Origin of the sequence: Vibrio nitrifigilis, from assembly GCF_015686695.1 — a bacterium.
GTDB lineage: Bacteria > Pseudomonadota > Gammaproteobacteria > Enterobacterales > Vibrionaceae > Vibrio > Vibrio nitrifigilis.
In genome coordinates this window covers 1,268,773-1,326,443 of record NZ_JADPMR010000004.1, presented here as the reverse complement: position 1 = coordinate 1,326,443, position 57,671 = coordinate 1,268,773, and the positions used below count along the sequence as shown (strand labels likewise).

Below are 57,671 nucleotides of genomic sequence, written 5' to 3'. Positions count from 1 at the left end.
CTGAGCTGGATAGTTATCAACGGTATCTTGTAGTGGATACGCGGGCAGATCAAAACGAGTTGAAAGCCAACCTGCGAGATGCCCACCAGCAGAGAAACCGATAACAGCAACATGTTCAATTCCTTGCTTAGCAGCTTGACTACGAATTAAACGCATTGCTCGCTGAGCATCGGCGAGAGCGGTATTGGATGACCAAACATGCCCATCTCCTGGCATGCGGTAACTCAGTACATAACAAGTAAAACCCAGATGGGCTAGATATTCTGCAGTATCCATACCTTCTTTATCAAAGGCAACTTTAGTGTATCCTCCGCCGGGAATAATCAAAACTGCGATGCCATTGGCTGATGGTGGTGGCACCACCACCATTTCGGGGTGAGTAATATGGGTTAAAATTCGGTCATGACGTTTATGATTGCCCCTTTCGATAAAGTGCTGATTTAGATGAAGGGGAGCAAGTTTATCTTGTTGCCAAAGTGCCATCACCTCATAGTTTGGCGTCAGCTCTTTTAAAGATTGGTAGGGTGTTTGAGAGTCTTGATTCATGCCTGTCCTCTGACGTCAAAAGTGAACGCGTCATTTAACTTTACTGCGATACCCCAATGACCTCAATGAGTTTGGGCTCAGTATCCATCACGAAAAAAGGGGGATTGCCTTTCAACGTCGCATGTCAATAAAAAAGCCAGTAAGGATACTGGCTTAAAAGGCAATAACGGATTAAGGGTTAGATAAGAGATTGTACATACTCTGCGATTTCTGGCACTTGGCAACCGCTAAAGAAGCATTCTTGGAAACGAGGACCACCAACGGCTGTTTTCACCAGTTCTTGATCCATCGCTTTTAATGTATCTAAGTAGTTGTCTTTTACAACGGCTTGTTTTACTTCGTTTAAAATGCCTGCATTACGTTTTTGTGGTTCAGCACGTTCTTTTGGATAACCTTCGCCACGTTCACCCGTAAAGGCTTTTTCGAAGATGTAACGCACGTTAAGTTCTGCACCCCAACCATAACCTTTAGCAAATGCGAGTGATAGTGCATTACCATTGTTGATTTGATTGAATAGGAATGCGTCGGATGGATCTAGACAGTAACCACAAACCACACCTGGGTGGATATTTAATGACATCATAGCGCCTTGGCCTGTACCACAACCTGCAACCACAAAATCAACCGCTTTAGAGTTAAGCAGTAGGCTCGCCATAATCCCAAGGTGGATGTAAGTTAGATGGTGATCTTGTTCATCACTCATCCCTACGTTATACACGGAATGACCGAGAGGTTCTGTCACTGTAGTCAGTTCGTTTAAGACAGTCGCGTTTTTAGCCGCTTGGCTGTTTTCCATCATCAGTGCGATTTTCATAAGGAATTCTCCTGCGGATCACTCCGCAACTAATAAATTAAAATCAAATATGGGTTAGCCAAACACCACTTCATCGGGTATTTGGCAGAAAATTACTCAATAAAGTCTTTGCGCATTGGGGTAAAGTTATCCAACAGCACCCCTTTTTCTAAACAGACGCAGCCGTGCATTTCATTCGGTTTTTTGTATAAGACGTCGCCAGTGCGAACGACTTTCTTTTCATCACCGATGGTGAACTCAAACGAACCGGATAACACATAGGTCAATTGTTCATGTGGGTGGTTGTGCATGGCGCCAATCGCCCCTTTTTCAAAATGCACTTCAACCGACATGATGTTGTCACTGTAGGCAAGAATTTTGCGGGAAACGCCATCGCCTAGGTCTTGAAGTTCTACGTCTTCGTTAAATACAAACATGGTGTGTGTCCTCTTAAGCTTAGGGTATTTTCCCTTGTCAAATTACCGGAAAAATGTACTTAAGCTTTTGTTTAAGCTCACAATGCTTGGCTTGCTATAGTTCGTTTCTTATCGCGAACTATGCGAAAAATGGTCAAGCAATTAACTGAAATAAGTGTGGCTTCTAATAGGGTGCCCCCGATCGAACCCACCAAAATATTATTAATCAGCCAGCATATTGCCCCGACAACGAAGGCGATGCGCATCGCTACGCCTTCGAGAGTGAATATGGCTACCGTGCCAATCGTCATACCGACTATTGGCCATAAATCCCACCAGTTATCGGCAATGGCGATGCCAAATACGATACCAATAATAGCAAAAACAGCAGCGATTCGTTTCGACGAAGTATAGATAGAGCTGGCTGTTCTCAGTGCGGATAAACCAGTACTGAGTGTTGAAACCATTGAGCCAAGTAAGAAAAAATGGACTAAATGATTGAGATTAAAGATCAGCATGATGATCTTTAACCGTCGATCATTTTTCTGGTAAAACGTAGAAATTCCTAGCGCAAAGCTCACAAAACCGAGCAGTTGTGCAATTTCATACACAGTCACAATCTTTTCCTAACAGCTCAATGAGCTTCAAATTAACGTGCTAACCAACCACCATCGACAGCAATGGTATAACCATTGATGTAGTCGGACGCGGCTGATGCTAAGAAAACACAAGGGCCAGCAAGGTCAGAAGGTAATCCCCAGCGAGCAGCAGGAATACGTTCCACGATCTCCTGGTTACGTTCTGTGTCAGCGCGGAGTGCTGCGGTGTTGTTGGTTGCCATATATCCAGGCGCGATGGCGTTCACATTGATGTTATTTTTTGCCCATTCATTAGCCATTAAGCGGGTAATGCCCATGACACCACTTTTCGCAGCTGTGTACGATGGAACACGAATCCCACCTTGGAATGACAGCATAGACGCAATATTAATGATTTTGCCGCCTGTGCCCTGAGTGATGAACTGCTTGGCTACCGCCTGAGACATGAAAAAGACAGATTTGACGTTAATGTCCATGACATCGTCCCAATCTTTTTCACTAAATTCGATGGCGTCGTTACGACGAATGATACCAGCATTGTTGACTAGAATATCGATGTGACCGAACTGAGTAATCGCACGATCGATAATAGAAGGAACATCATCAAGGGTAATGAGATTCGCGCGAACATCTAAGAATTCACGACCTAAAGCCGTAATTTGTTCCTTTGTTTCAGTAGGTTCTGCGATGTTTACGCCAACGATGTTACAACCGGCCTTTGCGAGACCTAGTGCCATACCTTGACCTAGGCCTGTATCACACCCGGTCACTATCGCGACTTTGCCTTCAAGATTAAATGATTCAAGAACCATAGTGTTTTCCTTAATGTAGCTAACTGATAAAGAGACAAGCTCGTCTCATTGCTGATGTGGTTATCATGTTCCAAAAAAAAACAGTTGGCAAATATTTTTGAAAAGCTGTTTTAAAAATCTTGATTGGGATCTGTTTTTTCAGGGTAGTGTTTGAAGGGTTTCATATTTATGAAAAGCCTTTTTAAAAATAGTGGTACGAATATCTTGAGAGGCTATAATGACTTAAGTTAGAAAAGGGGACAGCGAATGGAAAAATCAACACAGCCGGAAGCCGTGTCGTCGGTACTAAAAGTATTTAGTATCTTACAGGCTCTAGGTGAACAGAAAGAAATTGGTGTGTCGGAACTCTCGCAACGTTTGATGATGTCTAAAGCGACCACATATCGATTTTTGCAAACAATGAAGACCTTAGGTTATGTGTCTCAAGAAGGCGAAGCAGATAAATATTCTCTGACCCTAAAGTTGTTTGAGCTTGGCTCTAAGTCACTGGAATACGTAGACTTAGTTGGCTTAGCAAACAAAGAAATGCAGCAGATTGCTGATAAAACGAATGAAGCATTGCACCTTGGTGCTCTTGATGAAAATGCTATCATTTATATTCATAAAATTGATTCGGGTTACAACCTGCGCATGTATTCGCGTATTGGACGTCGTAATCCACTTTATAGTACTGCGATTGGTAAAGTGTTACTGGCTGAACGTGATGAAAGCTATGTACGTCACTTATTAGAAGATGTGGACTTTATTCCCCACACCGAACGTACCCACCAAAATACCGATCAGCTACTTAATGAATTACATTTGGTGCGTGAACAACATTTTGCTGAAGATAACGAAGAGCAGGAACCCGGGTTACGCTGTATTGCCGCGCCTATCTATGATCGTTTTGGTATGGTTATCGCAGCAATTTCAATTTCTTTCCCAACCATTCGTTTTGCTGAAGAACGAAAAGGGGAATACGTTGAAATGCTACATACAGCGTGCCGAAATGTATCGGAAAATCTTGGGTATACCCAGTATCCGGTTTAATTACCTAGTCTATCAAAACGACTTCAAGATGTAAGATTCAGAGGTTCATCAACGAGCATAGATTAAGTTCAATCACGGTAGGGATGACTATTCCTTTCAACGTGATTGGTATATCGTTCTCAATCAATGAGCGCTAGATCAAAAATGTGAAATGAAAAGCAGCATGAAGGCTGCTTTTTTTTGTACTATAAAATTAATTGAAACGCTGTTTTGATCTGGAGATAAAGGTGGGATCATCATTAACCCCTAATATTTATGACTTTTTAATTCGTTTGGACCCGTTTGATAAATTGCCGCAAGAGATTGTGTTAGCGGTCGCGGGCCAAGTAAAAGTCCGTTACTTAGCGCAAGGTGAACATATTACTTTTAGCGCTTTATGTTCTGATCGTTACCTCTATATCATTCGTACAGGGGCGATAGAGCAGCGTCGTCCTGATGGACAATTGCGAGCGCGATTAGGCGAAGAAGATCAGTTTGGTTTCACGTTTTTGGAGCCGCTTAATGAAGCAGAAGATGGCTACCAAGCAACAGCTATTGAAGACTCATTACTGTATTTGATTCCGCACCAACAGTTACAAGCTATTTGCCAACAACACCCTGAATTTGCCAATTACTTCGCTTCTCAAGCTCAGTTACGTTTAACCTCGGCAGTCGATTACGCCTATCGCGAAGAAGAAAATGGGCTGTTTTATCGTCGGGTGGAAGAGGTGGCGAGTAAGAATATTGCAATTGTAAATGTTGGCACGCCAATTCGCGTGGTTGCGGAGTTGATGTGTGGCAATGATTCACTGAGTTACAGTTCCTGTGCTGCAATCATGCAAAACGATGAATTAGTTGGAATTGTAACTGATAGGGATATGACTCGCTCTGTTGTGGCGCGGGGGGTAGATACGGCGAGCCCGATTGAGACAGTGATGACACGTAATCCTCAGCTTATTCATGCTGATGACAAAGTGGTGCAAGCGATTTCAGTTATGTTGCAATACAACATTCGTTGTTTGCCTGTTATGAAAGAGAACCAAGTCGTTGGTCTATTAACGACGTCTCATCTGGTACATAACCACAAAACGCAGGCGTTATTTTTGATCGAAAAAATCAAATACGCAGGCAATATCCAAGCATTAGCGGATTTAAAAGAAGAGCGGCTGACAATTTTTCAATCTTTAGTCGAAAGCGGTATTAGTGCAGAAATACAAGGTCGTGTTATGTCGATGATCATGGATGCCTTTACACGTCGTTTACTGCAAATGACCGAAGAATTACTTGGCCCTGCTCCTTGTGATTATGCTTGGGTGGTTGCAGGTTCGCATGCGCGAAATGAAGTGCATGTGCTATCGGATCAAGACAGCGCTTTGGTATTGTCTGATGATATGAAGCCAGAACATGAGCTCTATTTTCGTCATTTGGCTATGCGAGTGTGTAATGGTCTACAAGCTTGTGGCTATCCATTGTGTGATGGCAAATACATGGCCGCATCTCCAAAGTGGTGCCAACCGCTTACGGTATGGAAAGAGTATTATCGTAAATGGGTATCGAGTCCTGAATACAACAAGCTTCTCAGTATTAGTGTGTTTCTCGAAACGCGTGCCATCTATGGTAATACCGAGTTGGTTGATCAAATGCAGCAGTATTTGCATGAATGTTTACAAAAAAGCACTAACTTTTTGCCCGCCTTGGTGAAAGATGCCATTGATACACAACCCCCGTTGGGTATTTTTAATAATTTGGTGTTGGAAAAAGGTGGTGATAATAGCAAGACGCTAAATATTAAAAAATTCGCGCTAAATTTGATCATCGATCTTGCGCGGATCTTTTCATTATCCGCGGGCGGTTCGATGACGGGCACCGAAGAACGTTTTCTGTTTGCTGCAGAACAAGGCGCAATGTCACAAGACAGTTGCCAAAATATTATTGGCGCTTATAAGTTCATCACCCAAGTCCGTTTTCAACATCAATTGGAAGCACTAAAGCAGGGTAAAACACCTGATAATCATATTTCACCAGATAGTTTCAGTAGCTTCGAGCGTAAGCACTTGAAAGATGCATTTAAAATTATCAGTGAACTACAAGACGTCGCTAAACTGCGTTTTGTGAAAGGATAATCACTATGTTACAAGCGATAAAACGCCATTTTAATGCCTCGCGTCATGTCTATCAGCAGCACTTTACCTGCCGTGAACGTCATGATTGGCTGCCTGGCCTCGCGTATTATTTCGCGACGCCATTACCTGATTTGAAAGAATTTGTCGGCGAAATTTCGTTACTGTCATTTGATTTTGAAACCTCAGGGATTGATGCCCAACGCGATCAAATTTTAAGTGTGGGTTGGGTACCAATGACGATTCAATCGATAGATACGGGGGCCAGTGAGGAGCGCTATGTTTGCCACCGCCAATATGTGAATGCCCGCTCGGCCGAGATTCATCAGCTTACACCGTCGGCTTTATCTAAAGGCATTGAATTAGATAGAGCGATGGACGAATTATTTGCAGCGCTTGCTGGTAAGGTTGCCTTAGTGCATGGCAGTAGTATTGAAAGGACGTTTATTAATCAGTATGTCTCTGACCGCTATGGGTTGGATGTGTTTCCATGTATTTGGATTGATACATTAAAAATTGAAAAGCAGCTTACGTTTGATGGGAAAACCCATTGTCGTAGTAGCCTACAGTTAAATGATCTAAGGCAATGTTATCGCTTGCCTAACTACACGGCTCACTCAGCTGCGATTGACGCGCTGTCCACTGCTGAACTATTTGTTGCTCAGTTGAAATCCATCTTTAAAGGTCATTCGCCACGATTAGAAAAAATCGCGTGTATTTGAGAACACAAAGATTAATCCCGGATTTATGAAAGTATTTTGTTAGAAAAATTCGATTAGTATTTTTTATCCAAAAGATTAAAACTTAGATTTGTGGGGAGGCTCAACTCTCGCTATATATCTGCTTTTGGTTTTTGGGGTTACGTTTTTGTCTTTAGATAATCTAATCGATGCGATTGCAGATCAAGGTTGGTACATTTGGGATGATTTTTTATCTGTCGAACAAGTAAGAGATTTATGCCAAGAAATGCCAGAAAATTGGAGGACCGCCAAGATCGGCCGCTCCGATTCAAAGCATCAAAACCAGCGTCGCCGCAGCGATAAAATTCAGTGGCTTCAGCCTACGATGGGCTTTGCTATTCACGATTATTTGGAGCGTATGGAGCATATTCGTCACAACGTCAATCGAGCATTATTTTTAGGCTTGTTTGAGTATGAGGCACATTTTGCAAAATACGACATTGGGGATGCCTATGAAAAGCATTACGATGCATTTCAAGGAAGAACGAATCGACGCTTAACTACGGTAATGTACTTGAATGAGCACTGGACCGAAGCTGATGGTGGCAAATTAAAACTATATAGCGATCAGGATGAACTGATCGAAACCGTTGCGCCTTATGCAGGACGGCTAGTGGTATTTCTTTCTGAGCGTTTTCCTCATGAAGTTTGTATTAGCCATGCAGAGCGATTTAGCATCGCTGGATGGTTTAGAACGAATGGAGTCAGCGAGCAGTGTTTTGATATATCTCGCTAGAAGAGAACGTATATTGAAATATTGGCTCATCAGCGCTGAAGGTTAGGAAAGCGGTAAGAAAGAAAAATGACGCCGCATTTATGATAACTATAGTGATGATACGACAACACTCCGGTGTTATTTCTTCGATGTTTTACCGCGCACTCCACCTCAGAGGTGCGCGGTTTTTTTATACCTTGCTGCTACTGGGGCTTAAATTGCTCTTTATGTTTGCTTAAATAAGCACTTTGCAAAATGTACATGCGTTTCACATCTTGGTAGCTACCATTAATAAAAAACTCTTCGACCAGATGGCCTTCTTCAATAAATCCTGCTTTGTCATATAAGTGCACCGCTTTTTCATTCTCTACAGCAACATGCAAATAAATTTTATGAAGATTCAGAATCGTGAACGAGTAATCGAGCGCTTTGTTGATCAAAATTTCGGCAAAGCCGTTGCCCTGATGTTCTGGGGTAATAATGATCTGAAACTCAGCGCTGCGGTGAATATAGTTAATTTCAATTAACTCGACTAACCCCACTAATTCTTTATCTTCATTTTCGACGACGAAACGTCGCTCCGCATTATCATGAATATGTTTGTTGTATAACTCTTCAAGTTCGTCAAAAGATTCATACGGTTCCTCAAACCAATAAGTCATGATATTACGGTTGTTATTTAAATTATGGATAAATCTCAAATCGCCTCGTTCTAAGGCACGTAAGCTTAATTTAGGAGTCATAAAGGTACTCGTTATTCCTTATCAAAACTGTCGACGACAATCGCGCCCATTGAAGCAGGCATCGTAATTACAATAATACGTTTTAAAGAGACAAAGGGATGTTCCAATAATGGGAGCTTATCTAAAGAGAGTAGTACTAACGCAACGACAACGGCTGCAATAAAATAAGCAATCACAATGCGAAATAGAAACACGCTAAACCGAGCGCGAATATTACTTTGGAACACACTGTGGTAGGCAAAAACACCAAGAAAGCTAATAGACAGAGCCATCAATAATAATAAGTTAGGAATTGGCAACGTGTTACCTAATTGCCAAGCTTCCTCAGAAAAAGAGATAGGAACGGCAAGCGCAAATGCACCAACGCAAACTTGAATCGCATCTTCGGCATTAAAACTAAACCTCATGTAACAACCTTATATCTGAGTGAATGCTTTTTAATGTAAGCATTACGACCTTGGAGTGCAAGAACAATAAAGTGATGTTCGTGGTTCCTTTTGCTTAAAGGTCGTTATGCCCAAATAACCTCAAGATGTAGGACACAGGAACTTGTGATTACTTGGGTATATAAATTAGCTCAGTGGTTAGAATAAAGAGGGTAAGGACTTAGAAAAGGGTTCTAAGGTGGGTGATAAGTACGGCAATATTTTCTTCATAGAGTGCCACCTTACGAAACAGATCAGCAAATTGCGCATCACCGCCAAAACAGGCTTGGATGTAATGATTGATCTGTTTCGGTTGATAACCTTCCACATACAGAGCCCGTACCCATTGATATTCTGTGGCCTTAGGATCCATTAATGATGACTCTCCGAGAGTCACAACGTATTTCTTTGTCATTCCGTGTCTTGTGAGAAGATAGTCGTAGCATGATTAAATCAAACAAGCATGACGTTTACATGACAGCGTATGCCGATGGTTTATTTCGGTTTTTTAACATGAGCTTCCATCTCTTCACCAATCTCTTTACGCATATTCATTAAACGAATCGCGGAGTCATGTAAAAACTGGTCATGAGGTGTTTTGGGAATCCATTGAGGAACTGGCGTTGGTTTGCCCTCTTCATCCACTGCTACCATAATTACGATGCAGTGCGTCGTCAGCTGCTGATCGACATTTTTAGGATCGCTCGCTTGCACATCTAGTCCAATGTGCATTGAGGTATTGCCGGTATAAATGATTTTGGCGTTGACCTCGACCAAACTCCCAACCAGGATAGGGGCCACAAAACGGATACCACCAGCATAAGCGGTAATACAATATTTTTTACTCCAGCCAGCAGCGCAGGCATACGCCGCTAAATCAATCCATTTCATCACCGCGCCGCCATGCACTTTACCACCAAAGTTGACATCACTTGGCTCGGCCAAAAATCGTAAGGTTATATCCCGACTTCCATGTTCCATATGCAGTTTCCTTGTTAATGTCTCTTAATATAACCATACATTGCGATTATCCAATCATACCTTGAAAAATATACAACCATACCTTTAAAAAGTACAAAATGTGTACCATGCTTTTGAAATTTTACTACAATGTGGATTTTTGTTTTGGATAATGCTTAGAAACGTAATCTTGAAAACTCGAAAGTAAAAAATATATCTCGTTTCGTTAGTTTAAAAACTGATTCAGTATGGGCGACAGAATCAGATCTTGAATTTGACGCTTGTTTCCATTTTGAATTTGCGCCGCAGATAACGACATTCGAAACTCTGCCATTAGGCTTCAAATACCGGATAAACGGAAGTTTACGTCGATATCCCCCTGATATGCTTTGTTCGTTCTGACAGAAGATGATATTCAAATTTCCCCTTTATTGGACAATCTAAAGATCATTCATCGCTACGCTTGCTCTGATAATATTGATTAGGTGTTCTATTTGATATTTTGTTTGAGTTTCTTCATAAATTGACCAAAATGTGGGCTGAATTCATGAAATAGCGGGTGTTTTCTGTGTTCCAGCATAATTTCACCGAGCATTTTTAAGCCTATGGCAAAACTGTGAGTCTGCTTTTTATCTAGTCCTTCAATGATTCCTACCTTGGACAGAATTTGTTTTAAATCATCGTGAGATTCAAAATCAAAAGCAATATGCTCCTCTGATGATATGTCTGATCCATCTTTGTTTTTTAGTGGAGCTATATCAATGTGGTATAAGTTCTTTTTCATGTTATAAAGCCTTTTTAATTTTGATGATCTTCATCTCTTAGAGGTTTATTTCCATAGCCTCTTTTAGGGCTGTGGCCTTTTTGTTCGCCGTGTCTTCTTTCCCCACATCGCCCACCGTGCCTGTGGCTACGACTTCTAAGATGACCTAGTTCATCGTCATCTTTAATTTTTGCTTTTACTCTTTTAACGGTTGATATACTTGCACCAGTCTCGTCAGCAACGGTCTGTAGGGTTTTGCCTTCAAACAGAGCTTGTGCAATTACCTCATGCATTTCTTTATTTATCTTGCGACCACGGAATTTTGCTTTCCAACCTTCACTGTCTTTTTTAAGAGAGCGGCGTCCAAGCTCTGCGGCAAATAGGCGTTTATGTTTTTCAGACTCAGCAAAACCTTGCATCATTTTTACTAGGGCATCTGTAATTTGATCATCCTGTTTGAATTCCAAATTTTGAACAATGGTCTTAATTGTTATGCCTCGCCCAATAAGTAGTTTGATGTTATTCAGGCATTTTGAAAACTCTTTACCCAGCTCGTCAATCCACCAAACGACCAGTTCGTCACCTTTTATAAGCTTTGTATCTAATTCAGTAAATACTGATCTTTCTGATAGTGGGACACCACCGCGAACCCCAGTCTCTTTAAATAGTTCAATATCGTTTTGGTATGCTGAAAAAGCTTCAATACGGTTGTCAATATCGTTGATTTTAGGTGATATACGGATGTACCCATAACATTTAGTCATAATGACACCTTTGGTTTTTTTGATGTTATGGTTCATATTAAATTATAATAATGGACCAGTCAACCAAATGAGCTATTAAAATGATTTGTGTGGATCAGTAAGATATAGGTAATTAAGCAGGAAAAGTGTTCATAGCTAAGTTATTTGAATTTGGTTTCAAAGTGTTAACGCCCTAAACAGCAATTGTCCAAACAGCTTGGGGAACAAGGGGAAGAATGGATTCAGTCTATTTGTGGTATGAGTTATCGCTTTGATGATAATAGCTAATCGGTGTTTAAGGGCTATAAGAATAATATAAACATTATATCTATAACCCTTATTGTCTTTATACCTGACCACATCTGAAGCAATTCGGTCCATGGCGGTAGTTAAATGGTTTAATTGAGTTTCAGTTACGCCTTCTAAAGGATAAAAAGCTATTTAAGAAAGTCGTTGATGCCAATGTTTCGGTCTAGTTTCTTGCATTCGATTAACTAAAGTTTGAACTTTTACTTGATGCTTATCGCGCGGGGTATAACAAATAATAGGTCTAGGATCACTATGCCAATCTGGTAAACAAGGGACTAACTTACCATGATGCATTTCATTAAATTTATGATAAATACTCACAGGAAGAAGGCCAATCCCTCTCCCAGCTGTAATACCATCAAGCTGTAAAGAAATATTATCGCTATGAAAACGGCTAGGTAAGTGTTCTACTTGAAAAGTTTCACCATCAGAATTAGAAAGTTCAATATTTTCTAGCTCTGCGGCTGCGTAATGTAGCCATCGATGTTCTCTAATATCATTCGGATGATTTAACTTATTGTTTTTCTCCATATAGGCTTGTGAAGCAAAGACCGAATAACACCAGTAACCGATAGTTTCTTGGCGCCAGCTAATATCAGATAATTCTCCAAGCCATAGGATCAAATCAGGGTCTACATCTTGGTAGGCTGCTTGGTATTGGCTGATGATATTTATATTGAGATTAGGGTTATCATCCAAATAGTTATTTATTAGTTTATTAAACCAACCACGTACCAAGTTAGTATGTACAATTATAGTCAGTTCACCACTGATTTCATTACTAACTTTCTGCATAGCATCAATGCTTTCTTCGGTTAAATCCAATATTTTTTTGCAGTAACTATGGAATACTTCACCTGCTTGTGTAATGGCAAGGCGGTTACCTCTACGAATCATTAAAGATTGACCAACTTCATTCTCTAATGTGGTTAAACGACGACTAACGGTAGACTTAGGCTGATGTAGATACTTGGCTGCTGCCGTAAGACTTTTTTTCTCACAGAGGGCATAAAAAGCTCTAATTGATGCGAAATCTTGCACGGTTTCCCCCCTTATAGAACCAGCTACGTTCCACTAATGGAACAAAGATTCCATGAAATGAACCTTATGTAGGACATTGTAAATCTAGATAATACTAATGCAACTAATAATTATTATCATTTAAAGGAAAAGATTTATGTTTGTTCCTTCCAAGTTTGTACTTTCAGCAGTGGCCCTTGGTGTTCTTGGTTCTATACCAAGCGTATTTGCTCAGGATTCTACTAACACTGACAATACGAATGAAACTATGGTCATTACAGCTGCTGGATATGATCAAAAAGTTCAAAATGCATCGGCTAGCGTAACCGTTATTACCCGTGAAGAGCTAGAGTCTCGTTACTATCGTGATATTGCGGATGCTTTATCTAGTGTGCCTGGAGTCGTAGTAACAGGCGGTGGTGATGCTAAAGATATTTCCATTCGCGGCATGGGTTCATCTTATACATTGATATTGGTTGATGGCAAACGAGTGTCTACTCGTCAAACTCGCCCAAACAGTGATGGACCGGGAGTTGAAGATGGTTGGTTACCACCGTTAGAAGCTATTCAACGTATAGAAGTAATTAAAGGGCCCATGTCTACACTTTATGGTTCCGATGCAATTGGTGGTGTGATCAACGTGATTACGCGTAAAGATCAGCAACATTGGACTGGCAAAATATCACTGAGTACATTGTTACAAGAGGATCGTGATTCTGGTGATGAGCAAAATGGTAATTTCTTTGTTACGGGACCTTTGACAGATTCTCTTTCTTTACAAGTTTATGGTCAAAATCAACACCGTGATGAAGATAATATTATAAATGGTTACGCACAAAATGATATGCGTAGTCTTAATACGAAGCTAACTTATCAATTAAATGTGAATCATCAATTTAGTTTGGAAGCCGGCATTAATGAGCAAGATAGTCGTTCAAATGCAGATAAATCCTATGAATCAAATAGCTATTATGCATTATCATCTGATTACACCGAGGCAAAATATAGCCGTAAGACTGCTGCGTTGTCTCATCAAGGGACTTGGGGAGATAATGTAAAGGAAAACTCGTATCTGCAGTATGAGCGCTCATACAGCTATTCACGTGATATAACGTTGAATAATACCGAATACAAAACAACCGTCGTATTACCGTTTACCACGAATACATTATCGATGGGGTTGCAAGCTCAACATGAAAGTATGGACGATACTTCGACAAATACAGGCGGTACGATTACTCACCTATCCAATACGGACTTCGCTCTATTTGTTGAAGATGAATGGCGTGTGATTGATCCGCTTGCTTTAACTGGTGGTATTCGTTATCAGCATGATCAACGGTACGGTTCTCACTTTAGTCCGCGAGTTTATTCAGTATGGAATATAGATGATGCTTGGACATTAAAAGGGGGTGTTTCTACCGGTTTCCGTGCACCAGATCTCCGTCAATCTAGTCCTGGTTGGGTACAGGCTAGTCGTGGGGGGAATCGTTATGGTAGTGCTAACTTGAAACCGGAAAAATCTGTTACCGAGGAAATCAACTTAGCTTATCGTAGCGAAGAAGGATTACATGCTGAAGTTGGCCTGTTTAACAACGATTTTAAAGATATGATCACAACTACAAGTTGTACAGCATCGACGTGTGACACGTTAACGAACTCTTGGGGGAATACCAATAAACGTAACGTGAATGTGGACAAGGCTGTCACTCGAGGCATTGAAGCATCTGTTGATACACCACTGACAGACTCAATCGACTTTAAAACAAGTTATACCTACACTTATTCACGTCAGAAAACAGGCGATAATAAAGGGAATCCTTTAGAAAACCTACCTAAACATTTAGTTTCAGCTGACATGACTTGGCGTGCATCAGAAAAATTGGATAGCTGGCTTAAATACACTTATCACGGTGAGGAACGCGCTGATAGTGGTGTGACACCTGTTCCTTCTTATACTTTCTTTGATGCTGGAGTCACTTACCAACTAGCTGATAATGTAAAAGTAAAAGGGGCAGTTTATAACTTGTTTGATAAAACCGTTGACTACGACACTTATGGATATACCGAGGATGGTCGTCGTTATTGGCTAGCGATGGACGTTTCTTTTTAACATTATTCTAGCTTAAATATTGCTTTGATATTGAGGTATTCAGGGTCAAGTATTTCTTGGCCCTTTTAGTTTTACAAAAGAAAGTGCCATACAAGTCAGCGGATGATGTCACCAAAGCAATAATAGATCTGCTCATTCTATATAAAGAACATGTACATACCCTAATGACTGATAACGGTCTTTTAATACAATATGTGAAAAAGGGAGCCGAGCTAACAACGGTAATATTGAATTCACTTTTAAGTACGGCTTTAATGAGTTTTCACTCTTTAGTCATGCTTTGCGCAAAGCATTTTCTATCTCTACAAGCGAGTTACTGTAGTCAGATAAAAAGTCTTATCAGAAAGATGCTGTTTTCAGTCTATCTATAACGGTATAATTGATAAAGCTTGAGCATTCCCGAGGATATTTATAGCGACCAAGCTTGGTGAAGTGGATAATAAAGTCTGACCAATATCTAGCTCAGTTTGGACAGAAATGTTGTAGGGCCGTATATTAAAGTGCATAAAAGTATGTCTAATCTAAACGGTTGTATGCCTGTATTCACGGCAAGTTTCTTAACTTTTTAGCTGGGTTTCCTGCATAGATCCCTTTCTCGGTAATGTTCTTAGTTACAATACTACCCGCACCAATAACTGCGCCTTCGCATATGCTAACCGGAAACACTGGTGATCGTCAGCTGTGATTTGATGGGCAGGAGATTCTCACTTGAAGTGAGTCATTATTCCAATGTTTATCGATCTACTACCTGATAAAACGCCCATCCTGGCTAATCCAATGGTCGACATAATCAAAAAGTGTTTTCATCGTGTCACCGAATTCTCCCTGTGTTTTTTCAGCCTGTTTGTTGGGAGTAAACATGTGAGTGGCACCTTCAACAAAAGCTAACGTTTTATCCTTGCTATTATTTGCGTGCTGGTAAATGGCCTCTGAAGCGAGATATTCCCAGCTACCAGTCATCCCCATTAGCAATAATGGACGATGAACACCTTCAATATTACCAATTGGACTAGTGATATTTGATCTCCAATCAATCCCAGTTACACCATCTTCCGTAATATTGTAATCAGGCGTTACTCGAATTCCGACTCTACTTAAGAAATTTTTTGCTGTAGTTACAAGTACACCATTAATTGAACTTGTATTGGATTTTAGGTTAAGAGGCAAACGTACTGAATGTATAACTTGGGTTGTTTCAGAGCCGTCGGCATGGAGTAAAGTCCATTTCTCTTTTGTATGCGAAAGTAGGGATACGTCTTGAGGATATAATTTGTTATTAAACAACATTTGCGCTCCTGCGGTCACGATAAAAGGCTCGTCATCGACATAATTTCCCTTGCCTTTCTCTATCGCTTGAACCCGATTTTCTGCATCTGTAACCAACTTGTTATAGCGTTCGCGTTGGGCAGTCAGATATTGCTGTTTAAACTCTTTTGAATAATGAGCGCCGTTTGTGGTGAAACCATTTTTGGAGCTGTAAAGATCGTATCTAGAGTCGAGATTAACTCCATTTCCTTCGGTTTTTACTGCTGGATCTAGACTGAATAATGTCATGGGGCCATTGCCCCAGTTAGCATCCAATAATATGACACCATCAGCAGCAGGCATATTATTAACGGCATCAGATATATGGATCATCTTGTCAGTTCCTTGAACGGACTTGACGCCATTTTCAGCAATAGTTTGGTAGGCCGTCATCAACGTGGCACCGCCACTATGCCCTAACAGAAGGATTTTCTTTATGTCAGAGCGGTTTTGCAAATACTCAATAGCAGATTTTACATTAAGCATCTTTTGTTCCATCGAGCTCTGAGATTTCGCTACGTTGGCACACAGAACAGAGTAACCGCGTTTGGATAGTTCAGTACAGGCTGGAAAATTAAGATAATTTTCATCGGAGTGCATGACTAGAACTGCTACTTGAGCTTTGGCACTTATGGTTTTGGGTTGGTAAAAAACTCCGGGAACATTGCGGCTGATAGGAATATAAGTATTTTTTATGTTCACTTCTTGTGCTTGAGTGGGGAAAGCTGTGCATAAAAGAGAAAACATTGTGGCTGAAAGAAAAGTTATTGTCATTCTATGTTGCATTAGGTCGTCCTTTGCTGTTTTGGAAGAAGCCAAATAGGTGAATTATCGTCGTTGGCTTCTTCCGTTATATACCGATTAAGACTTAGTTTTGGCTAATACTATCAATCCAGGAAAACAGGGCATCCAGATTGTAGTCACCACTATGAGGGCGATCCCAGGTAAGATGATAATTGACATCATAATCTGAGTTTTCAAGACGAGTCGCTAAGATTGCTGAAATGGCTAAAGAAGTGTCTCGGTCATTGGTACCGACACGAATTCTCCAGTGTGGTGCAATGCCTTGCTGGTCTGGTTGAATAAAACTCAGAGGATTCATCATATAAACGACATTGGCTGCGGCTGTCGCTGAGTTATCAGTTGAGCTATTTTTAGAGGAATACGCGGTAAAATGCATAGCATTAGTCGATGCATTACCAAACAGTTCATTTTCTCCTGCACTAAGATCTAGCGCATCAAAGGCCGGAGGAAGTTTGGCACGGATAGCGTAAGTGCGATATTTGTCGAAATCGATGTTCGTTACTTTGCCATCGGTGATTGTCAGCCATTTGAATTGGCTTAAATCTCTATTGTTGTCTAATGCTGACTGAGCCGAGTCCTGAATTAAAGAGATGACATACTTCTTGAAACTACCATTACCATTCTTATCCAGAGTCAAAGGGTTGCCATTTGAGTCATGTAGCTTTAGCCCATTCAGGTAGCCTGGAAATTGACTGGCTAGGGCGTCCGATACGATTTGCTGATCTTTGGTCAGTGTACCCTTGGTTTCTTTGCGTTGGATATGATAATCCAACATTGAAATATCCATTTTTTTATAATCATTGTAACCGTTGAACTGCCATTCATAGGCGGCATCGGCATGGTCAAGGTCGGTAATCGGGCAAAATGCAGAGACGGCGTAAATCTTATCTGAAGCGGGGGCGGCTCCTAGTTGTTCTAAGTATGTGTCATAGATGTCTTGGTCGCCACTTGCTCCCAATAAAGCAGATAGAGCACCACCGGCACTAGTACCGTTAGATATAATTTTATTGGCATCTCCTGGGATAGATTTATCGTTGAAATGCAGATAACGAACGGCGGCTTTTAAATCAACGATGGCAGCAGGAGCTTTTCCTGTGTACACACCCTTGGAATTTTGGCTAGTTCGTCCACGTGCCCCAGGTGACGCCACCACATAGCCGTGCTGCAGTGCAAGTAGTAAAGCATTCGCAGAGTGGGAATGCTCATCGATCTTCGGGGTTAGTGGTCTACTTGGCATATAACCACCGACACCGTTCGGTAAGAAGATTGGTGCGGTTTGTATGGTATAACCTGAAATAGTGTGGTTTTTGAAATAACCTTCTGGAACATAAATATTGAGTGTCTGAAACTTACTATCAACAGGGTTTTTGACATATGGAATGCCTTCATAAGCACGAAATTCAACCGTTTGACCATTAACTTTGGCAGAGTTTTCAGTGTAGATATTTTGGTTAAATGTTAAATCATTTTGGGCACTGACAGAGAGAGAGACCGCGATAGCAGATAGTGTAACTAACGTATTTATTTTCATATGAATTCTTCTGTTTAAAGCTGGGCTTGTATGAGCGTTTGATGGCTAGATAGATTAAAGTATAGTGTAGCTTTAGGGGTAATATTTTTGACCAACTTTATCAGAGAAAGTTGCAAGTTTAGGTAGAGATAGAGCCAGAGATTCTGGCTCTATCTAAATAAGCTTTTAAGATTGATATAATTTGATAACCGCAGTCATGTTTTCGTCTCCAATCCCAGTGTCGATTCCTTTTCTGAATACATCACGCGCGGCTTCAATGACAGGCGATGTGTGTCCAGTTGCTTCCAGCATGTAAGAGAAATCTTTTTCAATCAGTTCAACAGGGAACATCGGAGCAAATATCTGTTTCAGCATCAAGGTCGATATGCTGTTTGCAGAAGCACTCCACGTGGCGGTTGATGAGAGTGCTGAAATGATCTTTTCAACGTCCGAATCTTGCTGACGTTGTAAGGTAGAAATCAGCTCGGCTAACGTGGCGACTTGCATACCCAGAAGCGTATTAGTACATAGTTTTGCTAATGCACCGTTACCCATTTCACCAGTATAATTGATGACAGAACCCATAGTTTCCAGTAATTCTTTACTGCTTTCATAAGCTTCTTGTGTACCGCCGACAAGATAAATCAATTGTCCGGATTCGGCTTGTGGTCTGGTGCCTGAAACTGGTGCTTCAATAAAAGGAATATTTCGCTCGGAAGCGTGCTGATGGAGTTCTTTTACCCACTTAACAGAGAGTGTTGAACTATCGATCGCGGTTGCACCTTGTTTCATGCTGTTAAACGCACCGGTATCAGGATCTAACCAAACTTCTTTTGATGCATGATCATCACGTACCATTGCGATAACAACGTCCGCATTTTGAGCGGCTTGACGTGGAGTTTCAGCCAGCTTAGCTCCGTTAATCACAAGTTGTTCTGCTTTAGAAGGGGTTCTGTTCCAAACTGTCACTTGATAGCCAGCTTTGAGAATATTAGCAGCCATGCGAACGCCCATTGCACCTAAACCTAGAAAAGCAACGTTTTTCATATTTCAAATCCTATCATGTCGGTAGAAAAAATATCAAAATGATGTTTATTGTTTTGAATCATGAACGATCGAATATTATAACTCTAATCGCATTTTGTTATTGTCATCATCACCGATTTGAATATCTGAAGATATTTAAAGTTCATTACACAGTTTAACAATCGAATCACGGATCCATCGATGGGCATCGCTGTCATGTGTTCTTTCATGCCACGCCATGATTTTTGTGAATCCGGGAACTTCAAATGGAAGGTTTACCGTAGTAAGTCCCTGTATATTTGTTATGAGTCGTCTCGGTACAACAGCACAGAGATCACTGTTTTTTAAAATGTTGACCAGTGATAAGAAGCTCGGGACGGATAGCACGACACGACGCTGTTTGCCCAGAGAGTGGAGTACTTGATCTGTCATTCCCTCAAACGCCCCACCAACGTAAGAGACAATCGCATGATCGATACTACAAAATTGCTCAAGTGTTAAAGTGTTATCTTCAAGTAGAGGGTGATCGTCTCTTAGAACACAGATATAGGTTTCATCAAATAAGGTTTTGGCGCGTAAATCTACAGGAGACGCTTCAGGAGTGGTTAACGCAATGTCAATGATCCCACGTTCCATCTGTTCGAATAGCTCATGTTCATTAATCCAGCGAACCGAGACTTTTATGTTGGGAGCTTGTTGCTTGAATGTAAGCAAAAATGGCTCAACAATGGCTCTCAAAGAGTAGTCTGTGGCCGCGATAGAGAGTGTTAGTTCAGCTGTTCTCGGGTCAAATAGTGTCGGTTCTAAAACAGCATCTAGTTCTCTAAGCAGCTTTTTTATTGGTCCTGATAGCTCTTGGGCACGAACGGTTGGCACAATGCCATGTTGACTGCGAATAAATAGCTGATCGCCTAAGCTGTGTCGCAGGCGGGTCATCATACCACTAACTGCTGGCTGGCTGACCGAGAGTTTTTCGGCCGCTCTGGAGACATTTTTCTCATCCATCAGAGTGTCGAAGACACGAAGAAGATTTAGGTCGAGGTTTTTAATATTTGCCATAATTAGAGCTTATTGTTTTATATAGTTAATTATAGAGCAAAAAGCCGCTCTCAATACCTTTGAGAGCGGCTTTCGAATTTAGTGGTGTCAATTCATTGCTATTTTGCTTTACGGGCAGCTTTAACCAAACCATCTAGCCATTCCTGATGGCCATTGATCATTGGGTTTGGCGTAGTCACTGCTAATTCTTTAGCTGGATTACCGTTTTGGGTTTCCTGGGTCAGAATGCGGACTCGATTGCCAGACAGATCTTCGATTAACCAGGCATGGTGTACATCTAAACGAGTCTCACCTTCACCTGACCAGCCATGCCAGGCAATACGTGCAGGTTGACCTTCTACTGGTGCAATATGTTCAACACACTGAGACTCAACCGGGAAGCCGAAAGTTTCGAAATAGAATAGAACGTTATTTTCTAATTCTGGGCCTTTATCGTCATAAAAACGAGGGTTAGCTGAGTTAGCATAGTAAGTTGGCCATAGTGCTGGTGTGTTAAGTAGAGGCCAGATATCTTTTGTTGAAAGACCTGCGACAATCACTTCATTAGAACAGAAGTTGTCAGTAAAACCAGGTACAAAGCCTTCGGGCCAGATGATGTCACTCATAATGAATTCCTCACGTTTGAATAGTGAAACATGTTGTTTCGTTGATGGTGATATCATCCGGTTTTTGAGTTTATCACTCCAATCACAAAAAAAATATGGGGTATAAGGATGACTTATATCTAAGGTTTAGCGACGTATTTTCCTAGGGAATGTCCTTGCCTGATTTCTTTAAGGACTTCTGGGATATCGCTTAAAGTAATGGTGTTAGTTTTCGGAGAAGTAATGATGTTCATTTCAAGCAGGTTATTCATGGCAATACCCGCTTGAGTGAGCGATCTCATTCCTATTTCGCCATTAACGTGACCAGCTCCGAGACTTAATTGGTGCAAGGTTAATCCGCGGTCAAATGCCTTATGATGTTGTGTTGACTCAATGGTGCTCACCAGCTCGACTAATTGCCCGTCAAAGCCAAGCATCGAGGAAGTCAGAGCTTGTGCGGGGCCTCCGATACAATCCAGTGCACATTCAATCCCTTGATTTTCGACGATAGCGTTCACTTTGTTGAGAAGTTGTTGGTCTCGATAATCGAGGCAGTGTGTTGCACCTAATGATGTAGCGTAATCGAAATTATGTTCGGAACAGACAGCAATGATGGTATCAAGCTGATAATAACGGCTAAGTTGGAGTGCATAGCTTCCCACGCCGCCACTTGCTCCATAGATAACAATACTGTTTTTCCCCGCAAGATGAAGTTTATCGTTCAGTGCGCGATAGGCTGTCCACCCTGCACAAGGTGATGCGGCAGCTTCAATATCGGATAGGTTAGGATGTTTGGTTAAAGTGCGGGAGTCATGAACGGAAAATGAAGCAAAGCCACCCTGACGACGGCGCATGTTGCCATGGTAGAGAACACGATCGCCGATATTCCAACCGCTGACCTTATTACCTTTAGCCACAATCACACCAGAGACGTCGAGCCCACCCACCATGTCACGATTACTTGCTTCAGTAATACCGAACCAGTAATTAATTTTCGCATCGACCGGATTAAGACCAATAGCATGAACTTCGACGATAACGTCGAAGGGGGTTTCTAATTCTGGCTCGGCGATATTCTTGAGCGTAAAGTGGTCCGATTCGGGATGATAGGTGATAGCTCTCATTTTCCGTTCCTTCTCGTTAGGTGGGCTTAATTATATGCGCCGCTTGAATAAGTTAATTCGTAGCTATGGCTGTAGATCTCCAGAATATTGCCGAATGGGTCTTCCATGTAGATCATGCGGTATGGTTTCTCATCTGGGTAGTAAAAACGAGGTGCTTTCATACGTTTTTTACCACCAGCAGCAACAATCTTTTCAGCCAATTCTTCTACGTTTGGATCTTGTACGCAGAAGTGGAAAACGCCGGTTTTCCAGTATTCGAAGTTGTTTTCTGGATTCTGTGCATTTTCAAATTCGAAAATTTCAACACCAATTCGATCTCCAGTAGAAAGGTGCGCAATCTTAAAACTTGACCAACCCTGACCAAAAACATCAGTACACATTTCACCGATAGGACTGTCGTCTTCTGTAATGGTTGTTGGCTCCATGATTAGATACCAACCAAGCACTTCGGTATAAAATTTAACAGCCTTTTCCAGATCTGGTACTGAGATACCGATATGAGAGAAGGTTCTTGGGTATGTGCTCATGTCTGACATAAGAGTATTCCTCGTAGAAATTAAATTACGTCAGAAAATTCTAATACTTGCATTTATAAATGAAAAATTATTAAATATTCTCACAATGATAATAAGAGGTTATTATTTATGCTGAATCCTATTTGGTTGAACACATTCAAAACTCTTGTTGAATTGGGGCATTTTACCCGTACTGCTGAAGCATTGAATATGACCCAACCAGGGGTTAGCCAGCATATAAATAAATTAGAATCGGCATGTGGTTATCCATTATTAACAAGGTTTAACAAGCAATTTGAGTTAACAATCCACGGGCGAAAAGTATATCAATATGCACTTGAGCTAATTGAAAAAGAGTCAGAATTATTGATTGACTTAGGAAAGGATGAGCCCTTCCTAGGCAGTTGCAGGATTGGTTGTTCCGGTACCTTTGCTTGGTTGATATACCCCGAATTACTTTCGTTACAAGCACAGCACTCCCAATTATCTATTGAATTAGAAGCGTCACCCAATGACCGTATTTTTGAACAGATACTAAGTGGGGGACTTGATGTGGGGTTAGTGACCAAGCCACCTAATCCCCATTATTTTGATAGTAGAGTGATTGGCTCTGAGTCTTTGGTTTTCGTTGTTCCTACTTCAGTAAACACAACAATACCATTTGAAAAACTATTACCAGAAATAGGTGTTATACGTCATCCTGACTTAGATCACTATTTCCAAACTTATGTCGATCAGTCGGGCTCACCACAACTGTCAAAGTTAAATCTTGATACTATTTCAACGAAAGGTTACATCAATCAAATTCACCAAATTTTAGTACCAATTGCCAAAGGCATTGGCTTTACAGTTATTCCTAGATGTTGTGTGAATTTGTTTCTCGAAAGGGATAAGTTACAGGTATTGGACATTGCTGAAAACGTGAAAGATCCTGTTTACTTAGTAAGTAAACGCCATTCAGAGCTTGCACGGCGTTACGACCGAGTAGTAAAAGTTATCGAAGAAACATTGGTACAGTGTTAATGAAATTGATGAATAAAATTAAGGCATTACAGTTATTTGGTAAAGTTGATGACTTTTGGGGAATGTGACTAACGTGAATAATGATATCCGAAATTTAGATTTAAATTTGCTTAAGGCATTCAATGCTTTAATAAATGAAGGGAGCGTAACTCGTGCTGCTCAACGCTTGGCCCTGACTCAACCTGCGGTCAGTGCGATGTTAACTCGCTTACGCGACTATTTTGATGATCCTCTTTTTGTTCGGTCTCAGCGTGGCATGATACCAACAGAGCGAGCACTAGTTTTGGCGGACCCAATAAAACAGATTCTGGCTGATATTAACCGGATATTACAACCGATTAATTTTGAGCCTGAAACAGCTCAAATGACTTTCACTATAGCGGCTACGGATTACGCGTTGAAAGCTGTTATCGTCCCTCTGATGGCGGAACTTAAGCAGAAAGCTCCAGGGATAAAAGTTGCTGTGATAGCTGTAAACTATGACACTCTTTCTAAGCAGATGGAACAGGGGATAGTTGATCTTGCATTAGTCACACCAGAGACGACACCTGAAGAATTGCATGGTCGAGCTTTATATGAAGAGCAATATGTTTGTATGATGCGAGCAGATCATCCATCAGCTGCTTCCGGTAATATAACTCTGGAACAATTTTGTTGTTTAGAGCATATTCTAGTATCTAATCGAGGTAGCTTTTGGGGGCCGACTGATGAGGCTCTCGCAGAAATGAAACTCAACCGTCATATTGGTCTATCCGTAAATAGTTTTTTAGTGCTTCCAGAAGTGTTAAGGATTACCGATATGATTGCCGTTGTTCCTAGACGCTTAGCTTGTCGTCACGATAACTTGGTTATTATGGAAACTCCCCTAAAGGTACTTGGGTTTACTAAAAGTATGGCTTGGCATGAACGTTCGCATCGTGATCCTGCTCATCGTTGGATTCGTGCTCTATTGCTCGAAGTTAGTAAATTAGAACATTTATGATATAAATTTCATTTATATTAATAATAAATAAATTGATATGCCATAAATAGCTCCTGTCCTGTAATATCATGATTTTATTTATGTTAGTGCTTTATTTTGTTGACTAACAAACTGTAGTTAAAGTCAGTCATTAATCAAAAGATGGACAAAATCACAGACAAGATTTTTAGGTTACACTAGAAAGTAATCTTGAGTGCCTAATCTTTTCTTTAGATAAATTCATTGGACAGAGCCCTATGATTCTGCTTTTCCAATTAAAGCTAAAGTTCTTACCTTAACTATTCACCATGAAGATGTTAGGGCTGATTCTTAAAGCATTCCTTATAGATCTTTTATTACCGAGTAAATCTAATGTAGTTGCGATGAAGTATATAACCTATTGATAAAAAACTTAATTTAGAAGGGTGTTCTATGTAAAGGAGCCAAAAGAGCCTTGAAAACAACAGATATAAAGATTTCTGATAAACCATTGGGAAATGGGACTGAAAAATTACCTCTAAAGGCGTTACTCCCAATATTTGCTGGGCTAATGCTAGCAATGTCTCTCGGCTCCTTAGATCAGAGTATTGTTAATACGGCTCTACCGGCTATGGCCAGTGAACTTGGAGGGTTGGCTCATCTGTCTTGGGTAGTAACTGCTTTCATGCTCAGTTCTACGGTTGCAACACCAATCTTCGGCAAATTTAGTGATATGTATGGTCGAAGAGGGTTACTTTTATTGGCTATCACTTTATTTATGATGATGTCGATTTTGTGTGGTGTTGCTCAGTCGATGACGCAACTGATTATTTTTCGTTTGTTCCAAGGTATAGGTGCTGGAGGAGTCATGACTCTATGTCAGACGACGATCAGCGATGTAGTTACACCAAAGGAACGTATACGTTATCAGGGCTTATTTACTAGTACTTTTGCAATATCTGCAGTTGCTGGACCTATTCTTGGTGGAGCATTGACAACAGCACTGTCGTGGCGGTGGATTTTTTATATTAATGTTCCTATCGCTCTTATTGCGATATTTATCCTTTGGAACTCATTACCTACGCTAACAGCACGCAAGAAGCATGTTATTGATGTCTATGGAGCTGTTACTATGGCGTGTGGAGCGTCTAGTATTCTGTTGCTGTTCAGCCTAGGGGGGACACTGTTTCCATGGCAATCTTATACGGCGGGGGTGGTCGCAACGATTGCATTCATTTCTATCGCGTTGTTTATACATGTCGAGAGTAAAGCTGTCGAGCCGATCGTTACATTAAGTTTATTCCACATACGTAATTTTACTATCGGTTCTGTTACCACTAGTTGTATGGGATTTGCGATGATGAGTGCGATGGTTTTTCTGCCACTCTATTTCCAATTAGTGTTGGGACTGACTGCCGCACAGTCTGGAACAATGTTACTCGCACAAATTGTAGCAATGCTTTTAACTTCAGTCTTCGGAGGCCAAATATCTTCAAAACTGAATCGACCTAAGCTCTTTATGATTGCCGGAATTGCTTTAGAAGCGTTGGGGTTAAGTGTTTTCGCTGTTTTAGCCTACATGCAAAAAGACATTTACTGGTTTCTAATGGGACTGGCAATCCTTGGTTTGGGAATGGGGATCGCTATGCAGCATGCTACTGTGATCGTTCAGAATGCTGCGCCCAAAAACGCTTTGGGTGAAGCAACAGCAAGTATGGCGTTTATCCGTTCGCTTGGGGGGGCATTAGGGGTCGCTGTATCTGGAGGTGTCATGACTACCAAGCTTCATGATGGATTGAGTCAAATCAGTACAGATATTGATGTCCAGGGAATCATAAATGGAGGGATGGAAGCAGTGGCAGCGTTACCGACAGGCCTTAGGCCTAGTATTGAACTTGCTTTCAGTCATGCAATTACTGCGTCTTTCGTGATTGGTGGTAGTGTCATGCTTCTTGCGCTATTGCTGTCATTTTTATTAGAAAATAAACAGTTAAAAAATTAAAAAGTTATTCTGTTTCTGATATAAATTTTATTTATATTCTTAATAAACAAATCACTATTCCATTCATACTATCCGTTCTCTAGCATGGCACTGTTATCTACTCTTTTGCAATTTAAGGAGAAAAACTGAATGACAGTGCTTTTTGATGATTATAAATTAAATGGCAAAACCTTAAAAAATCGTGCCGTTGTTGCTCCTATGACTAGGGCTAGAGCACCAGGCAATATACCTAATGAGAGCACTGTTCGATACTATGGTCAGCGCTCGGATGCCGGACTCATTGTGACTGAAGGTACGCCGATCAGTCAGCAAGGCTCTGGTTTCGTCGACTGTCCTGGGATCTGGAATCAGGCTCAAATAGATGCCTGGAGCAAGGTAACGAACCGAGTACATGATCTTGGAAGCCTTATTTTTACTCAGATATGGCATGTGGGCCGTATTAGCCATACTTCATTGCAGAAAGATGGGGAGCTTCCTGTAAGTTCAACGAGTCAGCAAGCGGTGAACAGCAGTGCATTCGGTTATGACTCCAATGGAGTTCCGAGTTTTGTTCCTGCAAGTAAGCCACACTGTTTGACAACGGCGGAAGTTCAGCATGTGATTGCTGATTTTGCTCAGGCTGCTGTAAATGCCGTTGCCGCTGGTTTTGATGGTGTAGAAATTCACGGTGCAAATGGTTATCTCGTTGAGCAATTTATTAATGGTGCGGTTAATGATCGTCAAGATCAGTATGGCAGTGAAACGATTGAAAACCGTGTGCGTTTTGCTCTCGAGGTTGTAGATGCATGTGTTGAACGTATTGGCGTTGAACGTGTGGGTATCCGCCTTTCTCCATTTGGTCGCTTACATGACCTGGGGGATTTTGAAGGTGAAGAGGACACTTTCCTTCATTTGGCTCGTGAACTGAATAATCGTGGTATTGCCTATGTTCACATTATGGACCAGGCTAGCCGAGGAGCTCCGGCTATGCCGGATGGATTCTTACAAAAATTCCGAGAAGCTTATAAGGGAACATTGATTCTCGCTGGCGGTATGAATTTAGAGAAAGCAAATCAGTTACTTTCTGATGGAATTATTGATCTCGCGGCGTTCGGAGCAAAATATATTTCTAATCCTGACTTAGTTGAACGTTATCGCCATGGCTGGCCGATTCAGGAGCCCGATCAGTCTCTTTATTATGGCGGCAATGAACACGGCTATACGGATTATCTGCCATATAGCGGTGTACCTCTCTAACTTATTCCAATAGCTTACCTTGCCCTAATGCATGAAGGGTAAGGTAATCACTCTATTTAACTTTTAAGGTTATTTATGTCTTCTTCATTATCAAATTCAATCAAACCTGTTCTTTTTGTTCTGACTAGTCATAAAGACTTAGGAGCAGGGCATGAAGACTCCGGTTTTTATTTACCAGAATTAACTCATCCACTGCATGTTTTGGACGAGGCCAGCATCTTTACTGAATTTGCATCTATTCAAGGGGGGCTTCCTCCGGTTTATGGTGTGGATTTCTCCGATGATTTAAATGCTAAATATTGGATGGACCGTACATTTCAGCAGAAGTTAACCAATAGTGCTGCTTTATCTAACGTTAAGGCTGAGGACTATAGTGCAATTATGTTCGTCGGTGGACATGGAACTATGTGGGATTTTCCACAAAATTCTTACGTCCAAGACATCACACGAGAAATGTACGAGCAGGGAAAAGTTGTTGCTGCGGTATGTCATGGTCCTGCGGCACTAGTTAATGTCAAACTTAGTGATGGTTCATATTTGGTCGCTGATAAGAAAGTGGCCGCATTTACCGACTCTGAAGAGAATGTGGTAGGTATGGTTGATGCTGTGCCATTTCTCTTGGAGAGTAAACTGAAGAAACGTGGTGCCTTGCATCAGCATGCCTCAGACTGGACAAGTAATGTTGTTGTTGATGGCACTTTAATTACCGGACAAAACCCACAATCAGCGACAGGTGTCGGTGAAGCAATACGAGATGCGTTACTTAGTTAATAAATGGAGATATCTCGAAATGAGTAACTTAAGAAAAGTCGTCGTCGCAATCACGTTTATTACCTTTAGCTCATGGGTAAATGCGGCGAATGTATTGGTCGTATTATCTGATAGCAATTCGCTTGAGCTAAAAGGGGGAAAGCTTTTTTCAACAGGTTTTTATCTGAATGAATTAATGCAGCCGGTCAAATTGCTGATGGATGCGGGTGATGAAGTTACATTTGCGACACCACTTGGTAATGCTCCCACTATGGATAAGCATTCTGCTAGCGTAAAAGATTTTGGTGGCGACCAACGAGCTTTTGATGAACATTTAAAGTTATTACAACAGCTTAAACTTACTGAGCCAGAGCAGTCTCCGGTGATCAGCTTATCCAGAGTCGAACAAATTGGTTACGACAAATTTGACGCGGTATTTGTTCCAGGCGGTCATGCTCCGATGCAGGATCTGTCAGTTAGTCCAGAAATGGGGAAACTATTGAGAGCATTTCATGCAGAGGGGAAGCCTACTGCTTTACTTTGTCACGGACCTATTGCGCTGATATCGTCATTGCCAGATGCCAAAGCTTATACCTCTAAGTTGGAAAGGAACCCTAAGGTAACTGATTCTGGGTGGATTTATTCTGGTTATAAAATGGTGTCATTTACTAATAAGGAAGAGCAGGCTGCTAAAGGAATGTTTAACGATGGTCAGATGAAATTTACGCCAGAAACGGCGTTGACTAATGCAGGGGCGAAGTTCCAAGCCGGTGCGAAATGGGCGAGCCATGTTGTTGTTGATCGTGAATTAATCACAGGCCAGAATCCGTCTTCTGCTTTAGAGCTTGGGAGAATACTGGTTAAGCGATTATCACGTTAATCTTCGATATAGAAGAGAAGTATAGAAACTAAACTCTTTTCAATCTGTTGTAGGTTGGTTTAACAAATGCATATTTTATATTTTTTGATGGCACTAGCTGGTGGGGCCGGGTTATCTGTTCAAGCGGCAGTAAATAGTCGTTTAAGTTCAGGAGTCGGTGGACAACCGCTAATTGCTGCGTTTATATCATTTGCTGTTGGCGCATTATGCCTCGGTGTAGCATCTGCTGTATATGCGGACTGGCATGGTTTCTCTACGAATATCATTCAACAATCTCCTTGGAAATGGCTTGGTGGAGTGATTGGAGCTGCTTTCGTTTTCACAACGATATTTCTTGCCCCTAAAATTGGTATTACCAATGTGATGTTCTTATTTATTATTGGCCAATTAGCGACTGGTCTGTGTATCGATAGTTTTGGTTTAATTGAGATGCCGATAAGACCGGTTCAATGGTGGCATTTTACCGGACTCGGTATCATGTTGATTGGACTCATCTGTTACATGTATGGTAATCGTATTTTTTTCAAGTCATAGTATTCTTAATACTGAGCCTTGAAGAATATGACTATTTTGTCCCGATAATGGCTATAAGTGTCCTTATAGCCACTTTTGTGGCTATATCATCATCCATAAAATAGCTCCACAAAATCAATTCTGGAGCAATATTATGAACATCACTCAAATTCGTAACGCAACGCAAATTATCGACTTTGCAGGAAAGAAGTTTCTTGTTGATCCTATGTTGGCACCAAAAGGTACTTACCCAGGCTTTGGTGGTACGGTAAATGCTGACGTACGCAATCCAACTGTTGAGCTACCGCTATCAATTGAAGAGATTATCGATGTTGATGCGGTGTTGTTGACTCACACTCACCCAGATCACTGGGATGAAATCGCTGTTAATGTAATCCCTAAAGACAAGCTAATTTTTGTGCAGCACGAAGGTGATGTACAAATACTACAATCACAAGGTTTTACTAATGTAGAGATTTTCTCTGAAGATACCGACTACGGCGGTATTTCCTTTATTCGTACTGCTTGTCAACATGGTTCTGATGCAGCCTATGAAAATAAAGAGCTGGGAGAAATGTTGGCTGAAGTAACCGGCGTTATATTTTCTCATGCTGATGAACAAAAGCTCTATCTAGCTGGAGACACTATTTGGACGCAGACTGTCGAAGAAACAATGAAACGGGAACTCCCTGACGTAGTCATTCTGAACACCGGTTGGGCTCACGTGATTGGTTATGGTCCTATTATTATGGGTAAAGAAGATGTATTAAAAACGCATGTTGTTCTTCCCCAGGCAAAGATTATCGCTACTCATATGGACTCAGTAAACCACGCACTTGTTACAAGACAGGAGCTGCGCGACTATGTTGCGATTAATTTACTGACTGATTTTGTTTATATCCCAGAAGATGGTGATACTGTCACACTATAGCTTTCAAATTTAATAGTTAGAGCTACCATAACTGGTAGCTCCACAAACAGGTTTAATTGAATGTCTTACAGAATTTCATCTCACCAAACTCTATCGGCTGAAACAATGCCACGTGTACCTAATGTTTCTGTTGTTGTCTTTAATAAGTTCAGCCCATTTCACCTTTCTATTCCAAGTATTGTGTTTGGCAATGACAGTTTGCATGAAAGCTTCTTTAACCTGCAGTTTGTTGCTGGGGAGGAGGGTCCTATTTTATCTGATATTGGAATGGAAATTCATACAAAAACAACCCTAGAGTCACTGGCAAAAGCTGATATCATCATCGTTCCTTATTGGCGAACAATTGATGAAAGACCAAATGCGCAGCTTATCGAGGCATTGCGTCTAGCTAATAAGAGAGGCGCACTAATGGTCGGTTTGTGTCTTGGGGGGTATGTTCTAGCCTATTCTGGATTGCTAGCAGGAAAACGTGCGGCGACTCATTGGGAATTGGAGGAAGATTTTACTAGACGTTTTCCAGAAACGTCACTCGATACCAATGCGTTGTATGTAGAAGATAATGGAGTTATCACATCTGCAGGCACAGCTGCGGGTATAGATTGCTGTTTGTATATTTTTCGTAAATACTACAGCAGCAAAATTGCTAATCGTATTGCTAGAAGGATGGTGGTACCTCCTTATAGAGATGGCGGGCAGGCGCAATTTATTGAACAACCCATACCTATAACCACATCGGATTCTCGTATCAATGAATTGATGGAAAAAATCAGAAGCGATATTGGTCGTAAATATACCCTTGATGAGCTTGCAAATTCAGTGATGATGACTCGCCGTACCTTTACCCGTAAGTTTCATAAGGCAACAGGGATGGCATTTGGGGAATGGTTAGCGTCCGAACGACTTAATTTTGCTCAGGATTTGCTTGAGTCTACCGAGCTAAATATTGACCAGATAGTGGCTAAAACAGGTTTCAGCTCAGTCTTTCTCTTCCGTGACAAGTTCAAGCAACGTTACGCCGTTACTCCAAATCGTTGGAGAAAAACCTTTCATGGGCGTAACTGTTGTGGAATAAGGAATTTGACCACTTGAATGGATGCTTGCAATACCTGAAATTATCTGTGAGATATTAATTTAATAAGGCCACTGACAAGGTTTGTCCACATTTTTCAATGTGATCTGGCTGAAACGTGTGAGTACCAAGCGATTTTGTCATATGTTAACCAGCGGATGAATTTGTCGATAGAGTGAAGGGCATACAGGACTAGCTTTCTGTAAGAAACTATCCTACACAAAATCTTAGTCCTAATTCGAAGTATCACAAAAATACCAACTTATGGTTGTATCAACAATGTCGATAGAACTAAGACTATGTAAGTTATGATAAATTCAGGGGAAAGTGACGACTATGTTGGGTGCTACTTTACGGAGGATTGTGTTCTTTAAAGAGCTCAAAGATGTAGTAGGGTAAACGCTAATTTTTTATCCTAACGGATTATTTAGCAAATCATCATTTAGATCCATCATTTGTTATGTTATAACATTTAACGTAAAGTTAACAGACAGCAGTCTATCCTCTCGATGAGTTTTATTTTATGAAAGATGTAAAAGGTGTGTTCCGTAACCTTGAGAAAATGCTTCGCCAAGCAAGCTGGTTTAATGACGATTGGGAAATTTATAATCGTGGTAATTATATGCAACTCTACAAACAGAGTTGGTTTAACCACAATCAAGGTGGGGTGCATTTTGAAACATTTATTGAATCGCCCCAGATTAAACAGAAATCATTCCCTGTTTGTGTGCATGCTGAAGAAGATTGTCCTGCTCAGGCTGAGTTCATTGAGCGAGTAGTCAAACTCGAAGCCGAGCGAATTAATAGTTGGAAGGGATATAAAATGCTCGATAACAGCTATGGTATTTGCCAGAGAACGCTTCCTCTTAACTTTAAGAATTTGGAGCAGCGATTATTTGAAGAGTTTAATCGTCTGCGAACCCTTGAAGCCAGTATTGAACAAATATTGCACGAGCTTGATCGTTAAGGCGAATGAAAGAACTTATGAAGAAAGCAAAGAGTCCTTGTATCGATATTTGTGATTTCTCTGCCCCTAATGGTTGGTGTGTAGGGTGCGGCAGAACTCGTGAAGAATGCAGTAATTGGAAGAAAATGAAGCCTTACGCCCTGAATATTTTGCGTAAAGAGTTACCCAAAAGAATGTCACAAATAAAGGCTAGAGCGGATAATTATAACTAATCCACCTATCTTTACAGCGATCATCATTATGATCGCTGTTTTGTTAGCAATATTAAAAATTAACTGCTCTGAAAGCAAAAATCCCCTTCAGAGGTTCTGAAAGGGATTTTAAGCCTGCGAATGTTTTATACCTCGTTATCCAAACAATGATGAGACGACATTGGATACGGGTTGTTTTATTTGGACATTCTTTTTTTTTAAGCCAACTGATTGCTAGCAATTCAGTGCCAAAGATAATACCGGAATTAGAGTAATTACGTAATTATTAAATAACGACTTAGTGTGATTTTATGCGCAAAAATATAAACACTTTGCTTTTGTAACCCTTATGCATGGCGTACGGAATGGACTGGGCCCATAGGTGGTCGACGTTTAACTTTTATCTGCGACAAAATTACACCTGAAATAACCAATAATCCCCCAATCAGATGAAATAGATGTAAGGTCTCACCTAGCAGAGTGGCAGCGAGCGTCACGGCCACAACGGGAAGCAAATTCATGAACATTGCGGTGGCATCGGCACCTAAATGATTAATCGCTTTAACCCACATCCACGGGGCGACAATCGATGCTGCAAAACCTGCGTAAGCAATAAGTGGTAAGGATGCTTGTGAAGGAAGTAAGTGGTCACTACTTAACCATACTGGCGTCAACATGACGACTGAAAAAGCACCTTGTAAGTAAATGAGTGTCCAGTTGCCAAAAGGCATGGTCCATTTTTTTAGCAATACGCAGTAGAAGGCATAAAGTAGCGAGGCGATAAGCATAAAGAGGTCGCCTTGCGCCATTGGGTGACGAAAGAAGAAAAGCATGTCTCCTTGACCGAGCATGTAAGCTAAACCTAACAAAGAAATGGCGGCACCGATGAGACTTACCATCGATAAACGTTTTTTCAATAAAGGGACACTGGCAAATAGGCTAAATAAAGGGACTAACGAGGAAATTAGTGACATATTTGAGGCGCTAGTGGTTAAGCCTGCGTAGTAGCCAAGAGATTGGTTGATGACCATACCGAGTAATGCCAACACGGTCAGTTGGCGAGCATGTTGTTTTACCGCTGTCCATTGGCGGAGAACATGAGGTAAGCAAAATGGGGTCATAACCGCGATAGCAAGTACCCAACGGTAAAAGCTCATTGCACTCGGTTCAATCACGGTGGAGGACATTTTATTAACGATAGTGTTGCCACTCCAGATTAAGACGGTAAAAAAAGGGAGAAGATAAATCATGGCAACCTCACAACAATATTTGATGGCGGAATTGTGACAGGTCTGTATGATAATATGTATCTCTAAAAAGACATTGCAAGCGATAGGAAGACAAGTTTGAAGAAAATACCTCGCCATCTCCACCCTTCCCTAGGTATCGAGCAACCACCTTCTGATTTTTTTATGAATTTTGAAGCATTTCTATCGAATACAGAAACGCGGGTGCACAGCCATAGTTGGGGACAGATCCAATTAATTTCGGGAGGTATTTTGGAAATGGAAGCAGAAGATACCCGTTTTTTAGCGCCGCCTCATTTAGCGATCTGGGTGCCTGCAGAAATTCGGCACAAGAGTTATAACCGTAAGCCATTGGAATACTGTTCTATTAATATAGCGACTGAAATGGCGAGAGCATTTCCAAGTAAAACCAGTTTGATTAAAGTGACTCCGATTGTTTCCGCTATTGTTGATGATTTTCGTCAACGAGGGATCAGCATTACTACAACCGACCAAGATAAACGGCTCATGCAAGTGTTACTTGATCAGCTGGCCACCCAAGAAGCAGAGCATCACTTTTTGCCCACCAGTAATCATAAGTATCTAGAACCGATTTTATTGGCCGTAGAAGATAACCCAACGGACAATACCACCTTGGCCGAGTGGGCGGAAAAAGTTCATACTACTGAGCGTACGTTGGCTCGTTATTGCCAATCTGAATTGGGCATGAGTTTTACTGAGTGGCGTTTGCGCGTGCGATATTTATTATCCATGGAGCTACTGCGTAGTGGTCACTCAGTCAAAGAGGTCGCATTGACTCTTGGTTATAACCAAGCCAGTCCATTTATCTCCATGTTCAAAAAATACTCCGGCCAGACACCGGAGCAATATAAGAATCGCTTGCTAGCTTAACGGGTCTTTAACTGGTGTTCGATAAGGTAATTTAACGCGCCAGTGACTGCGGCAACTTGAGCATTGTTACACTCTTGGGCGGTTACGGTTGGACTATCAGGATACACTTCTGTGGTCGTACCAAACTCACAATCGGTTATTCCGCCACACAAACCAAGAGCTTTCATGTTGTATAAGATGACGCCTTCTGCGACGACGGGTGAGCCAATAATTTCATTATTATCATCTGCAGGTGCAATGTGAGTCACTTGTTTTACTGCATCGATCACGGCTGTTTGGAAATCAAGTTGCGGATTTTGCGTATCACCGACAGTATAAAACCCATCTGGGATCTCTCCTGGCTGATAGGCAATACCATCACGAGCCGCTAGAGCAGGGCGAAATTCACTTTCATCGGTATCCGTTGTTTCATGCAAATCGATATGCATCAGTACCTTTCCAGGAATCGATTCGACCAGCTTTAATAAATAAGCGGATTCTTCGGCTGGTGTATTCGCGTAGAAACTGCGATTTGGATCTAAGGCGTTTGGATTCCAGCGGTTGATGGTTTCATACCCCCAAGGACTGACACAAGGCGCGGCAATAAAATTAAAGTACTGTTGATAGTGAGAGGCGTGCTCGGCTAAAAATTGTAATGCACCATGGACGCCACTGGTTTCATAACCATGTACGCCGCCAGTGATCAGAATGGTCGGCTTGCTGTTATCCCAATCTTGACTCTTGATTGAGAACAGTGGGTAGCGTGTTGCATCGTAAGAGAGGGCGCCATACTGCTCAACAATAAACTGATTGGCGAGTTTCTGGATTTTTGGGACGACTTCTTCCTGATATGAACGTTTTATTGTTGTGCTTTTACGCCATGCAAGGCGTTCAGACTCACCCCACGGTGTATTAGGTTTGCCTATTGGATAGTGCGATTGAGTAGACATATTTTCTCTCGGCAAGGAAATCATAGGCAGAGAGTAATGAGACATGTGCCGAAGTGCAAATAGATGTTAGGTAGATCTTGTGTCAAATTTTCTCCATATAACTGACTTAAACGGTCGGTTAATGCTAAATTAGCGTCATTCTAATAAAGCCAACCAAGTCCATCGTTCTTGTTGTGCATTCATCAACTACCATTGATTTACATTTTAATGATTCCCATTTATCTAAACACATCAGATTGTGGCAGTTTGATGATATCTGCACCGGGTAGAACAACGATACACGGTAAGGTAAAAAGTATATCTATGGCCCTATAATGCCAATTGATTCATCAAATAGGCATTGTCAGCCCATAGCTCAACAACGACAGCATGACTAAAAAGAGAGAAAGTAAAATATGGCGGGTGCGAGTTTATTAACCCTATTAGATGATATAGCTACCGTTCTCGATGACGTAGCGGTAATGTCAAAAGTGGCAGCAAAAAAAACAGCGGGTGTATTAGGAGATGATCTTGCTCTCAATGCACAGCAAGTAACTGGTGTGGGCGCTGAGCGTGAAATTCCGGTGGTCGTTGCAGTGGCGAAAGGTTCACTGCGTAATAAATGTATTTTGGTCCCAGCTGCTCTAGTTATTAGTGCTTTTGCCCCTTGGTTAATCATGCCGTTACTGATGTTAGGTGGTTTGTACTTGAGTTATGAAGGGGCTGAAAAGGTTATAGAGAAGCTTTTTCATAGCCATGAAGATAAGCCAAGTGCTGAGCAAAAAGCCAAAGAGCTCGCTAACGTTGATATGGTTCAGTACGAAAAAGATAAAGTCAAAGGTGCGATACGTACCGATTTTATCCTTTCAGCCGAGATTATTGTGATTGCATTAGGTACGGTACAAGGTGATGGTAATATTATAGATCAACTTATCGTCGTAAGTTTTGTCGCGTTTATTATGACTATCGGCGTATACGGTATTGTGGCAGGTATTGTCAAGCTAGATGATTTAGGCTTTTATCTAAACCGTCAATCAGGTGGTAAAGGGGTCAAATCTGTTATTGGTGAAGGTTTAATTCACTTTGCACCTAAGCTAATGAAGTTTCTTACTTTTGTTGGAACATTAGCGATGTTTTTAGTTGGTGGCGGTATTGTTGTTCACAACATTCCAATGATTCATCACGGTGTCGAATCGTTACTTAACAACATGCACCATATTCCCGCAGCAGTTGCTGTTGGGGGGCCAATACTCAACGGTGTGATTGGTTTGATTGCGGGTTGTATTATCGCTGGAGTGATGACAGTGATTCACCAAGTTCGCGGTAAAGGGCATTAACGGTGTGACCAAATAATAAGGAGAACGTGATGTTCTCCTTTTTTATATCTTATCTCAAGATGCTGCTTCAACGAGAGTGCATACGCTCTTAGGCAAAGCTCTGAATCCCGCACCTTGGGGGGATTTGGATATATATCCGCTTATTTCACTTTCCATTGAATGGTTTCACCACCGCGAATTGGCACGACTACTTTTTTGCCGAAAGGCATGGTTTCTGGTGCGATCCAGCTCTCTTTCGTCAAAGTTACAGTATCGGTATTACGTGGTAGGCCATAGAAATCTGGACCGTTGTGACTAGCGAATGCTTCAAGGTTTTCCAATTTACCCGCTTTATCAAATACTTCAGCATAAAGCTCAAGGGCCGCATGGGCAGTGTATGAACCGGCACAACCGCAGGCTGATTCTTTATCACCTTTAGCATGAGGTGCAGAATCTGTACCCAAGAAAAACTTCTTATTTCCTGATGTTGCTGCAACGACAAGAGCATCTTGGTGAAGCGCACGTTTCAAAATTGGTAGGCAGTAGAAATGAGGTTTGATACCACCGACTAACATATGGTTACGGTTAAACAACAGATGGTGAGCGGTAATAGTGGCCGCCAAGTTTTCATTACCGCTCTTCACAAAATTAACCGCTTCTGCAGTGGTGATGTGCTCGAGTACCACTTTCAAATCGGGAAACGCCGCTACAATTGGAGCGAGAACGGTTTCGAGGAATTTCTTCTCACGATCAAAAATATCGATATCGCTGGTGGTGACTTCGCCGTGAACTAACAGTAATAGCCCTTCCTCTTGCATGGCGCGAAACACCGGGTAGATGTTTTTGATATCAGTAACACCAGAATCAGAGTTAGTCGTTGCGCCCGCTGGGTAGAGTTTACAACCAACAACAAAACCAGAGGCTTTCGCTTCACGGATATCATCTGGAGTGGTGTTATCTGTAAGGTAGAGCGTCATTTGTGGCTGGAATTGAGGGGAAGGTTCTTGGGCCATGATCCGATCGCGGTAGGCTTTAGCGTGTTCAGTATTGGTAACGGGAGGTACGATATTTGGCATGATTAACGCGCGTCCGTTGTAGCGACTAATATCGCGTACCGTATTGACGAGTACCTCTCCATCGCGAAGATGAACGTGCCAGTCGTCTGGACGAGTGATCGTTAAAGTTGTCATAGATTGCTCCCACCTGAAAATAATTTGAATACGAGAGCCTAGAATAAACATTGTGCAGAAACACAAATGCTTATGCTTAGGCGACAGGATGATAGAGGAAAAGGAAAACGATTGCACTCATTTCTTTTGCAATGAGTTAACATATGCACTTATTTTAATTTACTCATGAAAATGCGTTCATCGCTCTGATATCATCTTGGCGCGATGTGATGGTTCATCGTACTGTTATCGTGGAAATCTAATTAGAAGAATAAGGGAAGGTAATGTCGTTAGCTACACTTGCACAAATCAATGTTTATCCTGTTAAATCACTTGGTGGTGTGTCTTTATCTCAAGCTTGGGTAGAATTTCAAGGATTAACATTTGACCGGCGTTTTATGGTCGCTACACCCAGTGGTGAGATGATCACCGCGCGAAAATATCCCCAAATGGTTAAAGTGACTTCCGTACTTACCCCCGAAGGTTTAATTTTTTCTGCACCAGATCAGGCACCGCTTACTTTACGTTATCGAGATATGGTTCGTGAGGAAGTTGCCGCGACTGTGTGGAAAGACTCGTTCTCGGCTTACACAACCACTTCAGAAGCTGATCAATGGTTTAGCGATTTATTAGGAATAACCGTTACGCTCTTGTTTACTGGTGAGCAATCCAATCGTCATCGCGAAAAAGTAGGCCATAATGTCAGTTTTGCTGATGGTTACCCGGTGCTGGTTATCAGCCAGGAGTCTCTTGACGAACTTAATAAGCGCAGTTCTGAATCTCACGTGATGGATCAATTTCGAACAAACTTGGTCGTCAGCGGGGCAGAGCCTTTTGTTGAAGATACTTGGAAACGAATTCGTATTGGCGAGGTAGAGTTTGAATCTGTTAAGCCTTGCCAGCGCTGTATTTTAACGACTGTTGATGTGGCTACTGGCGATTTCCGTACGAGCAAAGAACCATTAAAAACGTTGGCAAAATTTCGTGCTGATGAAACTGGCGGTGTCTATTTTGGGCAAAACCTTGTCGCAAAAAATGAAGGTATTATTTCCGTTGATGACCCTATCGAAGTACTCGAGTATAAAACAGAGCCGGAGTATTACGCTGATAATGGGCAAGTGAATTTCCGTTTAACATGTGTTGATCGCGAAGAGATGGCGCGTGACTTTGTGACCTTGTGGTTTGAAATTGGTGGTGAATTTGCGCCAGATTATCTGCCTGAGCAGTACTTGCCGATTGAAGTGCAAATTGATGGTCAATCGTTAGTGCGGTACTACACGTTATCATCAAGCCCATCGCGCCCAGGGCGTTTAGCCATATCGGTGAAACGAGTCGGAGGCGGCAAGGTATCGAATTGGTTAGTTGATCATGTTCATGTCGGTGATCGTTTAATAGGTCAGGCTCCAGATGGGCAGTTTCATTTAAAAATCGAGCAAAGTCATGAGCCGATGTTATTGCTTTCGGCAGGAAGTGGTGTCACGCCAATGTTGTCTATTTTGCGCTTTTTAGCGGATAACAACCAACTCAGCGATGTGGTATTTTACCATCAGTGTCGCAGTGAAGAAGACATTCCATGCCGAGAAGAGCTAGAGCAACTCAATCATCAATTTCCTGGATTATCTGTACGGTTATGTTTAACCCAGCCTCCCGTTGATTGGTTTGGATTAAAAGGGCGTCTTTCCTTATCTCATATCAAACAAATTCCAGAGATTACACGTCGCCAAGTTTTTGTTTGTGGGCCGGATGGCTTCATGCAAAAAGCGAAAAATTTAATTTTAAAACAAGGGGTTCCGGAAGAGTCTTATCATCAAGAATCATTTGGTATCCAGATAGAAGCGGATGAGCCATTAGCGGAAATATCACTTGAAGTGAACGGTACTGTTTTTAAAGGAAACAACCAAGACACCTTATTAGAACAAGCCGAAAAAGAAGGGGTTGCTATTGCACATAGTTGCCGTGCAGGTTTTTGTGGTGCGTGCCGTGTTAAGGTGAAAAGTGGTGACGTTTCCCAACCCGATGTGCCTGCTTTAACGGCTAAAGAGCGAGAGCAAGGGTTTGCATTAGCGTGCTGTTGTATCCCTAAAACGAATATCACGATAGAGAGTGAATAAATCCTGAAGCTTGGATGAAAAAGCCCTTTGAATCATCAAAAGGGCTTATGTCTCAATGACTTCACTAAACAGGATTCAGCGAGTCATCAACGAGTACAGGTTAAACTCAATTGCGGCATATCTTTTCACCGTAATTGGACTGGTGATAGAGGGCTGGTTATAACGGTCTAGAATTTAGCGGTATAGTTTAAGGCAAAGCTGTTACCACTTGCTGAAAGAGACAAGCCTCGCATTACAAAGCGAGATAGAAGCGTACCTGTGATACAACCTACAGCGTCGTAACCTAAATCACTTTTGCTAAAGCCATGATAGGCTATTTGATCGCGCACTTCTTTCGCAAGCCCTACCGTCATACAAGTCGCGTTACTGTATATTAAATTATCAAAATAAACTTCAGACGCTGCACCAATAACAAAAGATGCACCAGTATGTTGTTTATCGTCATTCTGTGAGTACCAATCGTTAGCGTTAGCTATTGTGGAGAAAAAGCCACAATAAATAACTAACATAATAGAACATGGTGAAAATAGCTTTTTAATGATCATTACTGACATCTTTTCGTTTAGCTGAATCATGAATTAACAATTCTAGTAATAGAATTAAAAAAACGCTAGTTATCAATGGGATAAAAAATATATAAGCGGTTTTCTATGGCGCTTAAAAAAGAAGTTGGCTGAATTATTATTTTGTTAACACTCTGATTTTCAATATAGGAATCTACTATAAGTTAAAAATAGGTAATAAAAAAGAAGATATGAATGGTATTTTGAATCTTTAACAAATAAGTATTATTTGGATGAAGGTATCAGTTTTTAATTTTTAATTAATAGGTATTAATGTATTGTTTTTATGAATATATCGCAGGCATAAAAATAATGTTAATGGTGATAGATGAAGCCGAGTTATTTGACTAACTCGGCAAAAAATGAGCTTATTTTTGACAATCAAATTAATTGACGGTGGGCGGCTGAGACCATTTGTTCTTGCTTAGTCGTTAGCGCTGCTATTTGGTTAATTTGTTGGCAGACGCCTGCCAAGCGTTGACTAATACCATTCATCGATTCTTTTTCCGCGTTGGTATAGATGACGGCTTGATCAACATGTGAACTGATACGCTCTACTGCTTTTGCTGAAGTATTTGCGTGTTCAATCACCATCTCTATGCTCTGCTCAATCTTGGAGCTAGAAGTGCGAGCCCGTGTTGCTAGGTTACGAACTTCATCTGCTACAACGGCAAAGCCTCGGCCTTTTTCGCCTGCTCTTGCTGCCTCGATTGCAGCATTTAATGCCAGCAAATTCGTTTGATCTGAAATTTCGTTTATCTCTAACGCTAAGGCATTAATCGTGGAGACACTTTGTGCGAGCTCAGCTAACTGACCTTTGAATTGATTGATAAAATCCGCATCATCTTTGGTTGCTTTTGCTGATGCTTCTAAGTTTGCACAAGCGCCAAGAATATCATTATGTACGACGCTTGAATGCTCTTGTGTAGTTTGTACGATGTCGAAAAGTGACCCCATGTCTTGTTGAAGGTGTTCGAATGTTTGAAGTGTATTACTTAACGACGTGCTCGTTTGCTCAGAGAGTTTCTCATGATGGTTTTTAGTTTGAGCAATAGCCTCTTGCCACTGGCGCTTTTCTTCTGTTAATAGATTAATTTGCTGGGCTTGTTGTGCTTGTCTCTCAATTAATTGTTCAAGTTTTGTAAATAAACGGCTAGGGGAAACCGCATCAGAATACTGACTGCGCTGGTTGGGTAGAGATTGTTGCAACTTTAACTGTACTTGCTGCAACACGGAAGCCACTGAATGATAAAGAGTAAAACCACTGATAGCGATAAATACAAATAGGCAGGCAAAATAGGTTGAAATTGAAAATGGGGTGTCTGCCAACCCGTAATGAGCCAAAAGAGCAATGATGGCCATCGCATCGATAGCGACAATCTTGCGAAAAATAGGCAACTCGAACAACATAATAATCCTTATGACCGAATGACGTTTTATAAGGAAGAGATTAAACCAGATATATTGATGAATTGGTAATATTTTATCGACAAACCATATAGTTATAATATCGTTATTTGGGTATATTTGTTTGGTAGATGTTTTTTCAAACGTTAGATGGCCAGCGATGCTTTAAATATCGACACATGTCATTGGCGTGGGGCGTTTGTTGAGCGCCCAGAGCTGTCAGCACTGCAGCTTGGTCCCTTTCGCTACGATGTTGTCCTAACTGTTCTTTTCCTTCTAAATGCTCAATGTGAATTCTTATCCCTACTATGGCGTCCATTAGCCTATGTTTTAACTCGTCTGTGATGCAGTCATTCGTTTTCAGTAATTGCGGATCGTGTTGTTCAATGAGACAGTTTAAATCTTCCAGCATTAGTGTGGGTTCAACAATCTCTACTTTTCCGTAGGCATGCACCGTGACGTAATTCCAGGTGGGAACACTGGGTCTGGTGTGGTACCACGTAGGAGATATATAGCTGTCAGGTCCGTTAAAAATCGTTAACACGCGTTGGTTATTTAATTTTTTCCAGTGTGGATTTGCTTTAGCTAGATGACCTGTTAAGAGGCCCAATTGATTTTGGGCGGTGAACGACAAAGGAAGGTGGGTCGCTTGGAGATCGGTAGAAACTAACGTCGCAAAGTTTCTTTGTTTTAATAACTGATGAATTTGCTCCAATGGCATTTGCGTATTGGAAGTGTTGTACATATTGATATCCTCACATTGTTAGTGATGCTAATTTAGACTTAAATTGGTATGGTGTTAAGATCCAATTTAGGGAAAAAATAAGATCCAGTTATGATGTTGATAGATTCGGGAGATATCGATTTATCGGTAGGAGAGGGAAGTCGTAGTGAGCGATTATTTCATGCCATCCGCAGTAAGATTGTCGCTAATCTTTGGAAGAAAAATAATCAATTACCTTCAACACGAAAACTTGCCTTAGAGTTGGGAGTCAGTAGAAATACGGTCATCCATGCTTATGAGCAGTTGGTCGCAGAGGGATACATAGAAAGTCGCCGCGGATCTGGATATTACGTGGCTGTAAAACTTCCGGAGCACTATTTCCCAGCCCAGAGTGTCGCTCCCTCGGGTACGTCAGATTATGACCCGAAAAATGTATCGGCTAATATTACCAACCAAGCTTTTTCTCCTGGTGTAGCTGATTTTTCGACGTTTCCCTATCGACAATGGCAAGCGATTGTTAATTGTCATCTTCCACGTCCAACATTAATGGGATTTCATGATGAGCAGGGATGGTTAGAGCTGAGGGAGGCGTTAACTCAGTATTTGGCGAGCAGCCGCTCAGTGTGTTGTGATGCCAGTAGGATTATTATTACCTCAGGGGCACAACAAGCGCTCTCAATTGCGCTGTTGGCAACGCAAGATAAAGGCGACCAGATTGCGATGGAATGTCCAGGGTATGCACGTATGAAAGGGGTTATCGATGTATTAGGGTATCAGTATCAACCTGTAAATGTTGCCCCTTTTACTGGATTAGATATTGAATCCATTCAATCAATGTCAGCTAAGCTACTGTATATCACGCCAAGTAATCAATATCCGATGGGCACCAGTTTGAACACAGAGCAGCGGTTAGAATTGATCAATTGGGCGGTGACAAATAATCGTTACATCATTGAAGATGATTATGACAGCGAGTTTCAGTTTGCTCATCGGCCTTATACCAGTATGCAAGGCTTGGCGGGTAAAATGGGGCAAGATAGCCAGATCATTTACGTCGGCTCATTTAGTAAAGTGATGTTCAATGGATTGCGTTTGGGCTATATGGTCGTCCCTAATCAGTTAGTGTCGTCTTGCGTCGCGTTTAAAGCCGCTTTAAGCGGAGATTCCCCCACACATTTACAAGCAGCATTAGCTGATTTTATCCGTGATGGTTCTCTGGTAAGACATATTCGACGTATGCGCCGTCTATATGAGCAAAAATACCAATTAATGGTACAGAACATCAAAGAGCTCTGGGGCAATGACGTTGAAATATGTAGTCAGGCGGCGGGATTACATATTACTTTGCGCTGGTGGCAAGGTATTGATGAACATCATTGGGCTCAATTAGCTGAAAACGAGGGCATCATAATACGTCCTATGTCATATTATGATTCGCTATCTTCGAAACAACGAGGTTGGAAAGGTGCAGTGCTGGGTTTTGGTAATGTTGCACTGGAAGATATTCCGAATAAGATGAAAACGTTAAGGACGATATTTGAACCTGTCTATTAAGGTGACTTGGGGATATGTAACGGCATCGACATCATGGCGTTACATATTATAAAAGTCATTCCGCCCTTACCAAGTCATATCTGCAATCACTTTTGACCACTGAGAAAATCGATCCTTATCGCCTTGAAATAAATCAGAAATGATAGAATTAATTGAGGTTCCGCTTTGATGGCGTTTGATTGCTTCTCTCACAAGTAATACCATGTGCTGTTCTTGGCTCAAATCGCTAGGGTGATTTGGCTTCCAAGATGTGATTTGCTGGGTTAGTTCGCTAACTGGACAGTTAGGAACGAGATCAAGCACTTCAGCTTTTAATATCTGTGAGAGATGAGAATAAATCGTGTTGTCTCGCTCAGTCGTTTTTAAGCGCTGAAGTACGGCAGCAGCGAGAGCGGTTAGAGTGACAAATCCTGCTTGACGAGGAAAGCACTCTTGTAGTCGAACAGAAAAATCGATTCGGATAATCTGGGTATTGGGAAAGAATGTCAGTGCATTAAGACATTCGATTGGAATCCAAAAGGTTTGGCCCGGTTCAATGGCATACTCGATTTTTCCCAAACGACAAAGAGCCAACCCTTGCTCTACGTGAATCAAGCTGTGTTTGATGGCTCGTTTACGAGCTGTAGTCTCAAGTGATGAGATGTGGCGTGCGTCGGATGAAATCGCGTAGTTCATAGAGTACCTCATGGATGTAAGGGCGCTAAGATTACCGTTTCTGCTGATAAAAGCCAACTTTGTCGGATACTGATGTATTATCTGGTCTGACCTGATGAATTATGTGCTTATGATAGCTGCGAGAAATAGCGAGTATGCGTAGAATAAGCCTGCTTTTTATTTGATGTACAATACAATGACAACGACAACAGATCCTTTTTTAGAGATTCGTCCCTACCATGACGATGAAATTCCTGCAGCAATTAGCAGGTTGATTAACGATGAAGAGTTTATCTCTGCAATATTACAACATCGTTTCGAACACCAACCCGGTTGGGTTAAATCTTTAATGAGTCCATTCATTAAAGCATATCTTAAATTTAAATGGGCGAAATTGACTACCGTTGAAGCGATTCAAATGGAAGTCAAAAAGTACATGGATCTCAGCCTGGCGAAGACTTCAAAAGGTGTGACATACAGTGGTTTAGATAAATTAGACAAAAATTGCGCTTATTTGTTTATCTCTAACCATCGTGATATTGCTATGGATCCTGCGTTGGTCAACTATGGGTTGTACATCCACGGTCATCGTACTGTCCGTATCGCGATTGGTGATAACCTGTTACGTAAGCCATGTGCAACGGAGTTAATGAAACTGAACAAAAGCTTTATTGTTAAGCGCTCGGCAAAAGGTCCGCGTGAAATGATGAAGGCTCTCGGGACGCTATCTGCCTACATCAAGCACTCGTTAGAGACGAATAATTCCATTTGGATCGCTCAGCGCGAGGGGAGAGCGAAAGATGGTAATGATTATACTGATCCCGCTATTCTGAAAATGTTTCATGTGGAAGGTCGTAAGCAAAAGGTGGAGTTTTCAGATTATATTCGTTTGCTAAAAATTGTCCCTGTATCGATCTCCTATGAGAACGATCCATGCGACATTGCTAAAGCACGTGAACTGTATGAAAAAGCCACGAAAGGCGAATACGAAAAAAGTGAATTTGAAGATATCGAAAGTATTATTCAAGGTATTATTGGTAATAAAGGCCGTATCCATGTGTCATTCGGCGATGTGATTGAGCAGCCGTTTAGCACACCAGATGAATTAGCCGAAGAGATAGACCGTCAAATTCACGATCACTACAAATTGTATCCGATCAATAAGTTAGCGGCTGGTGTTGAGAGTGACGATATTACACCGGAGATCAAAGCAACGTTAGCGAATAAATTGGCACAATTGCCTCCAGATGCCCACCAGTTTTTACTCGATAGTTACGCCAATCCGGTACGTAACCACAGTTAATTAGTCAACATCTGATGATATACACAACAAAAAAAGAGGCATTGCCTCTTTTTTGTTGCTGGTGGTATGGACTATTAAGGTGCGACCGCTCCGCCTAACGTTAGATTTTTGGGCCAATGAGTCACACGATTACCACCTAAATAGATATTGCCTTTGACTGTCATAGTATCAGGGAATTTAGTGATTTTTGAACCGCCAATGTAAAGGTTTCCCTCAACGATTAATCCTTCTGGTAATTCTGCCAGTGGGGTTCTTACTACGCTCAGATCCCCTTTAACTCGAAATCGAGGTGGTAATTTTACGAGAGGAGTATCTGCTAAGTTGATGTATCCACCAACTTGAATCCCACGCGGCCAATTAGTGATTTTACTCGCCATCAAATTCGCGTAACCCCGAATGTAAGTGCCGCGAGGAATTTTGACTAAGTTGCTATGAGAAGCATCAAGGCTGCCATTAATTTTCATACCATTAGGTAAGCTCTTGATATTGGTCTTACTAATATTGACATTCCCTTTCACATCTAAGCTATCTGGTAAGCTTGTGTAGGGCTTATTACGCAGATCCAAATTACCGTAATTATCGAGAAAGTTGAGTATGTGATAGATATCCAGCGGCACAGCAGAGGCGTGAGTACTGAATATTAGAACGGCACTAATAAGAAACGCTTTAAGCATACTTAAACTCATCAATAACTAAATAAACAGACTCATACTAGCGTGCTTGATGAAATGAGCAAAGAAAAACGGTAGATCGATATCGATAAGCGAGTCAACGACTCGCTTATTTAAAACAGAGAAATAAGGGACATTCTCCGGGTGCGGTGATTGAGTATACCGCAGCAACTGTCATCTTATTTGGTAAGAGAGCGTGTTTTTAATTCAAAGATGATTTTTTCAGCACTCACTTCAAACTGAAACCGAGCGTGTAATTCAGTTGCATCTTCTGCTAGTGGCGATACTTCGTATTTAACGTTTTCATTGACTTGCTTGGCAAGAACAACATATTTATCCAGTTCTGCATGTAAGGCGGCAAATTCGTTAGCGAAAATAGACACTTCAGCGATTTCATCACCTTCACCAATGACATAGCCCATTTCACCCGCGCAACCACACGCTTCACATACTTCTTCTTCTACGTAGCTTTCGTTACTCATCTCTTAATCCTCTTATAAATAACAGGGTTATTTTACCGCTCTTGAGTTCACTTGCCAAACATAATACTAACAACGATTTTCTTCATTGAATGAGTATTTCATTTAAGCGTAAAAATGCATAACCGGTCATAATTGGTATGGGGTGCGGACATTGATTGACCGATTACTTTTATTCAACATTCCGTTCAAATTCAATGCTAATGTGATTTTGAGATGTTGCTGCAATCAACATCCCTTAATCTTGCGGTATAAGGCAAAAAGTTGCCTAATATAGGCCACTAGTTTCTTATAATGTGAGATTTATCAATGTATTGATACACTTGAAACCGATATATTTGCACCAGTTACATGTGTAACAAATTGCATGTGCTACTCCTGCACAATAATAATCTAGTTAAATGGTTCAATTATCGAGTGAGCTAACAAAGTACGCAGTTAACTTCGCTAAAAATGCGAATGAATCAAGCACATTTATTGATATTTTTGTAACACTTATTAGAAAAATGGGCTGTTGTGTGTAACTGAGCGCATAATCGATATCTCCATATTGACTACAAATATGCATAGGAGTTAAGTGTTTATCATATTTTTGAATGGTAATGTTTTAGAGATATTTAAGTAGAGCCCTTAAGATGCCAAAGCGTAGTAAAGAAGATACTGAAGTGACAATTCAGAAGATCATGGATGCCGTCGTAGATCAGCTTATTCGACTGGGGTATGACAAAATGTCATATACCACGTTGAGTCAACAGACTGGCGTGTCGCGCACTGGTATTAGCCACCATTTCCCTAAAAAAACAGACTTCGCGTCTGCTCTCGATGGTCGCATTTTTAAAATGATGATTACTCATTTGGATTTCGATCATGATCTAGAGAAATTTGCAGTGAGCTGGAACAATGCGTTAAAGAACTCAGAGTTTACCGCTATTTTACGATTGTTATTTCATCATATTGTTACCGCGGAACGAGCCAATGATTTTGCTCATAATGAGCTGGAACGTTTGTATAAATTATCAGAACAACATTTTGGCGATGGTTGTGACAAACGTGTTGAGCAACTGATCGGTAAATCGTTAGTTGAGATGAGTTGTTCGTAAAGTAAGTACAATGTATGAGGGGATAAGCCTAACGGTTTATCCCTTTTTTTATATTTTTAATTGCCTAAGAGGTGGTAATTGATGACTTCATTACTAATATATTAACTATACCCAGATGTCGTCTAATGTAGGATTCAGAGCGTCATCAATGAGTACTGGTCAAGCTTAATCAGGGCTTTAATGGCCATCTATCATCGTGGGTATCTATTATAAAAAGAATAGTTCATGTCTGGCCAGGTCAATATTGATGACACAATAAGGATATCGTTGACATGTTAAAAGCACTCACGATTCGAGCTCGGATAGGTCTGGCGATTTTTATGCTGACTGCGTTGTTACTCGTGGTCAGTATCATTAATTTTTTAGCGGTTAAGCACTTAAACGAGAATGTTGACTTGTTCGCGACTCGTTTGTTAGTTGCCCAAAGCGCTGTGATTAATGCGGATCGCGATCTATATCAAGCGCTTAAAGCACAGCAAGACTCAATTATTTTCGGTAGCGAAGTCATTAAAGATGCAAAAATATCATTTGATGAAAATGCTCAGCAAGCGCTCGAACGAATGAATCAATACTTGAGTTTAATGGCACTGTATCCCGATATCACCAACAAATTGAATGGGTTCAAATCTCAGTACGATCGATGGCACTCTTCTGCATTACTAGTGTTTGAACAAGTCGATACAGAAGGGCGGCAGGTAGTCCGTGAAAGGTTTAAAAACTCAGAAATACAGTTCGATGCTTTACGTGATATGTATGATATTGCGGGTGAAATGTTGGGTGAGCGCGCCAAACAGATTCATACTCAATCTGTGATGTTGGCCAGTCAAAAAGAGATGTGGACGATGATCATTTCGGTCGCCTCCGTTGTGCTGGGTTTGGTTCTACTGTTTATTATTCCTAATTCTATTTCTTCTGCGATTGGAGCGATTCAAAAGCTGGTCGACGATATTGTTAAGGGCAAAGGTGACTTAGTCACCCGATTACCTGTCGAAAGCCAAAATGAACTAGGAATGCTCAGTCAAAGTATGAACCAATTACTAGATCAATTGCAGGGGCTGATTCGTCATGTTGTTCATGATGTCGAAGAGTTACACAGAGATAGTGAAACACTGCAAAGTGTGTCGCGACAGACGCTAGAAATAGGGCGTAATCAGGAAGAACACTTAGGGTTACTATTTAGTTCATTCGAGCAAATCAACGTGTCCGTACAAGAAATCTCATCGAATGCCCAAAATACCTCGGCAGAAAGTGAAGATGCCAGACAAGCTGCGCTTGATGGGAAGACACTGATTGATTCAAACCGCTCACTTAACAATAAGTTGTCTACGAGCGTAAATTCAGCAACTGATCGTATCGCTTCGCTAGCTTCGGATACCGATAAGATAACCGCGGTACTCGATATTATTAGTGGTATTGCTGATCAAACCAACCTTCTTGCGCTTAACGCTGCCATTGAAGCGGCTCGGGCAGGAGAGCAAGGGCGTGGCTTTGCTGTTGTTGCCGATGAAGTAAGAACGCTCGCCCAGCGAACTCAGGCATCGACAGAAGATATTCAATCTATGGTGGGTGGCTTGATCGATGGGGTGAAAGAAACGCAGCAAGCCATGACACAAGGCAGTGAATTGATGGCCGAATCCGTTGATATGACAGATAAAGTCAGCGAAGCTTTTTCTCGCATTCAACATTTAGTCGGGCGGGTGCAAGAGATGAATTTGCAGGTAGCGACAGCCACAGAAGAGCAGGCATCAGTAGTTCAAGCCGTTCATACTAGTGTTGATGATTTACGTCAGTTAATTGACCAATCACGCAGTGCCGCGACATCAGTGTCCGATTCGGGCAATTTAGTGACCAATATTGCGAGAAATATGCTGCAGCGCGTTACTCAATTTAAAGTTTAGTTAAGCGTGTGGCTGGTTTAATCGACCAACAATTTGTCTCTTGATGGAATTGAGCTCGTCAATAAATAACGAGAACACAATCCTGTGTTCTCGTTTGGCTTTTTGTAGTTAATGGAAATAATCCATTTGTGCTTTTAGATGTATTGCTTGCTCAGAAAGCTCTGAGGCACTGCGTTTTGTCTGAGCACTTACCTCACGAGTTTGGCTGTTGAGTTCACTGATTTCTGCAGCACTGGATGCGACTTGGTGAGAAACTTGTGCTTGCTCTTCTGCCGTCGCTGCAATGGTATCCGATTGACTGGCAATATCGCGCACTTGACCCGCGATAGATTCTAATGATGAACCTGCCTCTTGAGCACGTTGCAACACTCGATTGGAATTCGCTTGGCTTTGATGCATGAGCTCAACGGCGTTACTCGTCGAATGCTTTAGTTTCTCTATAATATCGACCACATCTTTAACGGAAACTTGAGTACGATGTGCTAAGGTTCTCACCTCATCAGCGACGACGGCAAACCCTCGGCCTTGCTCTCCTGCCCGAGCCGCTTCAATGGCAGCATTTAAGGCTAGTAGGTTGGTTTGTTCTGCAATTTCATCAATCATTTTGGTTACGGTTTGGATGCTCGCACTGTCGGTACTGACTTGCTGGATGGCTTGTGCTGATTGATCTAATTGATCGTTAAGCTGAGCAACATCGACACACACTTCCTCAACCATTGATAAGCCAGATTGGGTGCTTATGTCAGCTTCACGTACGTTACTTGCGATGGCTTCCACTTGCTGTGCCACTGATTGAGCCGATGTGGCCATCTCTTCAATGGCCGTAACGACTTGCTCAATCTGACTTTGTTGCAAATCTGCTTGGGCCAGATTATTGGTCGCATCACTCATCACGCTATCAGAATGGGCTTGCACCTGATTACTGGAAGATTGAATGTCTGAAACCAATTCACTTAAGCGGTTTGCCATTGAAGCAACACTGTTATGTAAGCGAACCATTTCATTCGCTGAGCGTGTGTCGCCACTGCGTATATCTAGGCTTACTTCGCCATTTCCTAAGCGTTCCATGTAGCTAGATACTTTATGTAATGGTTTGGTCGTTTTGGCGATAAATAGTGAAATAATGACAAGCGTAACAGCACCCACAATCAGAGATGCGATGACAATTTGAGTCAGTAAATCACGACTGGCTTGGGTGACCTCGTCAATAAAAGTGCCACCTAATAATTTCCAGTTCCAACCTGGAACTGTTGCATATACAAGGTATTTATCACCGGAATACTGTTCATTTTTGAACTTGTAAATGATGGTACCTTTATCATGTTCAAAAATAGTCTTGTATGGATGTCCCCCTACGGCATCTGCTTGTGAAATTATCGAAGGGTCTTTTTCTGTATAGGTTGGGTGCAGTAAGTAATGACCAAGGTTATGAGCATCGTTGTCAACCACAATACTATAACCAGTTTTACCCCATTTCACTTGGCTTAATGCTTCAAAGGTATCTTGAGCCGCTTTTTCAACGGGCACCCCAACAAATGAAATCGCGATAATTCGGCCACGTCGGTTCGTAATTGGCGCATAGTAAGTGATGTAACGTACGCCAAATAAGTCAACGGCAGCATAGTAAGGCTGCCCTTGCATCAATTTTTGATAGCCTGGGTGGTTTGTACCTAAAAAGGTGCCTACTGCTCGTTCACCACTGTTTTTCTTCAATGAGGTTGAAACGCGTAGCCAATCGTTACCTACCGGCGCAAATAATGTGGCTACTGCTCCGGTGTCATGAGAGAAACGATCGACGAGTGAAAATTGGCCAATTAAACTTTGTCCATCCACAGTAAGATCACGAATATCGTGCCCTGCAAAATGAACAGTAGAATTAGCGCGAGTGAGTCCATGCAAATAGCCATTACGAAAAGTAGATTCCAGTGTGCGGCTATTTGATAAATATGCGTCGAATTGACTAGAGATACTCTTTGCAAGAGCTTCCACTCGAGATTGTTGTTCTTTCAAGGTCGAGTTCAGCAATACATCGGATGCATTTTGGTAAACCAAAGCTGCAATAGCTGAAAAGGCGATTAACAAGCACGCAGTCATGATGACTCGCAATTGAAAACCGACCGTTTTGTTCTTGTATAAAAGAAGCATGGTTGTTCCTATCAGGTGGCTCTATAGACTTATAATTAATATGGCGAGCAAGCTACATGAAACACTGCATCTCAACTTTGATTTTGGTTAATAATATTTTTAATTTTTAATAACTCATTGATTTTGTTTTTAGTAAATAATGATAAATGTATGTTTATAACAACATATTTATCTAAATATACATCACTTAATATGCTACTTTATTATCCATTTCATGGTGTTTGTCAGTTTATACTCTGTTCATATTGTGTTTAGGGAATAACCAGAATTTGCGATAAATTACGTGACATAAGTTGATGATTTACTATTGGTCTGTATTAATTTTGCATTATAAAAACTAATGACAGGCTAATATTGCAACATGCAAGGGATGGTGTGATTTAGATTTGGTTTGTTGTCTGTTTGTACAAGATAAGGCTAAAAAATAGGCGGTATTATTGAGATAAGTACTGATGCTATTTATCGGGTAATTCGGTAATTTTATAGTTAATTCAATAACAATAAGCCTCTGCCTATGAAAACTGAATCCCCCAAATATATAAAAGTTCACCCAGATGACAACGTTGCTATTGTTGTGACTGATGGTGGGTTACCCAAAGGAACAGAACTATACCCAGGCCTCATTCTTGAGGAAGATATTCCAGAAGGGCATAAAGTGGCGTTGGAGCCCATTGAGCAAGGAGAAGCGATACGTCGTTACGGCGAAGTGATTGGTTATGCTAATCAACCATTAAAGACGGGTCATTGGATCAGCCAATTTGTCGTGGATTTACCGGAAGCGCCTCCTTTGACATCCATCCCTATAGCAACGAAGGTTCCGGAACCATTGCCTGAACTGGTTGGGTACACTTTCATGGGGTACCGAAATCCTGATGGCAGCGCCGGAACCAAAAACCTGCTTGGCATTACCACCAGTGTGCACTGTGTTGCGGGCGTCGTTGATTACATGGTCGATATGATTCGACGTGAACTGTTACCTCATTATCCGAATGTGGATGGGGTGGTGGGGTTGAATCACTTATATGGTTGTGGAGTCGCGATTAATGCGCCAGCTTCTGTGGTGCCAATACGGACCATTCATAACCTAGCGATGAACCCGAATTTTGGTGGTGAAGTACTCGTTGTCGGGCTCGGTTGTGAAAAACTGACACCGGATAAGCTACTGCTCGGCACTGACTCTGATCAACGCATCAATATTGATGATGCCAGTATCATTACTTTACAAAGTGAAGAACATGTCGGGTTTCAATCGATGGTTCATGACATTCTCGAAACGGCACGAACCCACTTAGATAAGCTCAATCAACGTTGCCGCGAACCTTGTCCGGTTTCTGATTTGGTCGTCGGCGTGCAATGCGGCGGTAGTGATGCCTTTTCGGGAGTGACCGCAAACCCATCAGTTGGGTATGCGAGTGATCTACTGGTTCGCTGTGGTGCGACAGTCATGTTTTCCGAAGTTACTGAAGTACGTGATGCTGTGCATCTATTAGGGCCTCGTTGTCGTGACCAGCAGGTCGGAGAACGACTGAAAGAGGAGATGAAATGGTACGATGATTACCTCAGTCTTGGGCAAACTGATCGCCGGGAAAATCCTTCACCAGGGAATAAACGGGGCGGTTTAGCGAACGTGGTTGAGAAGGCTCTGGGTTCTATCGCAAAATCTGGCAGTAGTGCGATTGTGGAGGTTCTTTCCCCGGGTCAGCGCCCCACCCAAAAAGGGTTGATCTTTGCGGCAACACCCGCGAGTGATTTTGTCTGTGGTACTCAGCAACTTTCTTCTGGAATTACGGTGCAAGTGTTTACCACAGGACGTGGTACACCGTATGGGTTAGATGCCGTACCCGTTATCAAAGTGGCAACGCGAAATTCGTTAGCGCGCCGTTGGTTTGATTTAATGGATATCAATGCAGGTACCGTCGCGACAGGTGAACATAGTATTGAAGAAAAAGGCTGGGAGATCTTCCATACCATTTTGAAAGTCGCGAGCGGTCGGCAATTAACCTATTCAGATAAGTGGGGATTGCACAATGCGCTAGCTGTATTTAACCCCGCTCCTGTTACTTGATTAGCCATGAGCAGAGCCGCGTACTTGCGCGGCTTGGTTTTCAAACCGAATTCATGCTTACATACCCCCAAGTCACCTTGAAATGATGTTGGCGCAAGACAGTATTCTCTTTGAGGCTAGGTTCTGATTTGTAACTATAGTTATCTACGTTAAAAATCTGTATATTTTGCCTACAAAATTAAACTGAAGTAGAGCCGACAAACATCTTTATAGTGATGCAAATTAATATCACAGATATCTTCCACTCGCTTCAGTCTATAGCGGAGGGTGTTGGGATGGATATAAAGATGTTCTGAGGTCTGTTTTACATCACAATCGTGCTCGAACCAAATGAGTAACGTGTGAATTAAGGTTGGATCCGCTAATTCTAACTGACCGGCTTGGGCGATGAGCTTGTCTTTTTGCCACGCGGAGAATGTGCCTTCGAATAACGACGGTATTTCATAATCGTTGTACTGATAAAAGCGCTCATCTGGATTGAGACGCATCCCTGATTTTAACACTGCCATCGCACTTTCAAATGCGAAGGGAATTTCGTACGGATGATCGTAAATATTTCCTAATGCACAGTGGTATGGAATACGTAGTTCATCTTTTAAATGCATTTGCAAACTCTGCCAATCATCAACAGTATTTTGCTCAGGTTTAATATCACATGCTTTAAATAGCACTAATGTCGTTTTATGAGAATATTCTGCTTTAAGCCGTTGCCGCGACCAAGTGTTTAACACTCGAGCAATATGTTTTTGATGTTCACTGTTGTTTGCTTCAATAATGCAGACTGCGTGTTTGTTAAAAATATCGACTTTTAGCTGGGCGGCCATATCAATAAGATGATCTTGAGAAACCGTTTGATCGATACATTCGAGCAAAAACTCTTCACGTCTTCGTTCGCTCCAGCGAGTCATTTCGACCATTGATGTATATTCCACCACCATTTCTGCTGACATTTTTACCAATTCCCCAAAGGGTCGAACCTCCTTTAGAGGTCCGGATATGCCAATAACACCGATGGCTTCATTTTTAAACATAATAGGGAGGTTAACCCCTGGTTGGGCGTTGGTAAATTCAGGAAGCATGGAGTCGCCAATTTCTATGGCTTTAAGTTCACTTAACGCGAGAACCGCGCCGCCATGTTTTTGATATTTTCTTGCGTGATTTGTCGAGGCGATAATAATGCCAGTTTCATCCATAACATTGAGTGGATATTTGATGATCTTTTGCGCTCGCTCAACAATACGCTCCGCTAGTTGTTCTCTTAATTGCATAAATACACTTATAGGTTAGAGGTTGTTTACGTTATATAAGTAATTGTTTTATTAGTATTTATAATAAATATATAAACCACTGCTGAGCATTAAATCGTGTGTTATAACTGACTTAACCGAATCATATTAACGCAACCAAATAAGCATGAATGAGATCACTATCTCAGCTCATTTAACGGTTTGTGTTTTATTAAATGATTGATAAATATGAATTTTGTGTGATTTTTCATATGGTGTGGTTAATAATTATGCAATCGATCACATTTTATGCTGGCGGATATTAAAGAGTCACTAAATAGTTTAACTGATGATTTCTAGCTTAGTAAAAAAGGCGCTCCTCAAGAATGAGAAGCGCCTTTTTTGTAAAGGAAAGGAGGTTCTATCGGTTATTTTGAGAAGTGGCGGCTAAGCTCTGCAATGTGTTCCGTTCCAATACCGCAACAGCCACCAATAAGGCTTGCCCCTACCTTTTGCCACTTTTCCGCCCACTGCACGTAAGCAGGTGGTGTGAGATCGTCTCGCACCTCATCGAGTTCTTCATTGGCCGCGGCGTCTTTAGATTGTGGCGCAAAGGCATTTGCATAGGCACCTAAAGGAATATCAGCTTTGCCGAGCTCGACGAGTGTTTGTTTCGCGACGACTAATGCTGCTTCAATCACTTCTGGTTGACAGCAGTTAAATAAAATCGCGTCGACGCCAACCTCGACCATTGCTTTAATAGCCTCAGCGACTGATTCTCCAGAACGGAGCGCTGGCACTTCTGCAACCAGTTCATCTTCTAGAGTAAAAGAAACCCAAAACGGTTTATCAGCGTGACCTAGTTTTTTTAGTAGATTTTTTATGGCAGTGGGTTCGGCAATCAGGCTTTGCGTTTCATTGAGCCATAAATCAACATGCGGTGCCAAACCTTCTATGATGGGGGTAGCGATCTCTTCAACATGTTC

Annotated in this window: 55 protein-coding genes and 1 pseudogene (2 of these 56 only partly in view); 24 read left to right on the top strand and 32 right to left on the bottom strand. The window is 41.5% G+C overall.

The features are described from left to right. The 5 genes from I1A42_RS22350 to kduD all read right to left on the bottom strand — a co-directional run. Positions 1-546, bottom strand: the 5' portion of a protein-coding gene (locus tag I1A42_RS22350; RefSeq protein ID WP_196125113.1) for an alpha/beta hydrolase. 369 nt of this gene lie to the left of the window's left edge; only the first 546 of its 915 coding nucleotides appear in the window; the start codon lies at positions 544-546; its stop codon lies off the left edge, out of view. A 178-nt stretch (positions 547-724) separates the two neighbouring features. After that, positions 725-1,360 carry an RpiB/LacA/LacB family sugar-phosphate isomerase gene (locus I1A42_RS22345; protein ID WP_161153258.1) on the bottom strand — a complete coding sequence of 212 codons (636 nt, stop codon included), beginning with the start codon at positions 1,358-1,360 and terminating at the stop codon, positions 725-727. A gap of 92 nt (positions 1,361-1,452) precedes the next feature. Further along, on the bottom strand, positions 1,453-1,776 hold the full coding sequence (locus I1A42_RS22340; protein ID WP_161153257.1) for a cupin domain-containing protein: 324 nt from the start codon (positions 1,774-1,776) through the stop codon (positions 1,453-1,455). Positions 1,777-1,853: 77 nt separating this feature from the next. Next, the gene (locus tag I1A42_RS22335) at positions 1,854-2,375 is read right to left on the bottom strand and encodes a YgjV family protein (RefSeq protein ID WP_161153334.1); all 522 of its coding nucleotides are present in this window, start codon (positions 2,373-2,375) and stop codon (positions 1,854-1,856) included. A 29-nt stretch (positions 2,376-2,404) separates the two neighbouring features. Continuing rightward, a complete protein-coding gene (gene kduD, locus I1A42_RS22330; protein ID WP_161153256.1) occupies positions 2,405-3,166 on the bottom strand; it encodes a 2-dehydro-3-deoxy-D-gluconate 5-dehydrogenase KduD in 762 nt (253 codons plus the stop codon). Between the two features lie 246 nt (positions 3,167-3,412). On the opposite strand from kduD, the gene kdgR reads away from it, so the two are divergent. From kdgR to I1A42_RS22310, 4 genes are all read left to right on the top strand, one after another. Then, a complete protein-coding gene (gene kdgR / locus I1A42_RS22325; RefSeq protein WP_196125111.1) occupies positions 3,413-4,195 on the top strand; it encodes a DNA-binding transcriptional regulator KdgR in 783 nt (260 codons plus the stop codon). A 227-nt stretch (positions 4,196-4,422) separates the two neighbouring features. Further along, entirely contained in the window at positions 4,423-6,297 is a 1,875-nt protein-coding gene (locus I1A42_RS22320; RefSeq protein WP_196125109.1) for a DUF294 nucleotidyltransferase-like domain-containing protein, read from the top strand. A 5-nt stretch (positions 6,298-6,302) separates the two neighbouring features. Continuing rightward, positions 6,303-7,016 (top strand): exonuclease domain-containing protein, encoded by a 714-nt coding sequence (locus tag I1A42_RS22315; RefSeq protein ID WP_196125107.1) that lies wholly within the window; start codon positions 6,303-6,305, stop codon positions 7,014-7,016. Between the two features lie 145 nt (positions 7,017-7,161). Beyond that, entirely contained in the window at positions 7,162-7,770 is a 609-nt protein-coding gene (locus tag I1A42_RS22310; RefSeq protein WP_196125105.1) for a 2OG-Fe(II) oxygenase, read from the top strand. 182 nt (positions 7,771-7,952) lie between these two features. Here I1A42_RS22310 and speG read toward each other — a convergent pair whose 3' ends face one another. The 7 genes from speG to I1A42_RS22275 form a co-directional block, all read right to left on the bottom strand. Further along, entirely contained in the window at positions 7,953-8,492 is a 540-nt protein-coding gene (gene speG, locus I1A42_RS22305; RefSeq protein WP_196125103.1) for a spermidine N1-acetyltransferase, read from the bottom strand. Between the two features lie 11 nt (positions 8,493-8,503). Continuing rightward, complete coding sequence (locus I1A42_RS22300) at positions 8,504-8,899, bottom strand: DUF2391 family protein (RefSeq protein ID WP_161153250.1); 396 nt, start codon at positions 8,897-8,899, stop codon at positions 8,504-8,506. Positions 8,900-9,098: 199 nt separating this feature from the next. Then, the gene (locus I1A42_RS22295; protein ID WP_161153249.1) at positions 9,099-9,332 is read right to left on the bottom strand and encodes a hypothetical protein; all 234 of its coding nucleotides are present in this window, start codon (positions 9,330-9,332) and stop codon (positions 9,099-9,101) included. A gap of 80 nt (positions 9,333-9,412) precedes the next feature. Continuing rightward, positions 9,413-9,898 carry an acyl-CoA thioesterase gene (locus I1A42_RS22290; protein WP_196125101.1) on the bottom strand — a complete coding sequence of 162 codons (486 nt, stop codon included), beginning with the start codon at positions 9,896-9,898 and terminating at the stop codon, positions 9,413-9,415. A 469-nt stretch (positions 9,899-10,367) separates the two neighbouring features. Further along, complete coding sequence (locus tag I1A42_RS22285) at positions 10,368-10,661, bottom strand: DUF3861 domain-containing protein (RefSeq protein WP_161153247.1); 294 nt, start codon at positions 10,659-10,661, stop codon at positions 10,368-10,370. A gap of 14 nt (positions 10,662-10,675) precedes the next feature. Beyond that, complete coding sequence (locus I1A42_RS22280) at positions 10,676-11,404, bottom strand: recombinase family protein (protein ID WP_196125099.1); 729 nt, start codon at positions 11,402-11,404, stop codon at positions 10,676-10,678. A 420-nt stretch (positions 11,405-11,824) separates the two neighbouring features. Beyond that, on the bottom strand, positions 11,825-12,733 hold the full coding sequence (locus I1A42_RS22275) for a LysR family transcriptional regulator (RefSeq protein ID WP_196125097.1): 909 nt from the start codon (positions 12,731-12,733) through the stop codon (positions 11,825-11,827). A 136-nt stretch (positions 12,734-12,869) separates the two neighbouring features. Here I1A42_RS22275 and I1A42_RS22270 point away from each other — a divergent pair, with 136 nt between their 5' ends. Further along, entirely contained in the window at positions 12,870-14,825 is a 1,956-nt protein-coding gene (locus tag I1A42_RS22270) for a TonB-dependent receptor domain-containing protein (protein WP_161153244.1), read from the top strand. A gap of 543 nt (positions 14,826-15,368) precedes the next feature. Here I1A42_RS22270 and I1A42_RS22265 read toward each other — a convergent pair. The 8 genes and pseudogenes from I1A42_RS22265 to I1A42_RS22230 all read right to left on the bottom strand — a co-directional run. Then, positions 15,369-15,491, bottom strand: a pseudogene (locus I1A42_RS22265) (acyltransferase); the annotation flags it as partial. Between the two features lie 78 nt (positions 15,492-15,569). After that, the gene (locus I1A42_RS22260; RefSeq protein WP_202436310.1) at positions 15,570-16,916 is read right to left on the bottom strand and encodes an alpha/beta hydrolase; all 1,347 of its coding nucleotides are present in this window, start codon (positions 16,914-16,916) and stop codon (positions 15,570-15,572) included. 82 nt (positions 16,917-16,998) lie between these two features. Then, a complete protein-coding gene (locus tag I1A42_RS22255; protein WP_161153243.1) occupies positions 16,999-18,465 on the bottom strand; it encodes a subtype B tannase in 1,467 nt (488 codons plus the stop codon). A 165-nt stretch (positions 18,466-18,630) separates the two neighbouring features. Next, entirely contained in the window at positions 18,631-19,491 is an 861-nt protein-coding gene (locus I1A42_RS22250; RefSeq protein ID WP_161153242.1) for an NAD(P)-dependent oxidoreductase, read from the bottom strand. A gap of 135 nt (positions 19,492-19,626) precedes the next feature. After that, positions 19,627-20,529 (bottom strand): LysR family transcriptional regulator, encoded by a 903-nt coding sequence (locus tag I1A42_RS22245; protein WP_196125095.1) that lies wholly within the window; start codon positions 20,527-20,529, stop codon positions 19,627-19,629. Between the two features lie 98 nt (positions 20,530-20,627). Beyond that, a complete protein-coding gene (locus I1A42_RS22240; RefSeq protein WP_161153241.1) occupies positions 20,628-21,134 on the bottom strand; it encodes an SRPBCC family protein in 507 nt (168 codons plus the stop codon). Between the two features lie 119 nt (positions 21,135-21,253). Beyond that, the gene (locus I1A42_RS22235; protein WP_161153240.1) at positions 21,254-22,237 is read right to left on the bottom strand and encodes a zinc-binding dehydrogenase; all 984 of its coding nucleotides are present in this window, start codon (positions 22,235-22,237) and stop codon (positions 21,254-21,256) included. 26 nt (positions 22,238-22,263) lie between these two features. After that, on the bottom strand, positions 22,264-22,764 hold the full coding sequence (locus I1A42_RS22230) for a lactoylglutathione lyase family protein (RefSeq protein ID WP_196125718.1): 501 nt from the start codon (positions 22,762-22,764) through the stop codon (positions 22,264-22,266). A 117-nt stretch (positions 22,765-22,881) separates the two neighbouring features. Here I1A42_RS22230 and I1A42_RS22225 point away from each other — a divergent pair, with 117 nt between their 5' ends. The 11 genes from I1A42_RS22225 (at position 22,882) to I1A42_RS22175 (ending at position 33,275) form a co-directional block, all read left to right on the top strand. Then, the gene (locus I1A42_RS22225) at positions 22,882-23,775 is read left to right on the top strand and encodes a LysR family transcriptional regulator (protein WP_161153238.1); all 894 of its coding nucleotides are present in this window, start codon (positions 22,882-22,884) and stop codon (positions 23,773-23,775) included. A gap of 73 nt (positions 23,776-23,848) precedes the next feature. Continuing rightward, complete coding sequence (locus I1A42_RS22220) at positions 23,849-24,757, top strand: LysR family transcriptional regulator (RefSeq protein ID WP_196125093.1); 909 nt, start codon at positions 23,849-23,851, stop codon at positions 24,755-24,757. 433 nt (positions 24,758-25,190) lie between these two features. Then, entirely contained in the window at positions 25,191-26,717 is a 1,527-nt protein-coding gene (locus I1A42_RS22215; protein WP_196125091.1) for an MDR family MFS transporter, read from the top strand. A 129-nt stretch (positions 26,718-26,846) separates the two neighbouring features. After that, positions 26,847-27,953 carry an alkene reductase gene (locus I1A42_RS22210; RefSeq protein WP_196125089.1) on the top strand — a complete coding sequence of 369 codons (1,107 nt, stop codon included), beginning with the start codon at positions 26,847-26,849 and terminating at the stop codon, positions 27,951-27,953. A gap of 75 nt (positions 27,954-28,028) precedes the next feature. Further along, positions 28,029-28,724, top strand: coding sequence for a type 1 glutamine amidotransferase domain-containing protein (locus I1A42_RS22205; protein WP_196125087.1), 696 nt, complete (start codon positions 28,029-28,031; stop codon positions 28,722-28,724). Between the two features lie 19 nt (positions 28,725-28,743). After that, the gene (locus tag I1A42_RS22200; protein ID WP_196125085.1) at positions 28,744-29,583 is read left to right on the top strand and encodes a type 1 glutamine amidotransferase domain-containing protein; all 840 of its coding nucleotides are present in this window, start codon (positions 28,744-28,746) and stop codon (positions 29,581-29,583) included. 66 nt (positions 29,584-29,649) lie between these two features. Further along, the gene (locus tag I1A42_RS22195; protein ID WP_161153232.1) at positions 29,650-30,117 is read left to right on the top strand and encodes a DMT family transporter; all 468 of its coding nucleotides are present in this window, start codon (positions 29,650-29,652) and stop codon (positions 30,115-30,117) included. A 133-nt stretch (positions 30,118-30,250) separates the two neighbouring features. After that, positions 30,251-31,027, top strand: coding sequence for an MBL fold metallo-hydrolase (locus tag I1A42_RS22190; RefSeq protein WP_161153231.1), 777 nt, complete (start codon positions 30,251-30,253; stop codon positions 31,025-31,027). A gap of 60 nt (positions 31,028-31,087) precedes the next feature. Further along, positions 31,088-32,116 carry a GlxA family transcriptional regulator gene (locus tag I1A42_RS22185; protein WP_161153230.1) on the top strand — a complete coding sequence of 343 codons (1,029 nt, stop codon included), beginning with the start codon at positions 31,088-31,090 and terminating at the stop codon, positions 32,114-32,116. Positions 32,117-32,619: 503 nt separating this feature from the next. Continuing rightward, positions 32,620-33,063, top strand: coding sequence for a hypothetical protein (locus I1A42_RS22180; RefSeq protein WP_196125083.1), 444 nt, complete (start codon positions 32,620-32,622; stop codon positions 33,061-33,063). Between the two features lie 17 nt (positions 33,064-33,080). Continuing rightward, complete coding sequence (locus I1A42_RS22175; protein ID WP_161153228.1) at positions 33,081-33,275, top strand: DUF1289 domain-containing protein; 195 nt, start codon at positions 33,081-33,083, stop codon at positions 33,273-33,275. Between the two features lie 326 nt (positions 33,276-33,601). On the opposite strand, the gene I1A42_RS22170 is transcribed toward I1A42_RS22175, so the two are convergent. Continuing rightward, a complete protein-coding gene (locus tag I1A42_RS22170) occupies positions 33,602-34,504 on the bottom strand; it encodes a DMT family transporter (RefSeq protein ID WP_196125081.1) in 903 nt (300 codons plus the stop codon). A 96-nt stretch (positions 34,505-34,600) separates the two neighbouring features. On the opposite strand from I1A42_RS22170, the gene I1A42_RS22165 reads away from it, so the two are divergent. Continuing rightward, positions 34,601-35,392, top strand: coding sequence for an AraC family transcriptional regulator (locus tag I1A42_RS22165; protein WP_161153226.1), 792 nt, complete (start codon positions 34,601-34,603; stop codon positions 35,390-35,392). On the opposite strand, the gene I1A42_RS22160 is transcribed toward I1A42_RS22165, so the two are convergent. Further along, entirely contained in the window at positions 35,389-36,321 is a 933-nt protein-coding gene (locus I1A42_RS22160; RefSeq protein WP_196125079.1) for a M14 family metallopeptidase, read from the bottom strand. The two genes, I1A42_RS22165 and I1A42_RS22160, sit on opposite strands and share 4 nt — an antisense overlap. A gap of 395 nt (positions 36,322-36,716) precedes the next feature. On the opposite strand from I1A42_RS22160, the gene I1A42_RS22155 reads away from it, so the two are divergent. After that, the gene (locus tag I1A42_RS22155; protein WP_196125076.1) at positions 36,717-37,637 is read left to right on the top strand and encodes a DUF808 domain-containing protein; all 921 of its coding nucleotides are present in this window, start codon (positions 36,717-36,719) and stop codon (positions 37,635-37,637) included. Positions 37,638-37,777: 140 nt separating this feature from the next. On the opposite strand, the gene pyrC is transcribed toward I1A42_RS22155, so the two are convergent. After that, a complete protein-coding gene (pyrC, locus tag I1A42_RS22150; protein ID WP_196125074.1) occupies positions 37,778-38,806 on the bottom strand; it encodes a dihydroorotase in 1,029 nt (342 codons plus the stop codon). A 263-nt stretch (positions 38,807-39,069) separates the two neighbouring features. Here pyrC and I1A42_RS22145 point away from each other — a divergent pair, with 263 nt between their 5' ends. Further along, positions 39,070-40,896, top strand: coding sequence for a hybrid-cluster NAD(P)-dependent oxidoreductase (locus tag I1A42_RS22145; protein ID WP_196125072.1), 1,827 nt, complete (start codon positions 39,070-39,072; stop codon positions 40,894-40,896). Between the two features lie 167 nt (positions 40,897-41,063). Here the strand turns inward: I1A42_RS22145 and I1A42_RS22140 are convergent, their stop codons facing one another. The 3 genes from I1A42_RS22140 to I1A42_RS22130 form a co-directional block, all read right to left on the bottom strand. Next, a complete protein-coding gene (locus tag I1A42_RS22140) occupies positions 41,064-41,441 on the bottom strand; it encodes a hypothetical protein (RefSeq protein WP_161153221.1) in 378 nt (125 codons plus the stop codon). Between the two features lie 399 nt (positions 41,442-41,840). Further along, entirely contained in the window at positions 41,841-42,869 is a 1,029-nt protein-coding gene (locus I1A42_RS25250) for a methyl-accepting chemotaxis protein (RefSeq protein WP_196125070.1), read from the bottom strand. A 136-nt stretch (positions 42,870-43,005) separates the two neighbouring features. Then, the gene (locus I1A42_RS22130) at positions 43,006-43,611 is read right to left on the bottom strand and encodes an FMN-binding negative transcriptional regulator (protein WP_196125068.1); all 606 of its coding nucleotides are present in this window, start codon (positions 43,609-43,611) and stop codon (positions 43,006-43,008) included. A gap of 90 nt (positions 43,612-43,701) precedes the next feature. Here I1A42_RS22130 and pdxR point away from each other — a divergent pair, with 90 nt between their 5' ends. After that, complete coding sequence (gene pdxR / locus I1A42_RS22125; RefSeq protein WP_196125065.1) at positions 43,702-45,144, top strand: MocR-like pyridoxine biosynthesis transcription factor PdxR; 1,443 nt, start codon at positions 43,702-43,704, stop codon at positions 45,142-45,144. A gap of 66 nt (positions 45,145-45,210) precedes the next feature. Here pdxR and I1A42_RS22120 read toward each other — a convergent pair whose 3' ends face one another. Then, positions 45,211-45,819: an AraC family transcriptional regulator gene (locus I1A42_RS22120; protein ID WP_161153215.1), complete on the bottom strand. Its 609-nt coding sequence runs from the start codon at positions 45,817-45,819 to the stop codon at positions 45,211-45,213. Positions 45,820-45,994: 175 nt separating this feature from the next. Here I1A42_RS22120 and I1A42_RS22115 point away from each other — a divergent pair, with 175 nt between their 5' ends. After that, positions 45,995-47,101: a 1-acyl-sn-glycerol-3-phosphate acyltransferase gene (locus I1A42_RS22115; RefSeq protein ID WP_161153214.1), complete on the top strand. Its 1,107-nt coding sequence runs from the start codon at positions 45,995-45,997 to the stop codon at positions 47,099-47,101. 74 nt (positions 47,102-47,175) lie between these two features. Here I1A42_RS22115 and I1A42_RS22110 read toward each other — a convergent pair whose 3' ends face one another. Both I1A42_RS22110 and I1A42_RS22105 read right to left on the bottom strand, forming a co-directional pair. Further along, on the bottom strand, positions 47,176-47,775 hold the full coding sequence (locus I1A42_RS22110) for a hypothetical protein (protein WP_196125063.1): 600 nt from the start codon (positions 47,773-47,775) through the stop codon (positions 47,176-47,178). 176 nt (positions 47,776-47,951) lie between these two features. Then, positions 47,952-48,254 (bottom strand): DUF406 family protein, encoded by a 303-nt coding sequence (locus tag I1A42_RS22105; protein ID WP_161153212.1) that lies wholly within the window; start codon positions 48,252-48,254, stop codon positions 47,952-47,954. 632 nt (positions 48,255-48,886) lie between these two features. Here I1A42_RS22105 and I1A42_RS22100 point away from each other — a divergent pair. Beyond that, the gene (locus I1A42_RS22100; protein WP_161153211.1) at positions 48,887-49,351 is read left to right on the top strand and encodes a TetR family transcriptional regulator; all 465 of its coding nucleotides are present in this window, start codon (positions 48,887-48,889) and stop codon (positions 49,349-49,351) included. A 272-nt stretch (positions 49,352-49,623) separates the two neighbouring features. After that, complete coding sequence (locus I1A42_RS22095) at positions 49,624-51,249, top strand: methyl-accepting chemotaxis protein (protein ID WP_196125061.1); 1,626 nt, start codon at positions 49,624-49,626, stop codon at positions 51,247-51,249. A gap of 108 nt (positions 51,250-51,357) precedes the next feature. Here I1A42_RS22095 and I1A42_RS22090 read toward each other — a convergent pair whose 3' ends face one another. Next, positions 51,358-53,394 (bottom strand): methyl-accepting chemotaxis protein, encoded by a 2,037-nt coding sequence (locus I1A42_RS22090; RefSeq protein WP_196125060.1) that lies wholly within the window; start codon positions 53,392-53,394, stop codon positions 51,358-51,360. Between the two features lie 514 nt (positions 53,395-53,908). Between I1A42_RS22090 and garD the strand changes: the two genes are divergently transcribed. After that, a complete protein-coding gene (gene garD / locus I1A42_RS22085; RefSeq protein WP_196125057.1) occupies positions 53,909-55,459 on the top strand; it encodes a galactarate dehydratase in 1,551 nt (516 codons plus the stop codon). Positions 55,460-55,629: 170 nt separating this feature from the next. On the opposite strand, the gene I1A42_RS22080 is transcribed toward garD, so the two are convergent. Next, positions 55,630-56,727 carry a CdaR family transcriptional regulator gene (locus I1A42_RS22080; protein WP_196125056.1) on the bottom strand — a complete coding sequence of 366 codons (1,098 nt, stop codon included), beginning with the start codon at positions 56,725-56,727 and terminating at the stop codon, positions 55,630-55,632. Positions 56,728-57,113: 386 nt separating this feature from the next. Next, on the bottom strand, positions 57,114-57,671 hold the 3' portion of the coding sequence (locus I1A42_RS22075) for a homocysteine S-methyltransferase family protein (RefSeq protein ID WP_196125054.1). It continues 357 nt past the right edge of the window; 558 of the gene's 915 nt are visible here — the last part of the coding sequence; its start codon lies beyond the right edge, outside the window; the stop codon is at positions 57,114-57,116.

Excerpts from the sequence above, each read along its gene's own strand:
- I1A42_RS22180 (WP_196125083.1), top strand. The coding sequence starts at position 32,620 with ATGAAAGATGTAAAAGGTGTGTTCCGTAACCTTGAGAAAATGCTTCGC.
- I1A42_RS22170 (WP_196125081.1), bottom strand. The coding sequence starts at position 34,504 with ATGATTTATCTTCTCCCTTTTTTTACCGTCTTAATCTGGAGTGGCAAC.
- pdxR (WP_196125065.1), top strand. The coding sequence starts at position 43,702 with ATGATGTTGATAGATTCGGGAGATATCGATTTATCGGTAGGAGAGGGA.
- I1A42_RS22240 (WP_161153241.1), bottom strand. The coding sequence starts at position 21,134 with ATGAGTGACATCATCTGGCCCGAAGGCTTTGTACCTGGTTTTACTGAC.
- I1A42_RS22340 (WP_161153257.1), bottom strand. The coding sequence starts at position 1,776 with ATGTTTGTATTTAACGAAGACGTAGAACTTCAAGACCTAGGCGATGGC.
- I1A42_RS22145 (WP_196125072.1), top strand. The coding sequence starts at position 39,070 with ATGTCGTTAGCTACACTTGCACAAATCAATGTTTATCCTGTTAAATCA.
- pyrC (WP_196125074.1), bottom strand. The coding sequence starts at position 38,806 with ATGACAACTTTAACGATCACTCGTCCAGACGACTGGCACGTTCATCTT.
- I1A42_RS22285 (WP_161153247.1), bottom strand. The coding sequence starts at position 10,661 with ATGAAAAAGAACTTATACCACATTGATATAGCTCCACTAAAAAACAAA.
- I1A42_RS22140 (WP_161153221.1), bottom strand. The coding sequence starts at position 41,441 with ATGATCATTAAAAAGCTATTTTCACCATGTTCTATTATGTTAGTTATT.
- I1A42_RS22200 (WP_196125085.1), top strand. The coding sequence starts at position 28,744 with ATGAGTAACTTAAGAAAAGTCGTCGTCGCAATCACGTTTATTACCTTT.
- I1A42_RS22345 (WP_161153258.1), bottom strand. The coding sequence starts at position 1,360 with ATGAAAATCGCACTGATGATGGAAAACAGCCAAGCGGCTAAAAACGCG.
- I1A42_RS22110 (WP_196125063.1), bottom strand. The coding sequence starts at position 47,775 with ATGCTTAAAGCGTTTCTTATTAGTGCCGTTCTAATATTCAGTACTCAC.
- I1A42_RS22080 (WP_196125056.1), bottom strand. The coding sequence starts at position 56,727 with ATGCAATTAAGAGAACAACTAGCGGAGCGTATTGTTGAGCGAGCGCAA.
- I1A42_RS22195 (WP_161153232.1), top strand. The coding sequence starts at position 29,650 with ATGCATATTTTATATTTTTTGATGGCACTAGCTGGTGGGGCCGGGTTA.
- I1A42_RS22190 (WP_161153231.1), top strand. The coding sequence starts at position 30,251 with ATGAACATCACTCAAATTCGTAACGCAACGCAAATTATCGACTTTGCA.
- I1A42_RS22295 (WP_161153249.1), bottom strand. The coding sequence starts at position 9,332 with ATGACAAAGAAATACGTTGTGACTCTCGGAGAGTCATCATTAATGGAT.
- I1A42_RS22300 (WP_161153250.1), bottom strand. The coding sequence starts at position 8,899 with ATGAGGTTTAGTTTTAATGCCGAAGATGCGATTCAAGTTTGCGTTGGT.
- I1A42_RS22155 (WP_196125076.1), top strand. The coding sequence starts at position 36,717 with ATGGCGGGTGCGAGTTTATTAACCCTATTAGATGATATAGCTACCGTT.
- I1A42_RS22245 (WP_196125095.1), bottom strand. The coding sequence starts at position 20,529 with ATGGCAAATATTAAAAACCTCGACCTAAATCTTCTTCGTGTCTTCGAC.
- I1A42_RS22290 (WP_196125101.1), bottom strand. The coding sequence starts at position 9,898 with ATGGAACATGGAAGTCGGGATATAACCTTACGATTTTTGGCCGAGCCA.
- I1A42_RS22225 (WP_161153238.1), top strand. The coding sequence starts at position 22,882 with ATGCTGAATCCTATTTGGTTGAACACATTCAAAACTCTTGTTGAATTG.
- I1A42_RS22185 (WP_161153230.1), top strand. The coding sequence starts at position 31,088 with ATGTCTTACAGAATTTCATCTCACCAAACTCTATCGGCTGAAACAATG.
- I1A42_RS25250 (WP_196125070.1), bottom strand. The coding sequence starts at position 42,869 with ATGTTGTTCGAGTTGCCTATTTTTCGCAAGATTGTCGCTATCGATGCG.
- speG (WP_196125103.1), bottom strand. The coding sequence starts at position 8,492 with ATGACTCCTAAATTAAGCTTACGTGCCTTAGAACGAGGCGATTTGAGA.
- I1A42_RS22090 (WP_196125060.1), bottom strand. The coding sequence starts at position 53,394 with ATGCTTCTTTTATACAAGAACAAAACGGTCGGTTTTCAATTGCGAGTC.
- I1A42_RS22210 (WP_196125089.1), top strand. The coding sequence starts at position 26,847 with ATGACAGTGCTTTTTGATGATTATAAATTAAATGGCAAAACCTTAAAA.
- I1A42_RS22115 (WP_161153214.1), top strand. The coding sequence starts at position 45,995 with ATGACAACGACAACAGATCCTTTTTTAGAGATTCGTCCCTACCATGAC.
- kdgR (WP_196125111.1), top strand. The coding sequence starts at position 3,413 with ATGGAAAAATCAACACAGCCGGAAGCCGTGTCGTCGGTACTAAAAGTA.
- I1A42_RS22100 (WP_161153211.1), top strand. The coding sequence starts at position 48,887 with ATGCCAAAGCGTAGTAAAGAAGATACTGAAGTGACAATTCAGAAGATC.
- I1A42_RS22270 (WP_161153244.1), top strand. The coding sequence starts at position 12,870 with ATGTTTGTTCCTTCCAAGTTTGTACTTTCAGCAGTGGCCCTTGGTGTT.
- I1A42_RS22280 (WP_196125099.1), bottom strand. The coding sequence starts at position 11,404 with ATGACTAAATGTTATGGGTACATCCGTATATCACCTAAAATCAACGAT.
- I1A42_RS22105 (WP_161153212.1), bottom strand. The coding sequence starts at position 48,254 with ATGAGTAACGAAAGCTACGTAGAAGAAGAAGTATGTGAAGCGTGTGGT.
- I1A42_RS22160 (WP_196125079.1), bottom strand. The coding sequence starts at position 36,321 with ATGTCTACTCAATCGCACTATCCAATAGGCAAACCTAATACACCGTGG.
- kduD (WP_161153256.1), bottom strand. The coding sequence starts at position 3,166 with ATGGTTCTTGAATCATTTAATCTTGAAGGCAAAGTCGCGATAGTGACC.
- I1A42_RS22230 (WP_196125718.1), bottom strand. The coding sequence starts at position 22,764 with ATGAGCACATACCCAAGAACCTTCTCTCATATCGGTATCTCAGTACCA.
- garD (WP_196125057.1), top strand. The coding sequence starts at position 53,909 with ATGAAAACTGAATCCCCCAAATATATAAAAGTTCACCCAGATGACAAC.
- I1A42_RS22175 (WP_161153228.1), top strand. The coding sequence starts at position 33,081 with ATGAAGAAAGCAAAGAGTCCTTGTATCGATATTTGTGATTTCTCTGCC.
- I1A42_RS22130 (WP_196125068.1), bottom strand. The coding sequence starts at position 43,611 with ATGTACAACACTTCCAATACGCAAATGCCATTGGAGCAAATTCATCAG.
- I1A42_RS22205 (WP_196125087.1), top strand. The coding sequence starts at position 28,029 with ATGTCTTCTTCATTATCAAATTCAATCAAACCTGTTCTTTTTGTTCTG.
- I1A42_RS22120 (WP_161153215.1), bottom strand. The coding sequence starts at position 45,819 with ATGAACTACGCGATTTCATCCGACGCACGCCACATCTCATCACTTGAG.
- I1A42_RS22315 (WP_196125107.1), top strand. The coding sequence starts at position 6,303 with ATGTTACAAGCGATAAAACGCCATTTTAATGCCTCGCGTCATGTCTAT.
- I1A42_RS22250 (WP_161153242.1), bottom strand. The coding sequence starts at position 19,491 with ATGAAAAACGTTGCTTTTCTAGGTTTAGGTGCAATGGGCGTTCGCATG.
- I1A42_RS22260 (WP_202436310.1), bottom strand. The coding sequence starts at position 16,916 with ATGCAACATAGAATGACAATAACTTTTCTTTCAGCCACAATGTTTTCT.
- I1A42_RS22235 (WP_161153240.1), bottom strand. The coding sequence starts at position 22,237 with ATGAGAGCTATCACCTATCATCCCGAATCGGACCACTTTACGCTCAAG.
- I1A42_RS22255 (WP_161153243.1), bottom strand. The coding sequence starts at position 18,465 with ATGAAAATAAATACGTTAGTTACACTATCTGCTATCGCGGTCTCTCTC.
- I1A42_RS22095 (WP_196125061.1), top strand. The coding sequence starts at position 49,624 with ATGTTAAAAGCACTCACGATTCGAGCTCGGATAGGTCTGGCGATTTTT.